This window comes from Effusibacillus sp. SKA8 (assembly GCF_058273125.1).
The window spans coordinates 1-57,671 of the sequence record NZ_JBZCSF010000011.1; the positions used below are offsets into that span (position 1 = coordinate 1).

General features: G+C 54.4%; 52 protein-coding genes (1 of these 52 running past the window's edge). 49 read left to right on the forward strand and 3 right to left on the reverse strand.

Translation table 11 applies throughout. From position 1 onward, the window contains the following. Nucleotides 1-239: 239 nt before the first annotated feature. From AC4ED1_RS09965 to AC4ED1_RS10000, 8 genes are all read left to right on the forward strand, one after another. On the forward strand, nucleotides 240-1,115 hold the full coding sequence (locus AC4ED1_RS09965; RefSeq protein ID WP_490938147.1) for a YitT family protein: 876 nt from the start codon (nucleotides 240-242) through the stop codon (nucleotides 1,113-1,115). Nucleotides 1,116-1,182: 67 nt separating this feature from the next. Beyond that, on the forward strand, nucleotides 1,183-3,189 hold the full coding sequence (gene tkt, locus AC4ED1_RS09970) for a transketolase (protein WP_490938149.1): 2,007 nt from the start codon (nucleotides 1,183-1,185) through the stop codon (nucleotides 3,187-3,189). A gap of 90 nt (nucleotides 3,190-3,279) precedes the next feature. Then, nucleotides 3,280-3,720 carry a cupredoxin domain-containing protein gene (locus AC4ED1_RS09975; RefSeq protein WP_490938151.1) on the forward strand — a complete coding sequence of 147 codons (441 nt, stop codon included), beginning with the start codon at nucleotides 3,280-3,282 and terminating at the stop codon, nucleotides 3,718-3,720. Between the two features lie 253 nt (nucleotides 3,721-3,973). After that, nucleotides 3,974-4,318 carry a c-type cytochrome gene (locus AC4ED1_RS09980; protein ID WP_490938153.1) on the forward strand — a complete coding sequence of 115 codons (345 nt, stop codon included), beginning with the start codon at nucleotides 3,974-3,976 and terminating at the stop codon, nucleotides 4,316-4,318. Between the two features lie 170 nt (nucleotides 4,319-4,488). After that, on the forward strand, nucleotides 4,489-5,526 hold the full coding sequence (argC, locus tag AC4ED1_RS09985) for an N-acetyl-gamma-glutamyl-phosphate reductase (protein WP_490938155.1): 1,038 nt from the start codon (nucleotides 4,489-4,491) through the stop codon (nucleotides 5,524-5,526). A gap of 107 nt (nucleotides 5,527-5,633) precedes the next feature. Beyond that, entirely contained in the window at nucleotides 5,634-6,869 is a 1,236-nt protein-coding gene (gene argJ, locus AC4ED1_RS09990) for a bifunctional glutamate N-acetyltransferase/amino-acid acetyltransferase ArgJ (RefSeq protein WP_490938157.1), read from the forward strand. A gap of 124 nt (nucleotides 6,870-6,993) precedes the next feature. Further along, nucleotides 6,994-7,854 (forward strand): acetylglutamate kinase, encoded by an 861-nt coding sequence (gene argB, locus AC4ED1_RS09995; RefSeq protein WP_490938159.1) that lies wholly within the window; start codon nucleotides 6,994-6,996, stop codon nucleotides 7,852-7,854. Next, nucleotides 7,851-9,044: an aspartate aminotransferase family protein gene (locus AC4ED1_RS10000; RefSeq protein WP_490938161.1), complete on the forward strand. Its 1,194-nt coding sequence runs from the start codon at nucleotides 7,851-7,853 to the stop codon at nucleotides 9,042-9,044. Before argB ends, AC4ED1_RS10000 begins: the two co-directional genes overlap by 4 nt. A gap of 8 nt (nucleotides 9,045-9,052) precedes the next feature. Here the strand turns inward: AC4ED1_RS10000 and AC4ED1_RS10005 are convergent, their stop codons facing one another. After that, nucleotides 9,053-9,508 (reverse strand): N-acetyltransferase, encoded by a 456-nt coding sequence (locus tag AC4ED1_RS10005; protein ID WP_490938163.1) that lies wholly within the window; start codon nucleotides 9,506-9,508, stop codon nucleotides 9,053-9,055. A gap of 181 nt (nucleotides 9,509-9,689) precedes the next feature. Between AC4ED1_RS10005 and AC4ED1_RS10010 the strand changes: the two genes are divergently transcribed. The 6 genes from AC4ED1_RS10010 (at nucleotide 9,690) to argH (ending at nucleotide 18,461) form a co-directional block, all read left to right on the forward strand. Beyond that, a complete protein-coding gene (locus AC4ED1_RS10010; RefSeq protein ID WP_490938165.1) occupies nucleotides 9,690-9,821 on the forward strand; it encodes a hypothetical protein in 132 nt (43 codons plus the stop codon). 388 nt (nucleotides 9,822-10,209) lie between these two features. Further along, complete coding sequence (locus AC4ED1_RS10015; RefSeq protein WP_490938370.1) at nucleotides 10,210-11,307, forward strand: carbamoyl phosphate synthase small subunit; 1,098 nt, start codon at nucleotides 10,210-10,212, stop codon at nucleotides 11,305-11,307. Between the two features lie 58 nt (nucleotides 11,308-11,365). Continuing rightward, nucleotides 11,366-14,575, forward strand: coding sequence for a carbamoyl-phosphate synthase (glutamine-hydrolyzing) large subunit (gene carB, locus AC4ED1_RS10020; RefSeq protein WP_490938372.1), 3,210 nt, complete (start codon nucleotides 11,366-11,368; stop codon nucleotides 14,573-14,575). A 109-nt stretch (nucleotides 14,576-14,684) separates the two neighbouring features. After that, nucleotides 14,685-15,653, forward strand: a complete 969-nt coding sequence (gene argF / locus AC4ED1_RS10025; protein ID WP_490938167.1) for an ornithine carbamoyltransferase — start codon at nucleotides 14,685-14,687, stop codon at nucleotides 15,651-15,653. A 106-nt stretch (nucleotides 15,654-15,759) separates the two neighbouring features. Further along, nucleotides 15,760-16,998 (forward strand): argininosuccinate synthase, encoded by a 1,239-nt coding sequence (locus tag AC4ED1_RS10030; protein WP_490938168.1) that lies wholly within the window; start codon nucleotides 15,760-15,762, stop codon nucleotides 16,996-16,998. 41 nt (nucleotides 16,999-17,039) lie between these two features. After that, nucleotides 17,040-18,461 carry an argininosuccinate lyase gene (argH, locus tag AC4ED1_RS10035; protein WP_490938170.1) on the forward strand — a complete coding sequence of 474 codons (1,422 nt, stop codon included), beginning with the start codon at nucleotides 17,040-17,042 and terminating at the stop codon, nucleotides 18,459-18,461. 114 nt (nucleotides 18,462-18,575) lie between these two features. On the opposite strand, the gene AC4ED1_RS10040 is transcribed toward argH, so the two are convergent. Then, nucleotides 18,576-19,376 (reverse strand): hypothetical protein, encoded by an 801-nt coding sequence (locus AC4ED1_RS10040; protein ID WP_490938172.1) that lies wholly within the window; start codon nucleotides 19,374-19,376, stop codon nucleotides 18,576-18,578. Between the two features lie 254 nt (nucleotides 19,377-19,630). On the opposite strand from AC4ED1_RS10040, the gene ftsE reads away from it, so the two are divergent. From ftsE to AC4ED1_RS10090, 10 genes are all read left to right on the forward strand, one after another. Then, nucleotides 19,631-20,317 carry a cell division ATP-binding protein FtsE gene (gene ftsE, locus AC4ED1_RS10045; protein ID WP_490938174.1) on the forward strand — a complete coding sequence of 229 codons (687 nt, stop codon included), beginning with the start codon at nucleotides 19,631-19,633 and terminating at the stop codon, nucleotides 20,315-20,317. Further along, a complete protein-coding gene (ftsX, locus tag AC4ED1_RS10050) occupies nucleotides 20,307-21,188 on the forward strand; it encodes a permease-like cell division protein FtsX (protein ID WP_490938176.1) in 882 nt (293 codons plus the stop codon). Before ftsE ends, ftsX begins: the two co-directional genes overlap by 11 nt. 101 nt (nucleotides 21,189-21,289) lie before the next feature. Further along, nucleotides 21,290-22,717, forward strand: coding sequence for a S41 family peptidase (locus tag AC4ED1_RS10055; protein ID WP_490938374.1), 1,428 nt, complete (start codon nucleotides 21,290-21,292; stop codon nucleotides 22,715-22,717). An 84-nt stretch (nucleotides 22,718-22,801) separates the two neighbouring features. Further along, nucleotides 22,802-24,088, forward strand: coding sequence for a hypothetical protein (locus AC4ED1_RS10060; RefSeq protein WP_490938178.1), 1,287 nt, complete (start codon nucleotides 22,802-22,804; stop codon nucleotides 24,086-24,088). A gap of 36 nt (nucleotides 24,089-24,124) precedes the next feature. Then, nucleotides 24,125-24,934 (forward strand): flagellar motor protein, encoded by an 810-nt coding sequence (locus tag AC4ED1_RS10065; RefSeq protein ID WP_490938180.1) that lies wholly within the window; start codon nucleotides 24,125-24,127, stop codon nucleotides 24,932-24,934. Further along, the gene (locus AC4ED1_RS10070; RefSeq protein ID WP_490938182.1) at nucleotides 24,918-25,670 is read left to right on the forward strand and encodes a flagellar motor protein MotB; all 753 of its coding nucleotides are present in this window, start codon (nucleotides 24,918-24,920) and stop codon (nucleotides 25,668-25,670) included. Before AC4ED1_RS10065 ends, AC4ED1_RS10070 begins: the two co-directional genes overlap by 17 nt. Nucleotides 25,671-25,927: 257 nt before the next feature. Beyond that, nucleotides 25,928-27,913: an excinuclease ABC subunit UvrB gene (gene uvrB / locus AC4ED1_RS10075; protein WP_490938376.1), complete on the forward strand. Its 1,986-nt coding sequence runs from the start codon at nucleotides 25,928-25,930 to the stop codon at nucleotides 27,911-27,913. A 79-nt stretch (nucleotides 27,914-27,992) separates the two neighbouring features. Continuing rightward, on the forward strand, nucleotides 27,993-30,869 hold the full coding sequence (gene uvrA / locus AC4ED1_RS10080) for an excinuclease ABC subunit UvrA (protein WP_490938184.1): 2,877 nt from the start codon (nucleotides 27,993-27,995) through the stop codon (nucleotides 30,867-30,869). A gap of 53 nt (nucleotides 30,870-30,922) precedes the next feature. Beyond that, nucleotides 30,923-31,114 carry a PspC domain-containing protein gene (locus AC4ED1_RS10085; protein WP_490938186.1) on the forward strand — a complete coding sequence of 64 codons (192 nt, stop codon included), beginning with the start codon at nucleotides 30,923-30,925 and terminating at the stop codon, nucleotides 31,112-31,114. A gap of 12 nt (nucleotides 31,115-31,126) precedes the next feature. Beyond that, entirely contained in the window at nucleotides 31,127-31,474 is a 348-nt protein-coding gene (locus tag AC4ED1_RS10090; protein WP_490938188.1) for a phage holin family protein, read from the forward strand. A gap of 286 nt (nucleotides 31,475-31,760) precedes the next feature. Here AC4ED1_RS10090 and AC4ED1_RS10095 read toward each other — a convergent pair whose 3' ends face one another. Then, on the reverse strand, nucleotides 31,761-32,726 hold the full coding sequence (locus AC4ED1_RS10095) for a tyrosine-type recombinase/integrase (protein ID WP_490938190.1): 966 nt from the start codon (nucleotides 32,724-32,726) through the stop codon (nucleotides 31,761-31,763). A gap of 95 nt (nucleotides 32,727-32,821) precedes the next feature. Here AC4ED1_RS10095 and AC4ED1_RS10100 point away from each other — a divergent pair, with 95 nt between their 5' ends. From AC4ED1_RS10100 to whiA, 25 genes are all read left to right on the forward strand, one after another. Next, nucleotides 32,822-33,025 carry an aspartyl-phosphate phosphatase Spo0E family protein gene (locus AC4ED1_RS10100; protein ID WP_490938192.1) on the forward strand — a complete coding sequence of 68 codons (204 nt, stop codon included), beginning with the start codon at nucleotides 32,822-32,824 and terminating at the stop codon, nucleotides 33,023-33,025. Further along, nucleotides 33,022-33,726: an EAL domain-containing protein gene (locus AC4ED1_RS10105; RefSeq protein WP_490938194.1), complete on the forward strand. Its 705-nt coding sequence runs from the start codon at nucleotides 33,022-33,024 to the stop codon at nucleotides 33,724-33,726. Before AC4ED1_RS10100 ends, AC4ED1_RS10105 begins: the two co-directional genes overlap by 4 nt. A gap of 61 nt (nucleotides 33,727-33,787) precedes the next feature. Then, the gene (locus AC4ED1_RS10110) at nucleotides 33,788-35,527 is read left to right on the forward strand and encodes a methyl-accepting chemotaxis protein (protein ID WP_490938196.1); all 1,740 of its coding nucleotides are present in this window, start codon (nucleotides 33,788-33,790) and stop codon (nucleotides 35,525-35,527) included. Nucleotides 35,528-35,645: 118 nt separating this feature from the next. Beyond that, entirely contained in the window at nucleotides 35,646-36,554 is a 909-nt protein-coding gene (locus AC4ED1_RS10115; RefSeq protein ID WP_490938378.1) for an NAD-dependent epimerase/dehydratase family protein, read from the forward strand. After that, the gene (locus AC4ED1_RS10120) at nucleotides 36,547-37,371 is read left to right on the forward strand and encodes a Cof-type HAD-IIB family hydrolase (protein WP_490938198.1); all 825 of its coding nucleotides are present in this window, start codon (nucleotides 36,547-36,549) and stop codon (nucleotides 37,369-37,371) included. Before AC4ED1_RS10115 ends, AC4ED1_RS10120 begins: the two co-directional genes overlap by 8 nt. A gap of 34 nt (nucleotides 37,372-37,405) precedes the next feature. Then, nucleotides 37,406-38,341, forward strand: a complete 936-nt coding sequence (hprK, locus tag AC4ED1_RS10125; protein ID WP_490938200.1) for an HPr(Ser) kinase/phosphatase — start codon at nucleotides 37,406-37,408, stop codon at nucleotides 38,339-38,341. Nucleotides 38,342-38,501: 160 nt separating this feature from the next. Next, a complete protein-coding gene (locus tag AC4ED1_RS10130) occupies nucleotides 38,502-39,944 on the forward strand; it encodes a peptidoglycan DD-metalloendopeptidase family protein (protein WP_490938202.1) in 1,443 nt (480 codons plus the stop codon). Between the two features lie 108 nt (nucleotides 39,945-40,052). Beyond that, nucleotides 40,053-41,009, forward strand: coding sequence for a nucleoside recognition domain-containing protein (locus AC4ED1_RS10135; protein ID WP_490938204.1), 957 nt, complete (start codon nucleotides 40,053-40,055; stop codon nucleotides 41,007-41,009). Nucleotides 41,010-41,070: 61 nt separating this feature from the next. Continuing rightward, nucleotides 41,071-41,562: an acyltransferase gene (locus AC4ED1_RS10140; protein WP_490938206.1), complete on the forward strand. Its 492-nt coding sequence runs from the start codon at nucleotides 41,071-41,073 to the stop codon at nucleotides 41,560-41,562. Between the two features lie 155 nt (nucleotides 41,563-41,717). Continuing rightward, a complete protein-coding gene (gene hisZ / locus AC4ED1_RS10145; protein ID WP_490938208.1) occupies nucleotides 41,718-42,950 on the forward strand; it encodes an ATP phosphoribosyltransferase regulatory subunit in 1,233 nt (410 codons plus the stop codon). After that, nucleotides 42,950-43,621 carry an ATP phosphoribosyltransferase gene (hisG, locus tag AC4ED1_RS10150; RefSeq protein WP_490938210.1) on the forward strand — a complete coding sequence of 224 codons (672 nt, stop codon included), beginning with the start codon at nucleotides 42,950-42,952 and terminating at the stop codon, nucleotides 43,619-43,621. The genes hisZ and hisG overlap by 1 nt, the downstream gene beginning before the upstream one ends. Further along, the gene (gene hisD, locus AC4ED1_RS10155) at nucleotides 43,618-44,895 is read left to right on the forward strand and encodes a histidinol dehydrogenase (protein WP_490938212.1); all 1,278 of its coding nucleotides are present in this window, start codon (nucleotides 43,618-43,620) and stop codon (nucleotides 44,893-44,895) included. Before hisG ends, hisD begins: the two co-directional genes overlap by 4 nt. 5 nt (nucleotides 44,896-44,900) lie before the next feature. Continuing rightward, entirely contained in the window at nucleotides 44,901-45,497 is a 597-nt protein-coding gene (hisB, locus tag AC4ED1_RS10160) for an imidazoleglycerol-phosphate dehydratase HisB (protein WP_490938214.1), read from the forward strand. A 50-nt stretch (nucleotides 45,498-45,547) separates the two neighbouring features. Continuing rightward, the gene (gene hisH / locus AC4ED1_RS10165; RefSeq protein WP_490938216.1) at nucleotides 45,548-46,168 is read left to right on the forward strand and encodes an imidazole glycerol phosphate synthase subunit HisH; all 621 of its coding nucleotides are present in this window, start codon (nucleotides 45,548-45,550) and stop codon (nucleotides 46,166-46,168) included. After that, entirely contained in the window at nucleotides 46,165-46,944 is a 780-nt protein-coding gene (gene hisA / locus AC4ED1_RS10170) for a 1-(5-phosphoribosyl)-5-[(5-phosphoribosylamino)methylideneamino]imidazole-4-carboxamide isomerase (RefSeq protein WP_490938218.1), read from the forward strand. The genes hisH and hisA overlap by 4 nt, the downstream gene beginning before the upstream one ends. Beyond that, nucleotides 46,938-47,705, forward strand: coding sequence for an imidazole glycerol phosphate synthase subunit HisF (gene hisF, locus AC4ED1_RS10175; RefSeq protein ID WP_490938220.1), 768 nt, complete (start codon nucleotides 46,938-46,940; stop codon nucleotides 47,703-47,705). The genes hisA and hisF overlap by 7 nt, the downstream gene beginning before the upstream one ends. Next, nucleotides 47,696-48,391, forward strand: coding sequence for a bifunctional phosphoribosyl-AMP cyclohydrolase/phosphoribosyl-ATP diphosphatase HisIE (gene hisIE, locus AC4ED1_RS10180; protein ID WP_490938222.1), 696 nt, complete (start codon nucleotides 47,696-47,698; stop codon nucleotides 48,389-48,391). The genes hisF and hisIE overlap by 10 nt, the downstream gene beginning before the upstream one ends. Nucleotides 48,392-48,538: 147 nt before the next feature. Beyond that, the gene (locus AC4ED1_RS10185) at nucleotides 48,539-49,594 is read left to right on the forward strand and encodes an HD-GYP domain-containing protein (protein WP_490938224.1); all 1,056 of its coding nucleotides are present in this window, start codon (nucleotides 48,539-48,541) and stop codon (nucleotides 49,592-49,594) included. Between the two features lie 99 nt (nucleotides 49,595-49,693). After that, on the forward strand, nucleotides 49,694-51,346 hold the full coding sequence (locus AC4ED1_RS10190; RefSeq protein WP_490938226.1) for a tetratricopeptide repeat protein: 1,653 nt from the start codon (nucleotides 49,694-49,696) through the stop codon (nucleotides 51,344-51,346). Between the two features lie 81 nt (nucleotides 51,347-51,427). Next, complete coding sequence (gene trxB, locus AC4ED1_RS10195) at nucleotides 51,428-52,408, forward strand: thioredoxin-disulfide reductase (protein ID WP_490938228.1); 981 nt, start codon at nucleotides 51,428-51,430, stop codon at nucleotides 52,406-52,408. A 29-nt stretch (nucleotides 52,409-52,437) separates the two neighbouring features. Beyond that, entirely contained in the window at nucleotides 52,438-54,351 is a 1,914-nt protein-coding gene (gene selB, locus AC4ED1_RS10200; RefSeq protein ID WP_490938230.1) for a selenocysteine-specific translation elongation factor, read from the forward strand. A gap of 240 nt (nucleotides 54,352-54,591) precedes the next feature. Next, nucleotides 54,592-55,065 (forward strand): NUDIX hydrolase, encoded by a 474-nt coding sequence (locus tag AC4ED1_RS10205; RefSeq protein WP_490938232.1) that lies wholly within the window; start codon nucleotides 54,592-54,594, stop codon nucleotides 55,063-55,065. A gap of 87 nt (nucleotides 55,066-55,152) precedes the next feature. Beyond that, on the forward strand, nucleotides 55,153-56,022 hold the full coding sequence (gene rapZ, locus AC4ED1_RS10210; RefSeq protein ID WP_490938234.1) for an RNase adapter RapZ: 870 nt from the start codon (nucleotides 55,153-55,155) through the stop codon (nucleotides 56,020-56,022). 2 nt (nucleotides 56,023-56,024) lie between these two features. Then, nucleotides 56,025-57,257: a gluconeogenesis factor YvcK family protein gene (locus AC4ED1_RS10215; RefSeq protein ID WP_490938236.1), complete on the forward strand. Its 1,233-nt coding sequence runs from the start codon at nucleotides 56,025-56,027 to the stop codon at nucleotides 57,255-57,257. Further along, on the forward strand, nucleotides 57,208-57,671 hold the start of the coding sequence (whiA, locus tag AC4ED1_RS10220) for a DNA-binding protein WhiA (RefSeq protein ID WP_490938238.1). Its footprint extends 487 nt past the window's final position; the window shows 464 of its 951 coding nt (coding positions 1-464); the start codon lies at nucleotides 57,208-57,210; its stop codon lies beyond the right edge, outside the window. The genes AC4ED1_RS10215 and whiA overlap by 50 nt, the downstream gene beginning before the upstream one ends.

The following is a 57,671-nucleotide window of genomic DNA, read 5'->3' on the forward strand; positions in this document are numbered from 1 at the left end:
GTTGTTTTTAGCAAAGGGGATGGGAAACAAGAAGTTCGGAACAGCCTTGTATCGGCGGGATAAACGGGAGCCAGAATCGCGGAATAATCGCCTGACATCACGGTGCCAACACGGTGCCAACCGATGCTTCCCTTTGGAGACGAGGAATGGTATACTTCCATGAGAAAAAACTGCCAGATTGGATCAACGACTCGTATAGACGACACAGACATGATGTCTTCAAAACTGGGGGATTTTTCGTGAAACGTAACCGTACCCGCGTTCCGCCATCCGCTTCTTGGTTACGCGACGTCATTCTTGTTACAATCGGCGCTTTCCTCACGGCGGTTGCGGTCAACTGGGTGTTTGTTCCCGATCAAATCGTGACCGGCGGTTTGACCGGGATCGGAATTCTGTTGGAGTACGTGTCCGGCATCCCTATCTCGGTGACCACCCTTGTTTTGAACGTTCCTTTGTTTCTTGTTGGATGGAAAATATTAGGAGGACGCGCATTCGGCTTTAAAACCTTATACGGATTTACAGTGTTGGCGGGTTGGATTCAATTGACAACTCCTCTGCGGCAGACTCCGCTAACGAACGAGCCTTTGTTAGCCTGCATCTACGGGGGAGTGTTGCTTGGCGCCGGGCTTGGGATCGTATTTAGGGGTCGGGCCACGACAGGCGGAACCGATTTGCTGGCCCGGTTGGTTCAAAAAATGACCGGCCTCTCTCCCGGTGTTTTGCTGTTGCTGATTGACGGCATTATTATTGCATCGGCGGCTGTTATTTTTAATGTGGAACGCATTTTGTATGCGTTAGTCAGCCTGTTTGTCACGGGCAAAACGATCGATTTTGTGCAGGAAGGGTTGGCGCGTTCCAAAGTTGCGTATATTATCTCGTCCCGAAATGACCAAATTAAAAGGGAAATCTTGCATACGCTGGATCGCGGAGTGACCCAGTTGGAGGCTGTCGGCGGTTATACCGGGGAAGAGCGGAGAATTCTTCTCTGTGTGGTCGATCAGTCGGAAGTTTCCAACTTAAAAGAATTGGTTCGCTCCATTGATCATCACGCGTTTGTGATTGTATCAGACGCGCATGAAGTGTTGGGAGAAGGATTCCGGCTTCCAACCGTTTAGAAAACTTACATACGAAGCAACGATGCTGCCGTGAACTCCAAAGATTATGACGGAAGGAGAAAAACGAATGACTGTCAATCAAACTGTAAATCAACTTGCAATTAATACCATTCGGACCCTTTCTATTGATGCGATAGAAAAAGCGAACTCTGGACACCCCGGTATGCCCATGGGTGCAGCGCCTATGGCGTACGTGCTGTGGACCCGTTTTATGCGACACAACCCTGCAAATCCGTCCTGGTTTAACCGCGACCGCTTTATACTTTCCGCCGGTCACGGTTCCATGTTGCTGTACAGCTTACTCCATCTGTGCGGATACGGCGTATCCATGGAGGATTTGAAGAATTTCCGCCAATGGGGAAGCCGTACGCCGGGACATCCCGAATACGGTCACACGCCGGGAGTGGAAGCGACCACCGGGCCGCTGGGGCAAGGCATTGCAATGGCGGTCGGAATGGCGATGGCGGAACGTCATCTGGCGGCTGTCTACAATCGGGACGGACATCAATTGATCGATCATTTTACATACACCATTTGCGGCGACGGCGACTTGATGGAGGGGGTTTCTGCGGAAGCCGCTTCCTTGGCGGGCCATTTGAAACTTGGCCGTTTGATCGTCTTGTACGATTCAAACGACATATCGCTCGACGGCGAATTGAACCTGTCTTTCACTGAAAATGTCGGCAAACGTTTTGAAGCGTACGGCTGGCAGGTGCTGAGAGTCGAAAACGGCAACGATTTGCAGGAAATTGAACAGGCGATCGCCAAAGCGCAGCAAGACACCGAGCGGCCGACGTTGATCGAAGTTCGCACGACCATCGGGTTCGGCAGTCCGAACAGAGCCGGCACATCCTCCGTACATGGTGCGCCTCTCGGTCAAGAGGAAACGAAACTGACGAAGCAATCCTACGATTGGCCGCACGAACCGTTTTATGTTCCAGATGAAGTGCGGGAACACTTTGCGAAAGTAAAAGAAGCCGGCCAAAAGGCGGAGGCGGAATGGCAGGATCGCTTGGTCCGTTATAACAAAGAGTTTCCCGATTTGGCAAAACAGCTTGAAAGCGCGATCCGGAACGAACTTCCGGCGGGTTGGGACTCGAATTTGCCGAAATTTACGCCTGACAACGGCAAGGTGGCGACCCGTGACGCTTCGGGGAAAGTATTAAACGCAATCGCGAAAGAAGTTCCTTTCTTCCTTGGAGGATCGGCGGATTTGGCGTCCTCGAACAAAACCCTGCTGAAAGCGGAAGGGAATTTTGCCGCGTCGGATTACAGCGGCCGCAATATTTGGTTTGGCGTTCGCGAACACGCCATGGGCGCCATTCTCAACGGCATGATGCTGCACGGGGGAGTTCGGGTATACGGAGGAACGTTCTTCGTATTCTCCGATTACCTGCGTCCGGCAATGAGATTGTCCGCTTTGATGAAGCAACCCGTGATCTATGTGTTGACACACGACAGTATTGCGGTCGGGGAAGACGGGCCGACCCACCAACCGATCGAACACCTGCCCGCTTTGCGCGTGATTCCGGATATGATCGTTTTCCGGCCGGCGGATGCGAACGAAACGGTTGCGGCATATCGTTACGCGCTGGCGGAAAGCGAAGGTCCGGTGTCTATCGTGCTGTCTCGCCAAGGGTTGCCCGTGTTGGAGGGAACGGTCGAGAATGTGATTGAAAATGTCGCTCGCGGCGCTTACGTGATTTCGGATGCCGCGGCCCAACCGCAAGTGATCCTAATCGCCACCGGGTCCGAAGTCAATCTCGCCTTGAAAGCCCAAAAAAAACTGTCCGAAAAAGGAGTCTCCGCACGGGTTGTCAGCATGCCAAGCTGGGAGCTGTTTGAAAAACAGCCGCAGGCATACAAAGATCAGGTGCTGCCGCCGAACGTAAAAGCACGCGTGGCGATTGAGATGGCTCATCCGCTGGGATGGGAGCGGTATGTGGGAGAACAAGGCGCGGTAATCGGCATCGACCGGTTTGGCGCTTCCGCTCCCGGCGACAAAGTGATCGAGGAATACGGATTCACGGTTGCCAACGTACTTGCTGCCGTTGACAGAGTGCTTAAGAAATGACAAATAAAAATGTCTGTGTTCACAAATCTGTCAATCTCTCCTTTTTGGAATGGTGGTAAGATGAAAGTTAGGTAAAGGAGGATGACAGTAATGAAAAAAATGGCAACATTAACGGGGATCGCTGTTGTATCCCTCGGCATTCTGGCCGGCTGCGGCGGGGGAAAGCCTTCTTCCAGCGCTCCTGCGCCGTCCAACAACAGCCAATCTTCTTCTGGACAATCTTCGTCTTCGAACTCCGCCGCCTCCGGCAGCGCAAAAGAAGTGAAGGTTGTAGGCTCCAATTGGAAAATTGACGTAACACAACCCGAAATCAAAGCCGGCGACAAGGTGAAACTGGTCTTCTCCAGTAAAGAAGGCGTCCACGGCTATACGATTAAAGACACCAGCGTCAAGACAGATCCTGTAACCGGTTCCGACAAAGTGGTGGAATGGACACCCGACAAACCGGGCGAATATGAAGTGTTCTGCAACATGGTATGCGGTCCGACCGACAAACATGAAGGCATGAAGAGTAAAATCGTCGTAAAGTAAGATATAAGCAGGGCCCTCGATTTCGATCGGGGGTTTTTGCATTTTTACTGGCAAGTGCAAAAGTTCCCATCATTGAACACAGAACCGAATTGACACCAAATCGACAAAACTTGAATCCCAAAATAGCCCGATCGAGCTATTACCGAATAAGATTGGTTTGGAGTAGAGTAAAATAGACAAGACATCAAAATCAATACGGATGGTGGCAAAAGGATATGCCGAAACTTTACAAACCACATCAGGAGGGTATGAGATGAGCAAAGCAAAATCTCTTTTAATGGCTGTTGCACTGGGGGTTGTGTTAAGTGCCACCGGTTGCGCTTCCGGGCAGAAGGGCGCGGGGGATCAAGGCGCAGCCCAACCGGCCCCGTCTGACAAGCCGCCTGCCGCATACAGCAAAAATTGTGCCGCTTGTCACGGAAACTCGCTGGAAGGCGGTATGGGTCCCAATTTGACCAAAGTCGGGTCCAGGCTGTCGCAAGAGCAGATCCAAACAAAAATTAAACAGGGTGGAACGACAGGAATGCCCGCTTACGAGAAAGTCTTGACGAGCGAAGAAATTAACTCGCTTGCGTCGTGGCTGGCCTCCAAAAAATAAAAACGTTCGGGCGCCGCTTGTTTTATCCGTTGCTGCGGATAAAGCGGGCGGTTTCTTTATGTCCGTAATTGTCCGTAATTGTTGTTGAAATATTATACATAGACACGTATAATAATTCATTATATCGTTTATACACGACACTTTTGCCGGGAGTCGGGGGGGGGAAGAAAATGATTCGTGCCGCAGTTGTGGGAGCATCAGGATATACGGGCATCGAACTGCTCAGGCTGTTGCACCGCCATCCGCACGTTGAAGTGACGTGCATGACAGGCGACTCGTCAGTCGGCAAACAGATTCGGGAGATCTACCCTCATTTGCAGGGGATGTACGACAAGACGGTGGAAGCGGCTGACCCGGACGTGATAGCGGAGCGGGCGGATGTGGTGTTTATCGCACTTCCGAGCGGACACGCAGCCGGGATTGTGCCGGATCTGTTGAAAAATGGCTTGCGTGTGATCGATCTTGGCGGAGACTTGCGGCTGCCCGCAGATCTGTACGAGACGTGGTACAAGAAGACGCCGGTGCCGGAAAAACTGCAAAGACAAGCGGTCTACGGACTTTCCGAATGGTGGCGGGAAGAAATTCAACACGCTCAACTGATCGCCAATCCGGGCTGTTATCCGACCGCTACGCTGCTTGCCCTGCTGCCGTTGGCAAAAGCAGGCGCAATCGAGTTGGATTCGATCGTCGTCGACGCAAAGTCCGGCGTATCGGGGGCAGGCCGGTCGGCGTCGGTGGGTTCCCTTTTTGCCGAAGTGAATGAAAACTTCAAGGCGTATCGGGTCAATGAGCACCAGCACACGCCGGAAATCGAACGGCAGTTGTCCCGGGTGGCGGGAAAAAATGTGGTGATGACGTTCACTCCCCATTTGGTGCCAATGACAAGGGGAATTCTTGCGACCTGTTACGCAAAGGTTACCGAAGGCTGGAGCCAATCCCGGCTTTTGGACTTGTATCGTGAAACCTATGCAGGCAAGCCGTTTGTCCGGATTCGGCCGGAAGGGAATTATCCGCAAACCAAGGAAGTAAGCGGATCGAATTTTTGCGACATTGGATTGTCGCTTGACGGGCGGACCGGGCGGCTGACGGTGCTGGCGGCGATCGATAACTTGGTCAAGGGGGCTTCCGGCCAGGCGATACAGAACCTAAACATCATGAGCGGCCTGGAGGAGACAGCCGGCCTGGCTGTAGCGCCTTTGTATCCGTGAAGCGACAGCGGGAGAGCGGCTGTAGCGGAAGGATACAATGTAAGCGATTAGCGGTTGCGTTGTGCATGTGTGGATGAGTGATGCCCGGGTCGACGAAAGGAGATAGTATGCAGAAGATGAAACACAAAATTCGGGTCCTCGCACAAGGCGGCGTCACGTCGCCAAAGGGATACAGGGCGGCGGGCGTTTCCGCCGGCGTAAAGAACGGCCGGAAAGAGAAAAAAGACGTGGCCGTTCTGGTATCGGAAGTTCCCGCTGCTGCGGCGGGCGTCTATACGACGAGTGCGGTGCAGGCGGCACCGGTCCTGGTGACAAAAGAAACTTTGGCAAAAACGGGCTTGCTGCAAGCCGTCGTCGTAAACTCCGGGAACGCCAACGCGTGCACGGGCGAGCAAGGCCTGCAGGATGCGAAGGAGATGCGGAAGTTAACGGCGGAAGCGCTCGGAATTGAGCAAGACCTCGTCGGCGTCGCTTCGACCGGCGTCATCGGCGTGTTGATGCCGATGGATCGCATCGCGGCAGGCATTGCGGAAGCCAGTGGCAGTGTAAGCGTAGAGGGTGGCGCGGATTTTGCGGAAGCGATCATGACGACCGATTTGGTAAAAAAAGAGATTGCCGTCGAACTGGAAATCGGCGGTCATTTGGTGACCGTCGGCGGAGCCGCGAAAGGGTCGGGCATGATCCATCCGAATATGGCGACGATGCTCGGTTTCATTACAACGGACGCGGCGGTTGACGGACCGGCGCTGCAGTACGCGCTGCGGCGGGTGACAAGCCGGACGTTTAACCGGATCACGGTGGACGGAGATACCAGCACGAACGATATGGTGTTGGCGCTCGCAAACGGGATGACGGGCAACGACAGACTGGCTCCCGCACACGAAGAATGGCCGGTTTTTGTCGAGGCGCTGGAATATGTGGCGCTGTATTTGGCAAAAGCGATTGCTCGGGACGGGGAAGGTGCGACACGGCTGATTGAGGTTGAGGTCACAGGCGCCCGGACGGAAGAAGACGCGGAAAAAGCTGCCAAGACGATCGTCGGTTCCAGTCTGGTCAAAACGGCGGTTTTCGGCGCCGACGCCAACTGGGGACGGTTGATGGCGGCGGTTGGACGCTCCGGCGCCTTTCTGGATCCGAACCGTGTGGATATCTGGATCGGAGAAGTCCAGGTTGCGTCAAACGGGCTCGGCCTGCCGTTTGACGAAACGGCGGCAACACACGAGTTGGAAAAAGACCCGGTAGTTTTCAAAGTGAATTTGAACGTCGGCGACGCGCAGGCGACCGCCTTCGGATGCGATCTTACCTATGAATATGTAAAGATCAACGGCAGTTACCGGACATGACTGCAGGATGCCTATACAAACGGGAAACGCAGGAACTTCGGCAGGAGTCAACATAAATTTTCCAACTGTCAACCTGTAACAGGGAGCGGCAGGCCGGAAGAGGACAAGAGCGGGAGGAAACGGCATGACGACAGAGTGGACAGCGAAGGCGTCGGTTTTGATCGAAGCCTTGCCCTATATCCAGCGGTTCGCTGGCAAAACGATGGTGATCAAATACGGCGGTTCTGCGATGGGCGGCCCGTTTGAACAGGTGATTCTCGACATCATTTGGTTAAAACAAGCGGGAATCCGCCCGGTTGTGGTGCACGGCGGCGGCAAGGAAATATCTGGAATGCTCAGCCGTCTGCAGATCGAATCCCGCTTTGTTGACGGACTCCGCGTGACGGATGAGGAGACGATGAACGTTGTTGAGATGGTGCTGAGCGGCAGCGTCAACAAGCGGATTGCGGCGACTTTTTACAAAAACGGGGTCGCGGCGGTCGGGTTGACCGGTGTTGACGGCGGGCTTTTGAAAGTGAAACAAAAGCGCAAAGAACTGGGGCTTGTCGGGGAGGTCGTCAGCGTCAACGGCGCTCTGATCGAACAGTTGCTGGATGCCGGAGTCGTACCGATTGTCGCGCCGATTGGAGTGGACGAAAACGGAGTACGCTACAACGTGAACGCCGATTCGGTCGCAGGCGCGATCGCGGGTGCCCTGCATGCGGAAAAACTCGTTTTGTTGACCGATGTTCCGGGCATTATGCGCGATACGCCGACGGGCAAACAAATTCTCAACCAGGTCACGCCTGCCGAGATTCATCAATTAATCGGGGAAGGGCAGATTACCGGCGGAATGGTGCCGAAAGTGGAAGCGTGTCTGCAAGCGTTGGCGGCCGGCGCCAAGCATGTTCACATTTTGAACGGGGAAGAGCCCCACGCTTTGCTGCTCGAAGTCTTTACGGATCAAGGGATCGGTACGATGGTGATCGGAGGGGAGTCCGCGTGAACGGGGCGAACAGTGCGAATCATGTGATGCAAACTTACGGGCGTTGGCCTGTAACGATGGTCAGGGGCGAAGGCGTCTGGCTGTATGATTCGGAAGGAAAAAAATATCTCGATTTTACGGCGGGGATTGCGGTCACCGGACTGGGCCACGCGCATCCGGAGATTGCCAAAGTGATTGCGGAGCAGGCGGCCACCTTGCTGCATTGCTCGAACCTCTATCACATTCCCAGTCAGATTGAGCTGGCCAACAAATTGACGGAATTGTCCTGCTGCGACAAGGTGTTTTTCTGCAATTCGGGGGCGGAAGCGATCGAAGGCTCGATCAAGATGGCGCGCCGCTACGCTTATGAAAAATTCGGCGCGGGGAGACACGAAATCATCACATTCCAACACTCTTTTCACGGCCGGACAATGGGCGCGTTGACCGCCACTTGCCAGACGAAATACCAGGAAGGATTCGGGCCGCTGGTTCCCGGTTTTCACTATGCGGAGCCGGGGAACCTGGAATCGGTGAAGTCTTTGCTTTCCGGGAACACCTGTGCGATTTTGCTGGAGCCGGTGCAGGGGGAGGGAGGGGTGCGGCCTTTCGGCAAAGAGTTCCTACAGGCTCTCCGCACGCTTTGCGATGAGAACGGAATTCTTCTGATTTTGGATGAAGTGCAGACCGGTGTGGGACGCACCGGCACATTTTTCGCGTATGAGCAGTTTGGAATCGAACCGGACATTGTCGCACTGGCCAAAGGTTTGGCCAATGGGGTGCCGATCGGTGCCGTATTGGCGAAACAGCATGTGGCCGGCGTGATGGTGCCGGGCACGCACGCGAGTACGTTCGGCGGGAATCCGCTGGCAACGGCCGCGGGCGTGGCGACCATCGAGATCCTGCTGCGGGACGGAATCATGGAAAATGTGAAGCGCATGAGCGCGTATCTCGTTGAACAACTGCAAAAATTGGTTGACAAGTATCCGGTCGCGCAAGAGGTGCGCGGCATGGGACTGCTGGTCGGATTGTCGCTCGACCGGCCGGCGGGCGATGTGATCAAGTCCTGTCTGGAAAAAGGATTGCTGCTTACGGTTGCCGGCGGCAATGCGGTTCGTTTCACGCCGCCTTTAACCGTGACGCGGGAACACATCGACCGGGCCGTCGCCATCGTTGCGGAAGCGCTCGCAGAATTGTACCAACCGATCAAGTAACGATCAAATTACGACAGTTGATGCAGCATCGCGGTTTCGTCACAGGTCGGGAACTTGCTGCAGTTCATGCAATCCTTCCACACTTTGTGGGGAAGGGTTTCTTTTTGCACGACTTCAAAGCCGCATTTGCGGAAGAATTCCACCTGATAAGTGAGGGACAACACGCGGGGGATCCCCAATCGATGGGACTCTTTGACGAGCAGCGACACAAGTTCTTTGCCGAGCCCCATGCCTTTTTTATCCGGCGCAATGGCCAGCGAGCGGATTTCCGACAGGTCTTGCCACAGAATGTGGAGTCCTCCCACGCCGATAATGCGTCCGTTTTCTTCAATTACTGTGAAGGATTGCAGATTTTCGTATATGGAGATGCGCGGGCGCGGCAGCAGCAGCCCGAGGTCCGCGTTCATCTGAATCAATTGGAAAATCTGTTCCGTATCCCCCATAACCGCTTTACGAAATTGCATGGAATCCACTTCCCAAATGAATATACAAAAATTAAGTATAATTATACGCGTTGGAACATTTCCCGTCTATTGTTGTTTTAAGGCCTATTTTTGGTTGGCGAGGGCGGACGTCCATGCGTGGCGAGCGGGGCGTGCGTACAATACAACAGGACTCTATGGATGCAGATGAGGAGGTATGGTCATGGTTCCTTTTGGAGTCGGGGTTACGCCCGGTACCGGATTTTGGGGTGGTTGGTCCTGGTGGGCGGTCGCTTTCCTGGTGGCGTTTGCCATCTTCTTCTTGATTGCAGCCTGGTGCAGGCCGTTTTGGTAAAATCCGGTTCTTGCAACCGGGTTTTTTTTATTGTGATCCGCCCGCATAAAAAAGCAAAGGCCCGCAGGGCCTTTAACCAAGGTGCTCTTTTTTACGGAAGAGCCTCTATATCAACGCCCCTTTCCCTTGTCTATACACCTCCGCGTGGAAAGGAACGGTTGTTCAGATAATGCACTATATGCGGCAGGTTCCGGAAAGGTTCATTCCGTCCATCCGGCACCCTCCGGAAAAAAACGTTGCAAAATTATTCATCGAAACGTATAATAATTCGAAGACGTGCGTGTATATTTATACCTGTAAAAACTTGCAAAACTTGGAGGGGGGAACCGGGATGACGCACCCAATGGAAAACAGTTGCGCAAAAGGCGCTACGCGTCGGGACCGCGCTGTGAAAGGCCGCTTGATCCTTGAGAACGGAAGCATTTTTGAAGGTACGATGATCGGCCGGCTGGCGCGAGGATACGGGGAAGTCGTCTTTCATACCGGGATGACCGGGTACCAGGAGATCCTGACCGATCCTTCCTATTCGGGACAAATCGTGGTAATGACCTATCCGTTGATCGGCAACTACGGGATCAACCCGGAGGACTTCGAATCCCGCAAGCCGTGGCTGTCCGGCTTTGTGGCGGCGGAAGCTTGCGAGGAACCGAATCATTGGCAAAGTACGCAAACCTTGTCCGATTACCTGACCGAACAGGGGATTGTCGGACTGACAGGTGTCGATACAAGAACGATCGTGCGCATGATCCGCGACAAAGGGGCCCTTAAAGGATGGATTGTGCCTTGTGCGGAACATGAACCGGCAACGGCGGACGAACTCGATTTTCCGGAAACGATGAAAGGGCATGTCGACCGGGTGACGGCTGCGGCCGCGTATCAGGCGTCGAAAACCGGAACCTATCACGTTGTCGTGATGGATTTTGGCGCAAAGACCAATATCATAAGATCCCTGATCAATTGGGGATGCAAAGTGACGGTAGTGCCGGCTAGAACGTCTTTTGAGGAAATCCAAAGTCTGCGCCCCGACGGGATTTTGCTGTCAAACGGCCCGGGGGATCCGACCGATTGCGCCGATATATTGCCTGTCATCCGTAAATTGGCCGAAACGTACCCGTTGATGGGGATCTGCCTCGGGCACCAGTTGTTGTCTCTCGCTTTCGGAGCCAAGACCGGCAAAATGCTGTTTGGCCACCGCGGTTCCAACCATCCGGTGCGGGAATTGGCCACCGGCCGCGTCCGGATCACGTCCCAGAACCACGGGTATTCGGTGCTTGAAGAGGAACTGCCGGATGTGTTGGAAGTGACGCATATCAATGTCAACGACGGAACGATTGAGGGAGTCCGCGTGAAAGGACTGCCGGCGTTCTCCGTGCAGTTCCATCCGGAAGCGTGCCCGGGTCCCCGCGATTCGGAAGAATTGTTCGAGACATTTATGCAGCACATGGCTGAACGGGAGGAGCATCACCTTGCACTTGTCGGAGAATAAAAACATAGCAGTCGCCCCGGTGGAATCGTGGCCTTCTGCGGCGGCCGAGAGGGATAAAATGCCCGGTTTGAAAACGGTTCTGGTCATCGGCTCCGGACCGATCGTAATCGGGCAGGCCGCCGAATTCGACTATGCGGGCACCCAGGCTTGCAAAGCGCTGCGGGAGGAAGGGTACCGCGTCATATTGGTGAATTCCAATCCCGCCACGATCATGACCGATCTCGATGTGGCGGATGTCGTATATATCGAGCCGCTAAACGTTGAAGTGCTGGAGCGAATCATTGAAAAAGAGCGCCCGAATGGCCTTCTGGCGACGCTTGGCGGGCAGACCGGCTTGAATCTCGCCGTCGATCTGGACGAGGCAGGCATTTTAAAAAAATACGGCGTGAAACTGTTGGGGACGTCGCTGGAATCGATCAAGCAGGCGGAAGACCGCCAGTTGTTCAAGGATTTGATGGCTTCCATCAAGCAGCCGGTTCCGGAGTCCCGCGTCGTGGAGTCGCTGGAAGAAGGCGTCGAATTCGTGGCAACAATCGGTCTTCCGGTGATTATCCGCCCCGCGTACACGCTTGGCGGCACGGGCGGCGGGATTGCCGAAACGATGGACGAGTTTAAGGCGATTGCGACACGCGGGTTGAAGCAGAGCCCGATCGGCCAGATCCTGGTCGAGCGAAGCATCAAAGGATGGAAAGAGATCGAGTACGAAGTGATGCGGGACGCCGCCGACACCTGCATCACGATCTGCAATATGGAAAATCTCGATCCGGTCGGCGTGCATACCGGAGACAGCATTGTGGTGGCCCCCTCCCAGACGCTGACCGATCAGGAATATCAAATGCTGCGGACTGCGGCGATCGACATCATCCGGGCGTTGAAAATCGAAGGCGGCTGCAACGTGCAGTTTGCGCTTCATCCCACAAGCCGCGAATACTGCGTGATCGAAGTGAATCCCCGCGTTTCCCGCTCGTCGGCTCTCGCATCCAAAGCGACAGGCTATCCGATTGCGAAAATGGCCGCAAAAATCGCGGTCGGCAAACGGCTGGACGAGATTCTGAACCCGGTGACGGGCAAAACCTACGCATCGTTCGAACCGGCGTTGGATTATGTGGTCGTCAAGATTCCGCGCTGGCCGTTCGACAAGTTTCCGACGGCGGATCGGACGCTGGGCACCCAGATGAAAGCGACGGGGGAAGTGATGTCGCTGGAACGGTCATTCGAAGCCGCTTTGCAAAAGGCGCTCCGTTCGTTGGACATCGGTCTTGACGGCCTTGAGTTAAAAGGCATGGACGCCTTGTCGGAAGCGGAGATGGAAAGGATTCTGGCGAAGGAGCCTGACGACCGTCGTCTGTTTGTCGTAGCGGAAGCGCTAAGGCGCGGGTGGCCGCAGGAACGGATTTGCCGCCTGTCGGGCATTGACCGGTTTTTTGTCGGCAAAATGGCGAATTTGATCCGGTTTGAACAGGAACTGGCGGCCGGCGGAACCAAAGGATTGACGCAGGATCTCCTGCTTGCAGCCAAGAAACTGGGATTCTCGGACGACCGGATCGGGCGCCTCGTCGGATCGAGCGGCGAAGAAATCCGCGCGAAGCGTCTGGCGGCGGGCATTGTGCCTTCTTATCTGCTGGTGGATACGTGCGCCGCCGAGTTCGAATCGGCAACCCCTTACTATTATTCGACTTACCGGTGCCAGGATGAAGTGACGCCGTCCGATCGCAAAAAAGCGCTTGTGCTTGGCGCGGGTCCGATTCGAATCGGGCAGGGGATTGAGTTTGATTACTGCTCGGTGCACGCGGTTTGGGCGTTAAAGCGGCAGGGATACGAGACCATTATCATCAACAACAACCCGGAAACGGTTTCAACCGATTTTGATACGGCGGACCGGTTGTATTTCGAACCTTTGACTCTGGAAGATGTGCTCGCGGTGATTGAAAAAGAAGGCGTCGATCAGGTGTTTGTGCAATACGGCGGGCAGACGGCGATCAACCTTGCCGCCAAGCTGGAGCGGGCGCTGGTCGGAACCGGCGTAAAGATTGCGGGAACTCCGCTTGCCGCCATTCATCGTGCGGAAGACCGGGACGAGTTTCGCCGTTTCCTTCTGGAGCAGGGAATTCCGCAAAGCGAGGGCGGCACCGCTTTTGACGTGGAAAGCGCGGTAAAAGTCGCGGCGGACATCGGCTACCCGGTGATTGTGCGTCCGTCGTATGTAATCGGCGGCCGGGCGATGGCGGTCGTGCACAACGAGGAGGAACTGCGCGACTACATGCGTCTGGCGGTTGACGTGAATCCGGAGCATCCGGTTCTAATCGATGCGTATCTCGCCGGCAAAGAAGTGGAAGTGGACGCCGTTAGCGATGGGGAGAACATCCTGATTCCCGGGATTTTTGAACATATCGAACGGGCGGGCGTTCACTCGGGCGATTCGATGGCGGTCTATCCGCCGCAAACCCTTACGGAAGCGGAGATTGCGACGATCGTCGACTACACGAAAAAAATCGCCCGTCAGCTTCCGGTGGTGGGGCTCGTCAACATTCAGTTCGTGATTTATGAAGGACGCGTGTATGTGCTGGAAGTCAATCCGCGGGCCTCGCGGACGGTACCGATCATTTCGAAGGTAACGGGTATCCCGCTGATTGACCTGTCGGTTCGGGTGCAACTGGGAGCCCGGTTGACGGAATGCGGCCACGGGACGGGCCTTGCGGCAAACCAGCCCTATGTGGTGGTGAAAGCGCCGGTATTCTCCTTCGCAAAGATTACAGGGTTTGACATTCATCTCGGGCCGGAGATGAAATCGACCGGCGAGGTGCTTGGCATCGGCCGGGACTATGCGGCCGCCGCCGCCGGAGCGTTTGCCGGAATGGGGATCGGTTTAAAACCGGGCGGTTTGTTCTGCGCCATAACGGAACGGGAAAAAGCGGCGGCGGTTCCGGTGCTGAAGCGGTTTGCAGAACTGGGGTTTACGCTGTATGCAACACTGCAGACGGCAAAATATCTTTTGAAAAACGGGGTGCAGGGGATTCTTCCCGTACAGAAAGAGCAGGGTGAAATCGAACGGCTGTTGAAGTCGGGGGCGATTCAGCTGGTCCTGAACATCCCGACGCGGGGTCAGGATCCGGAGCGGTTGGGATTCCGGCTGAGGCGGTACAGCGTGGAAACACGCGTGCCTTGTCTGACATCCCTTGATACCGCGGGCGCTTTGTTGATGGTATTGGAACAGCGCGCCGAATTGTCGCCGAAACCGCTGGCGCCGGAAATCGTCCCGGCGAAGTGAGGTCCGAAGGCGGCGGAGTCGGGAAGCGAAAGCGGACTCCAGGGCGGAATCATAGAGCGGAACTTGGCGTAGCTTTCGTGGGAGCAATTTTTTCGGGGAGGAAACGGGTATGAGCAATTCGATGCCGATGATCAAAGACTGGCAAATCAATCGGTTAAAAGGCCGCGACTTTATCGATTTTGCAGATTTTACGCCGGGAGAACTGGAATACTTGCTTTCTTTGGCGGAGTCGATCAAAGCGAAACAGAAAAAGGGAGAAGCGTATCAACCGCTGTTTGGGAAAACGCTGGGCATGTTCTTTACAAAAGCGTCGACGAGAACCCGTGTGTCTTTTGAAGTCGGAATGTTCCAATTGGGCGGGCACGCGCTTTTTCTGTCCGGAAGCGATACGCAGATCGGGCGGGGGGAACCGATTTCCGATACGGCAAAAGTGATGTCGCGTTATGTCGACGGCATCATGATCCGGACATTTGGGCACAGCGATGTGGTTGAAATGGCGAAACACGCGGATGTGCCCGTGATCAACGCGCTGACCGATCTGCATCATCCGTGCCAAGTGCTGGCTGACATCCTGACTTTGAAAGAGTACAAAGGCGAATTAAAAGGGCTTACGGTGGCATATGTCGGTGACGGAAACAATATGGCGAATTCGTGGATCCAGGCGGCTCCCAAGTTCGGTCTGAACATGCGGGTGGCAACGCCCCAAGGATACGAATGCGATCCTGCGGTGGTCGAACAAGCGAAGCAGTTTGCCCGAGAATACGGAACGGAACTGCTGTTCACCCACGATCCTGTCGAAGCGGTAAAACATGCGGATGTTGTATATACGGACGTGTGGGCGAGCATGGGACAGGAGGCGGAGCAGGCGGAGCGCATCGCCAAGTTTGCCGGTTACCAAGTCAATGAAGCGCTTTGTAGTCACGCCAAATCCGATTATTTGTTTATGCATTGCCTGCCGGCTCACCGCGGGGAGGAAGTCACCGCAGACATCATTGACGGTCCGCACTCTGTCGTTTTTGACGAGGCGGAAAACCGGCTGCATGTGCAAAAAGCGATTTTGGTCTCTGTCATGGCGTAGATTGACTTGCGTTTAAATGAAAACCATAATAATAGAAAATGTAACGAATCCTCGGCGACGGGCGGAACGAATCCCGCGAAATGTTCAATGAATGGAGAGGGAACCGATGGCGAAACAGAAAATTGTGCTGGCGTATTCCGGCGGATTGGATACGTCCGTTATTTTAAAATGGCTGAAAGAGACTTACGATGCGGAGATTATCGCATTTACGGCGGATATCGGACAAAAGGAGGAACTGGAAGGGCTTGAGGAAAAGGCGTTGCGCACGGGCGCGAGCAAAGTGTACATTGACGATTTGCGCGAGGAATTCGCGCGGGATTTTATTTATCCGATGTTCCAGGCGGGGGCGCTTTATGAAGGGCAATACCTGCTGGGAACAAGCATTGCCCGCCCGCTGATTGCCAAACGGATGGTCGAGATTGCCCGGACCGAAGGGGCAACTGCGATTGCGCACGGCGCGACCGGCAAAGGCAACGATCAGGTGCGGTTTGAGCTGGCGGCGGCGGCCCTGGCTCCCGAACTGGAAGTGATTGCGCCGTGGCGGATCGAAGAGTTCCGCGAAAAGTTTCCGGGCAGGGCGGAAATGATCGCGTATGCCGAAAAACACGGGATTCCGGTACAGGCAACCGCGGCAAAACCGTATTCCATGGATCGCAATCTGCTGCACATCAGCTTTGAGAGCGGTATGCTCGAAGACCCCTGGTTTGACGCAAGCGCCGAGGAAAACAGGGACATGTATGTGCTCAGCGTATCGCCGGAAGAGGCGCCGGACCAGCCGGAATACCTGGAGTTGGACTTTGAACGGGGAAATTGCGTCGGGTTGAACGGGACGCGCATGACGCCTCTCCAGGTCATGGAGAAGCTGAACGAACTGGGCGGCAAGCACGGGATCGGGCGCGTCGACATGGTTGAAAACCGGTTTGTCGGCATGAAGAGCCGCGGGGTTTATGAAACGCCGGGGGGCACCATTTTGTTTATCGCCCACCGCCGGATGGAATCGCTGACGATGGATAGGGAAGTCATGCAATTGCGCGATTCGCTCATCCCCCGTTACAGTTCGCTTGTCTACAACGGTTTCTGGTTTTCTCCCGAACGGCTGGCATTGCAGGCGCTGGTCACGGAGAGCCAGAAAAATGTCACCGGTACGGTCCGCGTGAAGCTTTACAAGGGGAATGTGATTGCCGCCGGCGTGAAAAGCCCGGTCAGCCTGTACAATCCGAACATCGCGACGATGGAAGCCGACCCGACGCAGGCGTACAACCAGTCTGACGCGACCGGATTTATCCGCTTGCACGCGCTGCGTCTGAAAGTGGCGTCCGGCGTGCAGCGGAACGCGGACAAGTAGGTCAACCATTGCACAATACGGGGAGAAAGGAAGTCGCGAAAGTGTCGAAACTATGGGGCGGACGTTTTACAAAACCAACGGATAAACTGGTCGAAGAGTTTACCGCTTCGATCGGTTTTGATCAGAAGCTGGCCGTGGATGACATCCGCGGCTCGCTTGCTCATGTCAAGATGTTGGGAGCGTGCGGCATTATTCCGCAGGCGGATGCGGACAAGATCCGCGAAGGATTGCTTTCGATATTGGAAGATGTAAAAGCGGGCAAGCTCCCATACACGGTGGAAAATGAAGACATTCACATGAACATCGAGAAACATCTGATCGAGCGGATCGGACCGGTCGGCGGCAAACTGCATACGGGGCGTTCCCGCAACGATCAGGTTGCCACCGACATGCATCTCTACCTGCGCCGGGAAACGAAACAAATCCTTGCCCTGCTGGCGGATGTACTGCAGGCGCTGGTCGATACGGCGGAGCAACATATCGACGTGGTGATCCCGGGCTATACCCATTTGCAACGGGCGCAGCCGGTGTTGTTTGCGCACCATCTGCTCGCCTATGTCGGGATGTTCGCACGGGATGCGGAACGCTTGCAGGATGCGCTGAAACGGATCGACATCTTGCCGCTTGGCGCAGGTGCGCTGGCAGGCACGACATTTCCGATTGACCGCGAACTGGTCGCAAAAGAACTCGGTTTTTCACGGATCTATGAAAACTCGATGGATGCGGTCAGCGACCGCGATTTCATTTTGGAGTTTCTAAGCGACGCCTCGATCCTGATGATGCACCTGTCCCGTTTTTGTGAAGAGCTTGTGCTGTGGTCTTCCACCGAATTCGGGTTCGTCGAGCTCGACGACGCGTACTGTACGGGATCTTCCATCATGCCGCAGAAGAAAAATCCGGACGTGGCGGAACTGATCCGCGGAAAATCGGGGCGCGTCTACGGCAACCTGTTCGGCTTGTTGACGGTGTTGAAGAGCCTGCCGCTTGCCTATAACAAAGATTTGCAGGAAGACAAGGAAGGCATGTTTGACACGGTCGAAACATTGAAAGGCTCGTTGACCCTGTTTGCCGGTATGATACGCACGATGGAAGTCCGGAGGGAACGTCTGGCGCAAGTCGTCAAGGAGGATTTCTCAAATGCCACCGACCTGGCCGACTATCTCGTGCGCAAGGGACTTCCGTTCCGGCAAGCGCACGAAGTGATCGGCAAACTCGTGCTGTACTGCGTCGCAAACGGCAAATTCCTGGCTGATCTGACGATGGAGGAATACAAAGCGCACAGTCCGCTGTTTGAATCCGACGTGTATTACACGCTGGATATACGGACGGTGGTGGATGCACGCAACATTCGCGGCGGCACCGCCAGCGAACAGGTCAAGCAGGCCCTTGAGAAGGCGAAACGCCTGGCCTCCGATTTGGGAAAATGGATCGAAAGCGCGTTGGAAGCGGAGAAATTCGCTTAAAGTCTGACTTTCGCAAATCACGTAGGGAGTCCTCCCTGCAAAGCAATATTTGCTTTGCAGGGAGGACTCTGCTTTGAAACGGTAACGGCACGCGGGTGTGATTGGGCAAGGAGGTCAGCGCCTCTGTCCGAATCCGATCTGCGCGACATAGATTTCGTTTTGGAAGCGTTCGAGAATGGTTTCGTAGTCGTTTGCGATGATCAACGGAATGACGGATTCCAGCGCTTCCTCATAGGGCTGTCCGCTCACTTCCCGCAGCAGCACATACTTCTGAAACAGCATCGATTTTTCGAAATCGATCCCGAACTCATAGGCTCCCATACCGAGTTTTTCCCGCGGGAGTTGTTTCAGTTTGCTGACGAGATGCCGGTATTTTTCGGCGAAGTTTTGGTGCAGGAAATAAAGTGAGTAATCGCGGTAGATGATTTTTCCGACATCTTCGATGTCCTGCTTCGGTTTTGTGAAACCGATCATATGGTTGCCGTTTTGCAGGACATACGTCCGGTTTTCGTGTATTTCGTTGATGAGATCGCGGCTTTTTCCGTCAAATGCCCGACAAAAACCGATCACTTCCTGGAGCGTTAAAGCAAACCGGGAATCGTCCTCGCCCAAAATAAACAGGCGATCGGCAATCGGCAGCAAATTCAGGATTTCCGTCGACAGGCCGCTGGATGCATCGTAAATCACAATGTCGAAGGAGTTTTTCAGCTCTTTCATTTTTTGTTTTTGATCTTCGTATGGCAAATCGGCAAACCGGTGAACCGTTTGTTCGTTGATCGGCTCTTTTTCCAGTTTTCCGTTGGAAACGAAGGCGACCGAAAGAGAGGTGTTTTGCTTCAGCCAACCGGCGACAAGCAAAGCGGTTTCCGTTACGCCCGCTTTTTCTTTCGGCGAATAAAATCCCACCAAATACATTGAAAATCAACTCCTCTACTAACCAATGTAACAGATTGCAAGTTTTTTTCACAGATCGGGCGATTTTTTTCCAGACAATACCTTCCCGAGAACAGCCCAAAGTCCTGTATAATTCTTGAAAGAAACAGGATTTTCGGCACAACTGTCGAAAAAAGAAGAAGATTGACAGGGGACGGCATAGGGATTCGCGGGTTTTGAAAGGCGCCGGCCACAGGCGTCAGCAGCGAATATTGTCGGAGGATGGGGATAAATCGATGATTGAAATGCATGACGTATGGAAAACGTATCCGAACGGGGTTACGGCCCTCTGCGGCGTTGACGTGAAAATTGACCGCGGCGAGTTTGTCTACGTGGTGGGCCCCAGCGGAGCCGGCAAATCGACGTTTATCAAATTGATGTATCGTGAAGTGAAGCCTACAAAAGGAACGATTTTTGTCAACGGGTTTAACGTCGAACGGCTGAGAGAACGGAAAATCCCTTACATGCGGCGGCAAACCGGCGTTGTGTTCCAGGATTTCAAGCTGCTGCCGCAGTTGACCGCCGCCGAAAATGTGGCGTTTGCCATGGAAGTCATTGAAGCGCCGCGCAAAAAAATCAAAACGCGGGTGCAGGAAGTGATGGAGCTGGTGGGACTGGGCGACAAACTTAACCATTTCCCGAACCAACTGTCCGGGGGAGAGCAGCAGCGGGTGGCGATTGCCCGCGCGTTGGTGAACAATCCGGCGGTGATCATCGCGGACGAACCGACGGGCAATCTCGATCCGGAGACATCGTGGGAGATCATGCACCTGTTCAACAAAATCAACGATCAGGGAACGACCGTTGTCATGGCGACTCACAACAAAGAAATCGTCAATACCATGAAGCGCCGCGTTTTGGCGATTGAAGGCGGAAAAATCGTGCGAGACGAACGGCAGGGGGTATACGGATATGAGGATTAGCACGATGGTTCGCCATGTCCGTGAAGGGCTCAAAAATATCGGGCGCAACGGCTGGATGACGTTTGCCGCTGTCGGTTCCGTGGTGGTTTCGCTGCTGATTCTGGGTGTGTTCCTTACGGTGGCGATGAATTTGCAGGCGATTACCAAAGATGTCGAAGCTCAGGTGCAAATGGACGTGTTCATCATTCGGGATACTTCCCGCAGCGATATCGCGATGATCGAAAACCGGTTGAAAGCCTTGAACGGTGTCAAGTCGGTGGAATTCGTCTCGAAAGAGGACGCCGTCAAATTGATGGTGCAAAAGTACAAAGAGCACAAAGATTTGTTCGCCGGACTGGAGCTGGAAAACCCCTTTCCCGACAAATTTATCGTAAAAGCGCAAGACCCGCGCCAGACGTTGCAACTGGCTGATCAGATCCGGACGTTCCCCTATGTCGAAAAGGTTTCGGACGGACGGGATGTGGTTGAAAAGCTGTTTGGCGTGATGGACGTGATCCGCTGGGTAGGCGGCGCCTTGATTCTCGGACTGGCGCTCACCGCCGTATTTCTGATCTCGAATACGATCAAGATCACAATCTATTCGCGCCGCCGCGAGATTGAGATCATGAAACTGGTCGGCGCCACCAACTGGTTCATTCGTTGGCCGTTTTTTGTGGAAGGCCTGTTGATGGGGGCGATAGGGGCGTTGATTCCAATCGTTTTAATTTCCCTCGGCTATGCGTATGCGGTGAAAAATTTGTCCAACACGTTTATTCCGCTGATTCCGTTGAATGCCCTGATTCTGGAAGTCGGCGGGTCGTTGCTCCTGATCGGCGCTTTGATCGGCGTGTTCGGTTCCACGTTCTCGGTTCGCAAATTCCTGAAAATCTGAACGGTGAATCGAACACCGTCAAACCTATTGCCCAGTACTAGACTTGTGCCTTGTCTCATACACTCGCTATGAGACGGGACGAAGGTGGTGAATTCATGCAGATGCGCAAACGCACCCTCGCGTTGCTGTTGGCCCTTTCGCTTGCGGTAGGGGGTGCTTCCACTTACGGGTTTCTTTATTGGAAACTCGGCGGCTTATCCATTGCCGGCCAGGAGATGCCCCGCTTAGGTTCGGGTCAGCAGTTGCCCGATTTTCAAAAATTTAACGAAGCCTATCAAACGATACGCGGAAAGTACTACCGGGAAGTCGACCCGCAAAAGTTGATCGACGGGGCGATTTCAGGAATGATTCAAGCTCTGGATGATCCTTATTCCACATATATGGACAAGGAGGCGGCCGATCAGTTCCATATGTCGCTGTCTTCCTCGTTTGAAGGGATTGGCGCCGAGATCAAGTCGGAAAACGGCCGTGTGACGATCGTGTCCCCTTATAAAGGATCGCCGGCGGAGAAGGCCGGTTTGCGGCCGGGCGATCAGATCCGGAAAGTAAACGGACAAATCTTGGACGGAATGGATATCAATCAGGCGGTTCTGCTGATCCGCGGCAAGAAAGGAACAAAAGCGGAGTTGGAAATCACCCGCCCCGGTTCGCCCGACGCGATCCATGTGGCGGTGATTCGGGACGAAATTCCGCTGGAATCGGTATACTCGGAGTATTTGGGCGACGGGATCGGCAAGATCCAGATTACGTCGTTTTCCGAAAACACCGCGAAGCGGTTTGAAGAAGAACTGAAGAAGCTCGAAGCGCAAGGAATGAAAGGGTTGATCATCGACGTCCGCAACAATCCGGGCGGGTATCTGGAAGCGGTAAACGATATCTGCAATCTCCTGATCCCAAACAAGGGCGTCATTTTACAGGTCGAATACCGCAACGGACAGAAAGAGATCTTTCGTTCCAAGCTGGAAACGGGCAAATACCCGGTGGTCGCCCTGATTGACGGCGGCTCCGCCAGCGCGTCGGAGATTCTTGCCGCAGCCTTGAAAGAATCGGGCAATTATCCGCTTGTCGGCGAAAAGACATTCGGCAAGGGAACGGTTCAGCAAAGCAAATCCTTTGACGACGGTTCCAACTTCAAATACACAATCGCCAAATGGCTGACGCCCAAGGGCAACTGGATTCACAAAAAAGGGGTGGAGCCGGATTATCCGGTTTCGCTGCCGGCTTATTTCAAGCTGACGGCGCTGAATCCTGAGACTCCGTTGAAACGCGATATGAACGGCACGGCAGTCAAGACGCTGCAGCAACTGCTGACCGGAATCGGCTTGGTTCCCGGCCGGGAAGACGGATATTTCAGCGTCCAAACGGAGGAAGCCGTCAAGACGTTCCAACGCATGAACGGCTTGCCGGCGACGGGCGTCGTGGAAGGGGAGACGACCGTCAAGCTGATGCAAGCGATCGATGGGAAGAAAAAATCGAATGATACGCAACTGGAAAAAGCAATTTCTGTGCTTCGCTCGATGATCAAATAGCAGGTAACCGGCAAAGGTCTGTCGAATACTCCCTTGAGGACGCTTCGATCCTCAGGGGGTTTTCGTTTAAAGGGGGATTGGCATTTGCAGGCGTTACCTTTTTTCGTGGAGTTGGGTCGCGGTTTTCTGGAGATCCTGCTTACGCCGTTCTTTTATGTAGCCATTCTCTTGGTATACCTGCAATATCGCAGACAAGTGGCGCTGGAACGCCGGTTGTTCGGGGTGCGCGTTACGTCCGCCGAAAGCCAGACCTTGCGATCCCTTGGTTACGGGATTCTTGGCGGGATGGCTGCCACATTGCTGATAGCCGCTATCGGAATCGTCCTCAATCCGACGGATTTCGCGTATGTGTGGGTGGTTGCGGTTGTTTTGGCACTGTTTCACGTGCGTTTTATCTGTTTCGCTTACGCCGGCGGCATCCTGTCGCTGTTGGCGCTTTTGCTGAATGAGTTGCCCGAATATCCGGTAAGCTGGCCTTGGTTGGCCGTGATATATACGGATTTGCGGGCGCTGTCGATTGCCCATTTATTGGCGTTGGTTGCGGTGCTTCACCTGATTGAGGCGCTTCTGGTGGCGCTGCAGGGTGGCGAAGGAGTGACTCCTATTTTTGTGCAGAGCAAGCGAGGGCGTTTAATCGGCGGTTTCATTCTGCAGAAACTTTGGGTGTTGCCCCTTGCGGCGGTGGTTCTGACCGGCGCCGCAGGTTTGGAATTGCCCGAATGGTGGACGGTATTGCCGCTTGCGGGACTCAAAGGGTTGCAAATCATCCCGATCCCGGCGGTGTTGGGTTACTCGGGCATCGCGTTGGCCCGCCATCCCGCCGAAAAAGCGGTGCGGACAGCCAAATACCTGGCGTTGTACGCAGCCGTTTTGCTTGCCTTGGCGATCCTCGGTGGAAGATTTTTCCCTTCCGTTTTATGGGTAGCCGCTTTGTTTGCCCCGATCGCACACGAAATCCTCATTAGGTGGGAGATGGCTGAGGAGAAAATTCGCCAGCCCCGTTTCGTGAAACCTTTGCAAGGGTTGCGGATTCTGGCGGTGCTTCCCGGCAGTCCCGCGGAAGGCATGGAACTCAGATCCGGAGAGACGATCACAAAGGCAAACGGAGTCCCCGTCAACACCCCGTTTGACCTGCACTTTGCCCTCAACCAAAATCCGGCGTTTATCAAGCTGGAAGTGGTTGACGAGCAGGGGGAGATCCGGTTTGTGGGAAAACCGAGATTCACGGGGGAACATCACGGTTTGGGGTTGATATTGGTTCCGGATGAAGCGGCGAAAGAGTACGTAAGGATCGATACGATCCCGCTGTGGAAAAGATTGTGGAGTTCCATCAACGGAACATCGAAACGCAGATGGAATCTACCTGCATAAACCATTTGAAACTTGCAGCAACGGGAGGAAGCAGAAATGGATCTAACAACAATCCTGGGCTTGATCGCCGGCGTAGGCTTTTTGGTCGGCGCGTTTGTCATGGAAGGCGGACACATCGGTTCGTTGTTCCAGCTGACAGCCGCGATGATCGTTTTCGGCGGCACGGCAGCCGCGCTTACGGTGAGCACTCCGCTGGAACAATTGAAGCAAGTGCCGAAAATTTTAAAAATCGCATTTACTCACAAACCGCGCGATCCGTTGGAAGTCATCGACGAGTTGGTCTCGCTGGCGACGATTGCGCGGCGGGAAGGGATTCTGGCGCTGGAAGAAAAGATCGAGACTTACGAAGACGAATTTTTCAAAAACGGCGTCCGATTGGTCGTCGACGGCGTGGACCCCGAATTGGTGCGCAGCATCATGGAAACGGAACTTTCGTTTATTGAGGAGCGCCATTCCAAAGGGGCGGCGCTCTTTGAGCAAGCCGGCGGTTTCGCGCCGACAATGGGGATTATCGGAACCGTCATGGGCTTGGTTCACGTATTATCCAACCTGGAAGACGCGAGCAAGCTCGGTCCCGCGATTGCAGTCGCCTTTATTGCCACGTTGTACGGTGTCGCTTCCGCCAATATCATGTGGTTGCCGATTGCCAACAAATTGAAAATTCGCAGCAAACAGGAAGTTATGATCCGTGAACTGATGATTGAAGGAATCTTGTCGATCCAAGCGGGTGAGAACCCGAATATTCTCTCCCAAAAACTGAAGGTGTTCCTGGCGCCCGCAAACCGCACGAAAAGCGGAGAGGCAGCCGGGCGAGAGGTAGGCGGGGCGGATGTCGAGACGGCGTAAGAACCACGCGGGCACGCATGAAAATCTTGAGCGTTGGCTGTTGACATACGCGGATCTTATCACATTGCTCATGATTTTTTTCGTCGTGTTGTATGCGATGTCAAAAATCGATATGACCAAATATGAGCGCTTAGCCGTTTCGCTGAATCAGTCGTTCTACGAAGGTTCAACCGGAGTGATGCAGACGAAATTTGAAAAATCGTCGGGAGAGCCGAACGAAGCGGGGAAGTCCATCGACAAGGAAACGCTGGAAGCAAACAGGAGAATGGCGGAAGAGAACCAGCGCCTGAAGGACGCGGAGCAAAAACTGAGGCAACATGTCCAACAAAACGGGCTCAGCGACAAAATCATGGTCGAAATGACCGCGAAAGGCGTACAGATCACTTTGCGCGACGTGGCCTTGTACGACACGGGTTCGGCGACGCTGAAACCGGAAGCGGAAAAAATACTGTCCGGCATCGCGCCATTTCTGAAGGCGCTGCCGAATAAAATTTCGATTGAAGGCCATACGGACAATGTGCCAATTCACAATGCGCAGTTCCGTTCCAACTTTGATTTGTCAACCGCAAGAGCGTTAAATGTGCTTTATTATTTCCAAAGCCAAGAAGTCAAACCGGAACTGATGACGGTGACCGGGTACGGGGAGTACAGTCCGGTGGCAAACAACAATACACCGGAAGGCCGTGCGGCCAACCGGCGGGTCAATGTCATCATCCTGAGAAACCCGGTCAACTGATATAACTGATGCAAACGATGAAAAGCGTTTTGGAACCTTTCCGCACGATTTGACCGTCTGCACGTGTCGATTCAACAGCGGGAAGGTTTTTGCCGTGTATCCCGTTTCTACACGTTCCGCTGGATTTTCGGCGATTCTTTCGATACAATGGAACATAAGTTCGTGAATGGTTGTGGGGGTATTCTTACATAAAAATGTTATGTTATCCTGCTTGGGGGGAATTTAGTATCATGCAGGTTACGGAAAGGGTGAGAATGATGGCGGAACGGAAGGGAATCTTTGAGCTAAAGTCCGAATACGCTCCGCGCGGCGATCAGCCAAAAGCGATTGAAGCGCTGGTGGAAGGGCTGCAAAACGGGTACAAACATCAGGTGTTGCTGGGTGTGACCGGTTCCGGCAAAACGTTTACGATGGCGAATGTCATCGCCAAAGTAAACAAACCGACCCTTGTCCTCGCGCCGAACAAGACATTGGCCGCACAGCTTGCCGCCGAGTTCAAAGAATTTTTTCCGAACAACGCGGTGGAATATTTTGTTTCGTACTACGACTACTACCAACCGGAGGCTTACATCCCGTCCTCCGACACATATATCGAAAAGGACGCGAAAATCAACGATGAAATCGATAAGTTGCGGCACTCCGCCACAAGTTCGTTACTGGAACGAAGCGATGTGATTGTGGTGGGTTCCGTTTCCTCGATTTACGGTTTGGGGAGTCCGGTCGAATACGCCGCGCATGTGTTGTCGCTCCGGGTTGGGATGGAAAAACCGAGAAACGACATCCTGCGCAAACTTGTCGAAATGCAATACGAACGAAACGACATCAATTTTGTCCGGGGTACGTTCCGGGTCCGCGGGGATGTTTTGGAAATTTTTCCGGCTTCGCGAAGTGAAAGAGCGTTTCGCGTGGAACTGTTCGGAGATGAGATTGACAGGATCACGGAGATTGACGTGGTGACCGGCGAAATCGTGGGAACGCGCCAGCACGTTGCGATTTTCCCGGCGTCTCACTTCGTGACCTCCGGCGATAAGATGGAGCGAGCCATCGCAAGCATCCGGGCGGAACTGGCGGAGCGGCTGGCGGAGCTGCGTTCCTCTGGAAAACTCTTGGAAGCGCAGCGGCTGGAACAACGGACCAACTATGATTTGGAGATGCTGGCAGAGATCGGTTTCTGTTCGGGAATCGAGAACTACTCGCGTCACCTCGAAGGACGGCCTGCGGGTTCCCCGCCGAATACGCTGCTCGACTATTTTCCGAAAGATTTCCTGCTGATCATCGACGAGTCCCATGTCGCGGTGCCGCAAATCGGCGGCATGTATAACGGGGACCGCAGCCGTAAACTGACGTTGATCGAACACGGTTTTCGTCTGCCGTCTGCCGCCGACAACCGGCCACTCAAATTTGAAGAGTTTGAAGCGCGGGTCCATCAGGTGATCTACGTGTCCGCAACGCCGGGGGATTATGAACTGGAGCGTGCGGATCAGGTTGTCGAACAGATTATCCGCCCGACGGGGCTTGTCGATCCGAAAATCGACGTGCGGCCGATAAAAGGCCAAATAGACGATCTTGTAGGCGAAATCAACAAGCGGGTGAAGCGGGATGAACGCGTGCTGGTGACCACCCTTACGAAAAAGATGGCCGAAGATCTCACCGATTACCTGAAAGATATCGGAATTAAAGTGAGATATTTGCATTCGGACATCAAGACGCTGGAGCGAATGATGATCCTGCGCGATTTGCGCATGGGCGTGTTCGATGTGCTGATCGGGATCAACTTGCTCCGCGAGGGTTTGGATTTGCCCGAAGTTTCCCTGGTCGCCATTTTGGATGCGGATAAGGAAGGATTTTTGCGGGCGGAGCGTTCGCTGATTCAGACGATCGGACGGGCGGCACGCAATGCGGACGGGCATGTGATCATGTACGCCGATATGATCACCAGATCGATGCGGGTTGCGATTGACGAGACAAACCGGCGCCGTACGATCCAGGAAGAGTATAACAGGCGGAACGGGATCACGCCGCAAACGGTTCGTAAAGCGGTCCGCGAGGTGATCGAAGCAACGAGGGCGGCCGAATCGAAGGCCGAATACAACCTGAGGAAGAGCGTTGACAAGATGTCCAAGAAAGATCGCGAACAACTGATCAAGACGCTCGAAAAAGAGATGAAAGAAGCAGCAAAAGCGCTGCAGTTCGAGCGGGCCGCCGAACTGCGCGATATCATACTTGAATTGTCGGCCTCGTGAGACTGCGTTTCGACACTCGTTCATTCGCTTTCGACGTTTTTCCCGGGAAATGTAGAAACGTGCGGAAAAGGAGATCTTTATGGCACAACAATATATTGTGGTAAAGGGAGCACGCGCACATAATCTCAAAAATATCGATGTGCAGATTCCAAGGGACAAACTGGTAGTTTTGACCGGGCTCAGCGGATCGGGAAAATCTTCTTTGGCGTTCGACACGATCTATGCGGAAGGCCAGCGCCGGTATGTGGAATCATTATCCGCTTACGCCCGGCAGTTTCTCGGGCAGATGGATAAGCCGGATGTCGATTCCATCGACGGGCTGTCGCCGGCGATCTCAATCGACCAGAAGACGACGAGCCGCAACCCCCGGTCCACGGTCGGAACGGTAACGGAAATTTACGATTATTTGCGCCTTCTGTTCGCGCGGATTGGGCAACCTTTTTGTCCGAACTGCAACATCCCGATTTCGTCGCAAACGGTGGAGCAAATGGTCGACCGCATTCTGGAACTGCCGGAGCGGACGAAGATTCAGATCTTCGCGCCGCTGATCAGAGGGCGCAGGGGAGAACACGCCAAACTATTGGAAGATATTGGGAAGCAAGGGTTTGTCCGTGTTCGAGTCGATGGTGAGATCCGCGATTTGTCGGACGAAATCGTGCTCGAAAAAAACAAAAAACACACGATTGAAGCGGTTGTCGACCGGATTGTCGTCAAAGCCGGCGTCGAAACCCGCCTGGCCGATTCGCTGGAGATTGCGTTAAACCTGTCGGGCGGCACTGTGACAGTCGGAGTGGTCGGCGGGGAAGAGATGGTTTTTTCGCAAAATCTGGGGTGCCCGGAATGCGGATTCTCGGTCGAGGAGTTGAGTCCGCGCATGTTCTCGTTCAATTCGCCGTACGGGGCGTGCGAAACCTGTTCCGGACTCGGTACGAACATGGAAGTGGATCCCGATTTGGTGATCCCCGACCGAACCAAGACGCTGGCGGAAGGAGCGTTTGTGCCGTGGTCGGGTACGGCTTCCAACTACTACCCGCAGCTCTTGGCGTCAGCTTGCAAACATTTCGGCATTCCAATGGACATTCCCGTCGGGAAGATTCCGCAGGAGAAACTGGACAAACTGCTGTACGGGGCTCCCGGCGAAAAAATCCGCTTTCAGTACGACAATGATTTCGGCCAGACAAAAGTGGCGGAAGTGTTCTTTGAAGGATTGATCCCGAACCTGGAAAGGCGCTACCGGGAAACGGTTTCCGATTATGTGCGAGAATTTGTCGAAGAGTTTATGAGCGCAAAGCCCTGCCCGGCATGCAACGGCGACCGCTTGAAACCCGAGGTGTTGGCCGTGCGGATCAACGGCCGCAATATCGCTCAAGTTACGCGTTTGTCCGTCAACGAAGCTCTGGAATATTTCGAGAATCTGAAACTGACGGAAAAAGAGGAAACGATTGCCCGCCTGATTCTGAAAGAGATCAAATCCCGTCTCGGGTTTCTGCGGAATGTGGGGTTGGATTACCTGAATCTGAGCCGGGCGGCCGGAACGTTGTCCGGCGGGGAAGCGCAGCGGATTCGTCTGGCCACCCAGATCGGTTCCGCTTTGACGGGAGTGCTTTATGTGCTGGACGAACCGTCAATCGGGCTGCATCAGCGGGATAACGCACGCTTGATCCGAACGCTGGAACACATGCGCGATCTCGGAAACACGTTGATCGTGGTGGAACATGACGAAGACACGATGCTGGCGTCCGACTATATCATCGATATCGGACCGGGTGCGGGGATTCACGGCGGGCAGATCGTCGCCCAGGGTACGCCGCGAGAAGTGATGGAAAACGAAAATTCCTTGACCGGCCAGTACCTGTCCGGCAAGAAGATGATTCCGGTGCCGGAGCAGCGGCGCAAACCGAACGGCAAATGGATTGAAGTCCAGGGTGCGACGGAAAACAACTTGCAAGACATCACGGTGAAATTCCCGCTCGGCGTCTTCACCTGTGTAACCGGTGTGTCGGGATCCGGAAAGTCGACGCTGGTGAACGAGATTTTGCACAAAGCGCTGGCCCAGCAATTGAACGGAGCGAGAACCAAGCCGGGCGCCCATAAGAAAATCACCGGCCTTGAACATCTGGACAAGGTGATCGATATCGACCAGTCTCCCATCGGTCGCACGCCGCGTTCCAATCCGGCCACCTATACCGGGGTTTTTGACGATATTCGCGACGTGTTTGCAACGACCAATGAGGCGAAAATCCGCGGCTACAAAAAGGGCCGGTTTTCGTTCAACGTCAAGGGGGGGCGCTGCGAGGCGTGCCGCGGTGACGGGATCATCAAGATCGAGATGCACTTCCTGCCGGACGTGTATGTTCCGTGCGAGGTATGCAAGGGACGCCGTTATAACAGGGAAACGCTGGAAGTGAAATACAAGAACAAGAGCATCGCGGACGTGTTGGATATGACAGTTGAAGATGCGCTGGAGTTTTTCAAAAACGTGCCGCGAATCCAACGCAAATTACAAACGCTGTACGACGTCGGTCTCGGCTATATCCGCCTGGGCCAACCTGCGACCACGTTGTCCGGGGGAGAAGCGCAGCGGGTGAAGTTGGCATCCGAATTGCATCGCCGCAGCAACGGCCGCACGATGTACATTCTGGATGAACCGACCACCGGCTTGCATACCGCCGATATCGAACGTTTGCTGCAGGTGCTGCAGCGCCTTGTGGATGCAGGGGACACCGTAGTGGTGATCGAGCATAATTTGGATGTGATCAAGACGGCGGATTATCTGATCGATTTGGGGCCGGAAGGCGGCGACCGGGGAGGTACGGTGGTCGCGGTGGGCACCCCGGAAGAAGTCGCGAAAGTCAAAGCCTCTCATACGGGTGCGTTTCTCGGGCCGATTCTGGAGCGCGACAAGCGGCGTGCAAAAGAAAAATCCGAAGCAAAAGCCGGAGCGGCTGTATCGTAAATCGACAGAAGCCACTATGCGCATCCATAATGGAAGTGGATGCGGAAAGGGAGATGTTTGTGAAAAAACTGGTTCGATCCCGCAGGGAACGCATGATAGCCGGAGTCTGCGGAGGGTTGGCGGAATATTTTAACCTGGATCCGACGGTCGTCCGGGTGGCGTATGTGGCGTTGGCAGTTTTGACCGCTTTTTCCGGTATTTTGGTTTATATCCTGTTGATGATCATCATCCCTTCCGAGGCGTAGGAGGTGGCCGGCATGAACATTTTCGCCAGAATTTTGCTGAATGCCCTGGCACTTCTGCTGGTGGCAGGGTTGTTTGAGGGCATTTCGTTTGCGCCCGGTACGGACGGGGTGATGGCCGCCCTCTGGGCAGGACTGGTGCTCGGGATCGTAAATGCGACGATCAAACCGGTTATTAAACTTTTGACGCTGCCGGTCAATATCTTATCGTTGGGGATCTTCGGGCTGCTGACGAACGCTCTGCTGCTGAAGGTTGTGGACTGGCTGACGCCGGGATTTGAGGTGCACGGTTTTTTTGCGGCATTTTTCGGAGCGATTGTGTTGACGGTTGTCTCGTCGGTTTTGAGCCAATTTGGCCGATAAAAGCCAAGCTGCGGATGGTTATAACAGAAGGGACGGCATAAAAGGCGTTCCACTGGTGGAACATGTTGTCTTACGGTGAGAAGAGACGCACAACTTCGGTTGGCGTCCTTTATTATGGGCTTTTTTCTTTTCAAGTTACGATAAAAATTGCCAAAGGAGCATACAAACGAGGTTTCTCTTAGGAGATAATAGGTCGTACAATGCGAGTTGTCCGACAAAATTTGATAATAACCAACAACTAAATATTATAGTCGAAAGCTAAAAAAATAACTACCGATTTTGAAAGTTAATTTAAATAAATATCTTTTAAACAGTCTTCCACATAGTCGGGGGCTGCTTTTTTTATTTGTTCCACAGTGTGAAGATAGCGTTGGGTGGTATTGATATGGGCATGTCCGAGATTTTCCTGCACTTGTTGCAAGGAAGCCCCATGCAATAAAGCGAGTGTGGCATTCGTATGACGTAGCCAATGCGGCGTCACCTTTTTCAACAGATTGCTTTGTTCCCGCGCTTTTTGAATAATTCGCTCCACATGTCTGGCGGTTAAAGGAAACAGCCGTTGGTCCATGATTTTGCTTTCCCCCGATTGCCGCGATGCCAGCAAAAACTTTTGATACATGTTCCACAATGATTGCGGTACTTTGACTTCACGCTGTTTTCCGCCTTTTCCCATCGGGATGGACAACCAAATGGAACTTTCCGCCGGGTCTGCATGAAAATGTTCCCAGCGAATAGAAATTAACTCCGAAACTCGCAGCCCCAACAATACAAGAGTAAGTCCGATCAGAAAGTCACGTTGGCCTTGTTTCTTAAGTTGGTTCAACAGTTGTGCAACCTCTCGCTTGGTCAAGAAATGATTTTTGCTGGTGACCGGTATTTTAGGGATTTGCACTGGAGTTGTCGGATTATGGGGAAAAATGCCGATATTCGGATCGCTCCCCCATTGATACAGAGAACGCAAGGCGGCGATCAGATTTGCGACTGTAGCAGGGGAAGGCGGGTTGCCGTTTTTATTCAGAAACCCTTGCTCCAATGCGATTTTGTACACTTCAATCTCCCGCCATGTGACTTCATGCAGCGGTTTAAAGGAAATAAACCGCCGGAATTGCTCTATGGCCCTACCATAGTTTCGGCGGGTATAGGGTGAACGAAGTGTACCCAAAAACATACGAACGACCTGTTCGTCTTTGTGCCTGGCAGCATGTCCCGCATGCTGAATCATTTGGACCGGTAGAAGATTTTGCCGTTTCATTCTTCGTTTGCCTCCCTGTGTCATGTCGGACAACTCGCATTGTACGACCTATTATAAAGGCTGTGCAATGCCGGTTTGTGACGGTGAGGGAAATTGTGTTGGACAGCCAGAAGAATCTGAAACAACTGAAAAAAAAGATTGAGATATTGCGGCGGCAGCTCCATCAGGATTTTCAGACCAAAAAATCGTTTTCCGATCCGGACATTTACCGTTTAAGCGTCCAACTGGATTTCCTCCTTGTAGAGTACCAAAAGCATGTGGGGTTGCGTGAGTGCTTGTCAGTTGAGGTGAAAAAATGAATGGAACATTCAGCATGGAGCATGTGCAATTGGTTCCTTTTTACCAACGGATTGTGAAATTGACGGAGCCGGCAACGGATTTTGGATATGAAGCGACGATTCGTGGCAAGACGGCTTCGGGGGAAGAAGTGATGCCTTCGGTATTGTTCAAAACGACAGAAGAAGAGCAGGTGCTGCTGGATTATCAAGCGAGAATGATCGCGATTCGCGAAGCGGTTTTATTGCCAAAAAATTCCCTTTTGTTTCTCAACTGCCATCCTTTGTCGTTGCAAGCGGAATTCATTTTTGAAGACATGGCGGATCTGGGTGTTCCGGCGCAGCAATTGGTGTTGGAAATCACCGAGCAATCCCCCGTTGTCTGTTCCGCGTCTTTGCAGCGGTTGCTCGCGACATTCAGGCAGCAGGGGATGAAGATCGCGATTGATGATTTTGGCGGAGGCTTTTCAAACCTGTGGTTGGTTGAAGCGTTGCAGCCGGATTTTATCAAGCTCGACCGCAGTATCGTTCTTCGTGTTGATCAGACGGATCAAGCCAGGAGACTGGTTGAGGGCATGGTTGCATTCGCGGAGAAAGTTCAAACCGAACTGATTGCGGAAGGCGTTGAAAGGGAAACCCAGAAGGACGTTTTAAGGGAATTGGGTGTGACTTATGGACAGGGGTTCTTTTTTGGACATCCGGTTATGCCGCAAAGCCTCAAATAAGATTAGTTAAATATAATTAATATTGAATTAAAATTAAATTCTGTTTTGGGGGTTATTATAGTTGAAGTTATGGAACAAACTGCGTACCAAGCTGATCGCCATGTGTCTGCTGTTGCTGATCGTCCCTAGCGTCATCATTGGAACTGTCAGCTATCGACTCGCCAAACAAGAGTTGGACCAATCCGGCAAGATTCAATTGAAAAACGATGTCCGCCTCGTCCTCTCCATGATTGATTCTCTCGACAGACAGGTGAAAAACGGCTCGCTGAAGCTGGAAGACGCGCAAGAAATGGTCAAGGAAAAACTGTTGGGACCGAAACAAGACGGAAAACGCCCTATCAACAAAAAATTCGATCTCGGTGCAAACGGTTATTTTTTTGCGTGTGATGCGGCAGGTACGCTGGTGGCACACCCCAGTATGGAAGGAAGCAATTTGTGGGACAAAAAAGACGCGGACGGATTTTATTACGCCCGCGACTTCGTCGAGAAAGCGAAAAGCGGCGGCGGTTACACCTATTACAAATTTGCGTTGCCGAACGATCCGAACGCGATTGCGCCCAAAATCGTCTATTCGGAAATGGACCCGAACTGGGGTTGGATCGTCTGTGCCGGATCTTACATGCAGGATTACAACAGCGGCGCCGACAAGATCCTGCAGCTTCTATTCGCCACGCTTGCAGTCTCCACATCCATCGGGGCGGTTGTGGCGTTGTGGTCTGCGGGGCGCATCACCAAACCGGTCAACATGTTGGCGGACCAAGTCCGGCGCGTGGCTGGCAACGACTTGACCGTTGAACCGGTGGCGATCAAAAACAAAGACGAAATCGGCCAACTCGCCCGGGGCTTCAATGTTATGATCGGCAATCTGAAGGAGATTGTGGGGCAAGTGGCGCTCAGTTCCCAGCAAGTCGCCGCCGCCGCCGAACAATTGGCGGCAAGTTCGGAACAGAGCGGCAGGGCGACCGAACAAATCTCCCACGCAATTCAGGAAGTGGCGGAAGGAGCCGACAAACAGGTGCAAAGCGTCGACAACACGTCCCGCGCGATCCGTGAAATGTCGGACGGGGTACAGCAAATCGCCGTCAACTCGCAGAACGTTTCCTCCATGGCCCTGAAAGCGTCCGAAATGTCGGCGGAAGGCAGGCGGGCGATAGACACGGTGATCGAACAGATGAATCTGATCACCAGTTCGGTCGGCGAGTTGTCGCAGGTGGTCAAAGACCTGGGCGAACGTTCGCAGGAAATCGGGCAGATTCTGGAAGTGATCACCGGCATCGCCGGGCAGACGAACCTGCTCGCTTTAAACGCGGCGATTGAAGCGGCACGGGCGGGCGAACACGGGCGCGGATTTGCAGTCGTCGCCGACGAAGTGAGAAAACTGGCGGAGCAATCGGCGGAATCCGCCATGAAGATTACGGACATCATCACTGCGATCCAGGCCGACACCGGCAAAGCTGTAGTGACGATGGAGGCGACGGCCAAAGAGGTATCTGCAGGGATGGGGGCCGTCGGTTCGGCGGGCGATGCGTTTGCGAAGATCCGGCAATTGGTAGAGGAAGTGACGGAACAGATTCAAACCGTCACCGCCGCTGTCCAACAATTGTCCGGAGGAACCGAGCAGATCGTCCGTTCGGTGGGGGTTATTGCGGAAGTGAGCGAAACCACCGCAGCGGGCACGCAAAACGTGTCGGCTGCCGCCGAGGAACAACTGGCGGCGATGCAGGAAATCGCCTCTTCGTCGGCATCGCTGTCAAAAATGGCGGAAGAGCTGCAGGCGTTGGTCGGCAAGTTTAAAATGTGAGGGTGGCGGTGTTCCGCTCCCGAAGAAGACGGTTCAAAGGCCGTCTTTTCTTTTGGTTGCAAGTTCGATATATTTAAATAAACCATGCGGGAAACGAACGGGGGATTCAATTTTGAAAGTGCTTGTTACCGGGGGAGCCGGATTTGTCGGCTCCCACATTGTGGACCAATTGCTGGAACACCGGCATGAAGTCGTCGTGCTCGACAACCTGGTTACCGGGGATCGCCGCAATCTTCCCGCCGGTGTGCCGCTTGTCGTGCAGGATGTGAGTTCCGATCTCGAGCCGCTTTTTGCCAGAGAGCGGTTTGATGCAGTGATTCATCAGGCGGCGCAGGTAAGCGTGCCGCTCTCGATTCAGGACCCGCTCCATGATCTGCGGGTCAATCTGGAAGGGCTGGTCCGGTTGCTGGAAGCGTGCCGGAAGCACCGGGTAGGAAAAATGGTTTTTGCGTCGTCCGCCGCCGTGTACGGCACCCCGGTCCGGTTGCCGATTCCGGAAGAACATCCGCTGGTTCCGCTGTCGCCTTACGGATTGACGAAAAAGACGGCGGAGGAGTATTTGCGAATCTATTCCGAACTGTACGGAATCGAATATTCCATCCTGCGCTACAGCAACGTTTACGGCCCCCGCCAACCGGTGAAAGGGGAAAGCGGAGTGATTGCGATTTTCACCGACGCTTTGAGCAAGGGCCGGGTGCCGACCATCAACGGAGACGGAAGTGACACCAGGGATTACGTATATGTGGAGGATGTGGCGAAAGCCAATCTTATGGCGCTTGCCAAAGGGGGCGGTCAGGTTTTCAACGTCTCTACGGCGACCGCCGTGAACCTGAATCAACTGTTTTCAACTTTAATCGGTATCCTGGGCATACAGATCGAGCCGCAATACGGACCGGAAAGACCCGGCGATATCAAACACTCGACGCTGGCGAATGAAAAAATCCGCAGTGTGCTGGGATGGAGTCCGCAAACGGAACTCCATGACGGATTGCGGAAAACGGTGGAGTGGGTGAAGCAGCATGGGTAAGACAACGGCGAAGAACAACAGCCCGTACAAATTGGTGGCCATTGATTTGGACGATACGCTGCTGCGTGAAGATTTGACGATCTCCGAACGCAATAGGGAGACGATATGCCGGGTTGTCGAACAAGGCGTTATCGTCACGATCGCGACGGGGCGGATGTATGCGTCCGCCCGACGGTTTGCCCGTCAGTTGCAATTGGACGTGCCGTTGATCACGTATCAGGGAGCGTTGATCAAAACGGCGTTAAACGGTGAAGTGATGTACGAAAAACTGCTTGCTCCCGATATTGCCCATGCGGCCATTTGTCTGGCCGAGCAGCGAGGCGTCCACATCCAGGCGTATGCCAACGATACTCTTTACACACAGCATGAAAATAAGGAAGTGCGCGCCTATACGGAATTAACGGGCGTATCTTATGAAGTCGCCGATTTGAGAGAGATCGCGGACCGCGGCGTGCCGAAGGTTCTCTATGCGGGAGACCCGGAATTTTTGGACGAATTTGCGCATGAGGTTAAGGCCCTTGTGGGAAAACAGGCAAATGTGTTCAAATCTAAACCCTATTTTCTTGAAGTGACGCACCCGGAAGCGACGAAGGGACAGGCGCTTGACTTTCTCACGCGCCGTTTTGGAATCTCCCGCGAACAGATTATCGCGATAGGCGACAGTTACAACGACCTCGACATGATCGAGTACGCGGGACTGGGAATCGTCATGGAAAATGCGCCTGTCGCCATTCGGCAAATTGCCGATTATGTGACGGGGCATCACGAAAAAGACGGCGTGGCGGAAGCGTTGGAACGGTTTATCCTGGCAGTGTGACGGGCGAATCAAAGTTATTTTTGAGGTGGATCGCGTGTACAAATCGATACAGACCAAAACTTTAATCGAAGAGTTCGATCTCACCCTGCTGAATCCGGGGGCTGACATTAGCCGGGAGATCACCGTCAGCGACATCAACCGGCCGGGCCTGGCTCTGGCCGGATTTTTCATCTACCATCCGGCTGAGCGGGTGCAATTGTTGGGGAGAACGGAGCTGGCCTTTTTCAATTCGATGCACAAGCACGAGCAACAGGCACGGGCCGACGCACTTTGCCAGTTCGCGCAAACTCCCTGTATTGTCGTTTCAAGAGAGCAAACGGTACCCGATATTCTGTTGGAAACCGCCAGCCGGTACGGCTTGCCGGTTTTGCGGGGAAAATTCGGCACAACCAAGCTGTCCGGACGGTTGCAGCGCTTTCTCGATTTAAAGCTGGCGCCGGAGACCCAGGTGCACGGGGTATTGGTTGATGTGTACGGAATTGGAATCCTGATTATGGGACCGTCCGGCATCGGGAAAAGCGAGACCGCCCTGGAACTGATCAAGCGCGGCCATCGGCTGGTCGCGGACGATGCGGTTGAAATCCGTCAGGTTGAAGACGAAATTCTGGTCGGGGAATCTCCCGAACTGTTGAAAAATCTGCTGGAAATCCGGGGGCTCGGTATTCTGAACGTCATGACGCTGTTCGGGGCGGGAGCGATTCGGACGCGAAAACAGATCGAATTTGTGATTCGCCTGGAGATGTGGAAGGAAGACATGCAGGTTGACCGTCTGGGTCTGGACGATAACACCACCCGCATTCTTGACACTGAGTTACCTTGTGTCACACTCCCTGTCATGCCGGGGCGCAACTTGGCGGTCCTGATCGAGGTGGCCGCAATGAACCAGCGCCTCAAAAGAATGGGCTACAATGCTGCCAAAGACCTGTCGGAAAAACTGTTGCACGCCATCGCGGAACAAGAACACCATTAAACGCGGTCAGAAAGGGGATGCCTGCAAACGGGTGGCGTCCAATTTTTTTCGACACTTCTGTAACGAAATTGAAATATTTTTTGTGCAGGAAAGAGTCGGTTTCTATCGAATAAAAAATTCTTGGTGTACATATAGTTTAGTAGCTAAAGGAGGAGGAGGCATGGCCGATTTTTATTCGGAGTGGCACACACATCTTCGGACGATTGTTGCCGCCAATAAACATTATACCCTCGACCAACTGAACCGGTTGGACGCCCAAACCCTCGTCCGGGAAATAAAAAAGCAGATCAATCGGACGTTTACGGCCCGGAAGACGGCGACTGCAGCGGTATTGGTTGCCATGGCGGCGCTCGGTGCCGCAGGCATCCAGCATATGGTCGGCAAGACGAAACTTTGCTACAAGGTGTATGTGGATGGACAATATGTCGGCATTGTGAAAGATCCCAAGTGGGTATACGATAAAATTTCCTCTTTTGGCGACAAATTCGAAGCAGCCGTTGCACTGGTGCCGGTGCATCAACGGTCGGAAGGAGAAACTTCGGAAACGGGCATTTCGCAAGCGATTGCCGATGCAATCCATCCACGGGTCAAAGCGGTGATGATCCGGGTTGACGGTCAAAATGCCGTTGCGGTTCCGGATATGGCCTCGGCACAAGCAGTAATTGAAGCAATTAAAGCGAAATTCGCCTCTGGTGACAATGCCGTCAAAGAAGTGAAAATCATGCAAACTGTTGATTTTCTGACGATGCGTGTCAATAGAGACGAGGTTCGCTCGGTGGAGTCGGCGGTCACGGTTTTGCTGGAAGGCAAGGAGAAGCCGAAAAAGTACCTGGTGTCACGCGGCGATTCCCTCTGGGCGATCGCGATGCGCAATCAGATGACCGTTGAAAAGCTGAAAGCGGCAAATCCGCAAATCACCAACGAGAATGAGCTGCAAGAAGGCGAACAGATCTCGATCAGTGCGGTGGAGCCGCTGGTAGCGGTGGAAACGGTCGAAGAGGTTGCACGAACCGTTCCGTATGAGTATGAAACGGTATATCGGGAGGACGCCTCCCTGAACAAAGGGGAAGAGCGGGTGATCACCGAAGGACAAGCGGGAGAAAAGTTCCAGCGGGTCCAGATTCGCAAGAAAAACGGGAAGGTTTACGCGGAAGTGGTCCTTTCCGAACAGGTAATCAAAGAAAAAGTCGACAAAGTGGTTGCGCGGGGAACAAAGGTTCCGACAGAGGCGTCCGGCGCCTGGGTATGGCCGGTCGCATCCCGCAGCGTCTCATCGACTTACGGCGAATGGCGGGGACGCAGCCAGCATTTGGCGGTTGATATCAGCGCTCCGATCGGCACGCCCGTCTATGCTTCCAATAACGGAAGAGTGATCTATGCCGGTTGGGATGGCGGGTACGGCAAAGTGATCCGGATCAGCCACGGAAACGGTGTGATGAGCATCTACGGACATTTGTCCTCCATTGGAGTGTCAGCCGGCCAACAGGTCAGCAAGGGAGACATGATCGGCCGGGTCGGCTCGACGGGCGATTCGACCGGCCCGCATCTGCACTATGAAGTGCGCGTCAACGGCGTTCCAGTAAACCCCGCTCCGTATATGTGAGAAACAAAAAGCAGCCCCGTATGGAGAAGGCGGCGTGTTGCGCCGTTTGCCATAGGAGGCTCTTTTTTTGTTATAATTGTTCCAATTGAAACAACGGGAGAGAGCGAAATGGATCAAGGCGTTTGGATGCGTGGAATCAAGTCGGGATTCAAGACCGCGTGGGTACTCGGGAAAGTGATTGTTCCCGTTACGGTGACGGTAACCGTGCTGAAGCATACACCGGTGATCGGGTGGTTTGTGGCCTTGTTCGAGCCGTTGATGAACTGGTTCGGATTGCCGGGAGAGGCGGCGGTCGTGCTGGCGCTTGGTTTTATTTTAAACCTGTACGCCGCGATCGGCGCGATGTTTGTGCTGCCGCTGAGTTCCCATGCAATCTTTGTGCTGGCGGTGATGCTAAGCTTTGCCCACAATTTGCTGGTGGAGACGGCAGTATCAAAACGCACCGGGCTGTCAGCCGCCGCCATTTGCCTGATTCGCATCGGGACCGCGTTGCTTGCTGCGGCGGCGATCCGGCTGCTGATGCCGGCAGGTTCCGGCGGTGTGTCCGGGACAGCGGGTCAGGTGGCGTTCGACCCGTATTTTTGGAACATGGATACCGCGTCCTTTCTGGCTGAAATCGCAGGTAAAGCGTGGGCGAGCGTTTGGCAGTTGACGGTGATTGTCGTTCCGTTAATGCTTGTCATTCAAGTTTTTAAGGAAATCCGGTTTTTGGACCGTTTGGCCGGTTGGATGCGTCCCGTCACAGGGGTATTGGGGCTGCCGGAGAAAGCGTCGGTTCCGCTCCTGGCGGGGTTCTTTTTCGGCTTGGCGTATGGTGCGGGGGTGATCCTGCAGGCTACCCGGGAGGAGAATTTTACCCGCCGGGAGCTTTATCTGATGTTTGTTTTCCTGATTTTGTGCCATGCTGTGGTCGAGGATACCTTGCTGTTTGTCCCGCTTGGGGTGAACGCCTGGCTGTTATTCGGAACCCGGTTGGCCGCCGGTGTGGCGATAACGGCGGTGTTGTCCCGCGTGTGGCGTGAACGGGCGGAGGAGCAGCAGCTTGCAATCACTAAAGGGAAGTAAAACCAAAACCGCACCGTTTGACATTCCGGGCGGAACTACTGGAAATTGTACGGGGGAAGTCATGAGAAAGACGGAACGGTATCCGGTGCAGGGACCCAATGCGCTTTGGCAATTGTACAAGACGGTTTCTTTCTGGAAGGTGACGCGCAATTTTATCGTGATTCAAATCGCCCGCTATACCCCTTTTCTCAGCGTGAAAAATTGGCTGTACCGGACGTTTCTCGGCATGCGGGTGGGGGAACAGACCGCTTTCGGCTTGATGGTGATGCTGGACATTCTGTTTCCCGAGCGGATTCAGATCGGCAGCAATTCGATCGTCGGCTATAACAGCACGATTCTGGCCCATGAATATTTGATCGAAGAATACCGTCTTGGCGATGTGATCATCGGCAACCGGGTGATGATCGGCGCCAATACAACGATCCTGCCGGGCGTCACCATCGGGGACGGAGCCGTCATCGGGGCGGGATCGCTTGTCAACCGCGATATTCCGCCCGGGGCGTTTGCGGCGGGCAATCCGGTCCGCATCATTCGCGAACCGCAAGAGCCATAATTTTTTTCGTCGGCATGCCGCAACCGGTAGTGCGCGTAGTGTACTACAATTCAGATTCTTTCAGAATCCATTGACAGATCTTTCGACACGTGCTAACATTTGTAGGTACACTTTAGTATATTAGCAGACTAAAGCGCAGGTGGGTGGGACGGGACATGCAAAAGCCTTTATTATTCGAAAAACCGCAGGGGGTTCGGGACTTCCTGCCGGATACGGCAGCGAACAAGCGGCAGGTCGAGCGCGAGATTTCCGAGAATTTCGCCCGTTGGGGCTATCGTGAGATCATCACGCCGACGTTCGAATATATCGACACGTTTCAGACCGGGATTCGCGGGGCGGAAGACCGGGTTTTTAAATTTGTCGACCGGTCGGGCCGGACGGTCGCTTTACGCGCGGACATGACGGCACCGATTGCGCGGGTGGCCGCCTCTTTGCTGAAAAATTCGCCGTTGCCTCTCCGCCTGTCTTATACGGCGAATATTTTTCGCCAGCAGGAACTGGTGGCGGGCCGGGATACGGAATTTACGCAGGCGGGTGTCGAGTTGATCGGCGACGCGTCGCCTGATGCGGACGCCGAGATGCTGGCTCTGGCGGTTTCCACCCTGCAGGAGATCGGACTGGAAGGGTTCCGGCTGGCGCTTGGACAAGTCGGATTTTTGCACGGTTTATTTGCGGAACATGTGGCGGATGAAACGGTCCGGGAAAAGCTTAGAAACGCTCTGGCGGAAAAAGATTATGTGGCGTACGAGCGGGCGGTGGAAACGGAACTGGCGGAACCCGTTTCCGCGATTTTACTGCAGGTTCCCCGTTTGCACGGCGGCGTCGAAATCCTCGAAAAGGCGAGGGAACTGACGCGCAGTCCGCAAGCGCTGGATGCTTTGCGGAATTTGGAGGACATCTGGCGGGTCTTGGACATTCACGGCGTTACGGATTTCGTTCAAATCGATCTTAGCTTGCTTTTGGGACTGAATTATTACACCGGAGCCGTGTTTGAAGGATATGCCCCCATGATGGGATTCCCGGTTTGCGGAGGCGGCCGTTACGATGACCTGCTTGAAAAATTCGGACGCAAGGCCCCCGCGACAGGGTTTATTGTCGGAATCGAACGGGTGCTTGAGATTCTGGAGAAAAAAGGGACTTTTGCTGCCCGGCAGCGTTACCTGCTGTGTTACGAACCGGCGGACCGGGAGACTGCCCTGCAGTTTGCCGCATTTTTGAGGAGACGGGAGATTTTGGTTTCGACTTTTTGTGTCAGGGATCAAAAACCGCTTCCGAATCTTGCAGGTTCGCAAACGATTCGCCTGCGGTCAGCCGTCCTGGAAACGGAAGACGAACGGCTGGGCGAATTCTATCAAGCGTTTCGGACGGAGAGGGGAGGATCCCGGTGATGGCGAAAGAGGATCAATGGTTGACGGTTGCCCTGTCAAAAGGACGCATCATGACAGATACTCTGCGGGTGTTGCGGCAAGCGGGCATTCCCGTTCCGGAAGACATTGAGGATTCGCGCAAACTGATCCTGGAAACGCCAGATCGCTCAATCCGGTACATACTTGCGAAACCGGTGGATGTTCCCACCTATGTGGAATACGGGGTGGCGGATGTCGGGATCGTGGGCAAGGACGTATTGCTGGAAGCGGGGCGCGATCTGTATGAACTCCTGGATCTTGGGATCGGCTGCTGCCGGATGTGCGTATGCGGGCTGCCGGAAGCGAAAGGCGGGATGGTCAGCCGGGTGGCGAGCAAATACCCGCGGATTGCAACCGACTATTTTCGCAATCAGGGCAGGCAGGTGGAAGTGATCTTCCTCAACGGGTCGGTGGAATTGGCGCCGCTGATCGGACTGGCGGACCGCATCGTCGATCTCGTTGAGACCGGGCGGACACTCGCCGAGAACGGGCTGGCGATTCACGAAGAGATCGGACAAATCTCGACCCGCGTCGTGGCGAACCGCATGAGTTTCCGGCTGAAAAGCGAACAGATCGACAGTCTGGTGGCACGGTTAAGGCAAGTCGCCAAACAGACGGTGCAACAGGGGATCGGAAAGGGGGCACGGGCATGATACGCATTGTGGAAGCGAAAGATTTCTCGTTGAAACGGGAAGCGGTGGAACCTTACGGGAAAGAACGGGAAATTGTGCAAGATATTCTGCAACAGATCCGCCGGCATGGCGATCAGGCGCTGCGGGCGTTAACCCGGCGTTTTGACGGCGTCGATCTGGAAGACTTCCGGGTTCCGGAAAGCGCTTATGCCGATGCTTACGGAAAAGTGACAACCGGCTTCGTGGAGGCCCTCCGCGGCGCGATTGCAAACATTCGCCGCTATCATGAAGCGCAGCGGCGGCAGTCCTACATGCTGCTCGATGAAGAAGGAACCACGCTGGGGCAGTTGATCCGGCCTTTGCAGCGGGTGGGGGTGTATGTGCCGGGGGGGACGGCCGCCTATCCGTCAACCGTTCTGATGAACGTGATACCGGCGCTTGTGGCAGGCGTCCCGGAAATTGTCGTCGTGACGCCGCCAGATAAGGAAGGAAACGTGCATCCGGGAGTTCTTGTCGCTTTACGGGAACTGGGGATTGCGGAAGCGTACCGGGTGGGCGGTGCGCAGGCGATCGGCGCTCTTGCGTACGGCACCGAGTCGATCCGGTCTGTCGACAAAATCGTAGGGCCCGGTAATATTTTTGTGGCCCTTGCGAAACAGGCGGTGTTCGGCAAAGTCAGCATCGAGAGCATCGCCGGTCCGTCCGATATATTGGTGGTCGCGGACAATACCGCGGATCCGGAGTATGTGGCGGCGGATTTGCTGTCACAGGCGGAGCACGGGGAAACTTCGCAGGCGATTCTGGTAACGCCCTGCCGCGATTTGGCTGAAAAAACGGCCCATGCTCTCGAACGGCAGCTGGCTGTCCTGCCGCGCCGGGCGATGACCGAAGTCGCGATCCGCAACATGGGGGCGATCGTCGTCACGGTGGATTTGGCGGAAGCGATCGATGTGGCCAACCGGGTCGCGCCGGAACACCTGGAACTGATCGTCGCCAATCCGGACGATTGGATCGGTCGCATCCGCAACGCAGGCGCCATTTTTGTCGGCGCCTATTCGACAGAACCGGTCGGCGACTACTACTGTGGTACCAACCACGTGCTGCCGACGGAGGGGACGGCCCGTTTTTCGTCGCCGCTCAATGTCGACGACTTCTTGAAGAAGACGTCGTTGATCCGGTACAGCAAGACCGCCTTGTTGAAACACGGGCACAAAATCATCGCCATGGCGGAAGCGGAAGGGCTTGCGGCGCATGCCAACGCCGTGCGCATCCGGCTGGAAAAGGAAGGAAAGTGACGGTTATGAGTACGACGCGGATCGGTGAAATCAAAAGGGATACGTTGGAAACCCAAATCTCCCTGAAGCTGAATCTTGACGGGCAGGGGAAAAGCGACTTGTCGCTGCCGGTGCCGTTTTTGCAACATATGCTCGACCTGTTCGCCAAACATTCCGGCTTCGATTTGGTTGTTGTGGCCAGAGGCGACACGGAGATCGACGATCACCATACGGTGGAGGATATCGGGATTTGTCTGGGACAGGCGTTCAAACAGGCAATCGGTGACAAGGCGGGCATCCGTCGCTACGGCAACCGTTTCACGCCGATGGATGAGACGCTTGCGCAGGTTACCGTCGATCTCTCAGGCCGCTCCCATTTGGTATTCAACGCGGAATTTCCGGCGGAGAAAGTGGGGAATTTCCAGACGGAACTGGTGCGGGAGTTCTTTCAGGCGTTTGCGGCGAATGCGGGTGTCACGCTGCATGTCAACCTGCATTACGGCACAAACACTCACCATATGATCGAAGGGATTTTTAAGGCTTTTGCCGGGGCGTTGTCAGAAGCTGCGCGAAGAGACGGGAACATCCGGGGCGTGCTTTCCACCAAAGGGGTGCTAGAATGAACCGCGTGCCGATGGGATGATTTTTACTTCATTTTGATGGGAGGATTCTGATGATCGCGATTGTCGACTATGGCATGGGCAACCTCCGGTCGGTGCAAAAAGCGTTTGAAAAAGTGGGACATCGAGCGACGATCACCAGCCGGCGGCAGGATGTGGAAGCGGCTAACGGAGTCGTGCTGCCCGGGGTCGGCGCGTTTGGCGACGCGATGTTTCACCTGCGGGAATCGGGTTTGGCGGATGCGGTCAAACAAGCGGCCCAACAGGGGAAACCGCTGCTGGGAATCTGTTTGGGGATGCAGTTGCTGTTCAGCACATCGGAGGAACACGGCCATCATCGCGGGCTGGATCTGATTTCCGGCCATGTGAAACGGTTTCAAGGCAATTTCAAAATTCCCCAGGTCGGCTGGAACAGCCTGCGGATCAAGCGGAAGCATCCGCTGCTTGAAGGTGTCAAACAAGAAGATTATGTCTACTATGTGCACAGTTATGTGGTCGATCCAGCCGACCGCGGCGTGATTCTGGCGACCAGCGATTACTACGGAGAAGTTCCGGGGGTTGTCGCTCGCGACAACATTTTCGGCATCCAGTTCCATCCGGAGAAAAGTTCGGCGGCCGGCCTGCGCATGCTGGACAATTTCGGCAGGATGTGCGTGGAAGGAGTCTTGACATGAGCCAACACCAAAGGGAATTTATCCTCTATCCGGCGATCGACATATTGGGTAGCAAGGCGGTCCGGCTGCTGCGCGGCGATTATGAAGAGAAAACCGTATACAGCGACAATCCGGTCGAGGTAGCCCGCAAGTGGGTGGAGCAGGGGGCCGAATTTATCCACGTGGTGGACTTGGACGGCGCGAAAGAAGGCTCCCAGCAAAACCGGCCCGTTATCGAAGCGATCGTCAAAAACATCCCGGTGCCGGTGCAGGTCGGCGGCGGCATCCGGACCGGCGAAACGCTGGAAACCCTCTTTTCGCGGGGCGTGGCACGCTGCATTTTGGGGACGGCTGCGGTGCGGGAACCCGATTTTGTCAAACAGGCGTTGGCCGAATACGGCGAGAAGATCGTCATCGGCATCGACGCGAAAAACGGCTGGGTGGCGGTCAACGGCTGGCTGGAAACATCGGACATCTCGGCGATCGAACTCGGCCGGCAGCTGAAAGACTGGGGAGCGAGCCGGGTGATTTTTACCGACATCACGCGGGACGGTACGCTGGCGGGCCCCAATTTGGCTGCAAATATCGAACTGGCGGAAGCGACCGGTCTGCAAGTGATCGCGTCGGGCGGCGTCAGGGGAACGAAAGACCTGCTGGAACTTGTCAAGTATCGCTCGGCGGGGGTCGCCGGAGCGATCATTGGAAAAGCGCTGTATGCCGGAAGCATCGAGCTGAAAAGCGCCATCGGCCAAGTCAGGCAGGCCCTGACTGATAGCGGAGGGGGAGCGGAATGTTAACAAAGCGCATCATCCCGTGTTTTGACGTGAAAAATGGCCGGGTGGTGAAAAATGTTTCGTTCTTGACCAACGAACGGGATGCGGGCGACCCCGTGGCATTAGCCGCCTACTATGAGGAAGCGGGGGCGGATGAGTTGGTTCTGCTGGATATCACGGCTTCCGTCGAAGGGCGCTCGACCATGATGGAGATTGTCCGCAGAACGACCGAACAGGTGTTTATCCCGTTTACGGTCGGCGGCGGCATTTCCTCGGTCGAGGACATCCGGGAGATCCTGAAAGCCGGTGCCGACAAAGTCTCCATCAATACGGCGGCCGTCAAGAATCCGCAACTGATCGCGGAAGGGGCGAAGCGGTTCGGACAGCAATGCATCGTGGTCGCCATCGACGGCAAATACGACCCTGCCAAAGGCGATTGGGAAGTCCTGATTCACGGCGGGCGAACGCCGACGGGAATCCGTGTGGTCGAATGGGCCAAACGAGCGGAAGCGCTGGGGGCGGGCGAGATTTTGCTCACTTCCTTCGATCAGGACGGGCAAAAAGACGGCTATGACCTGCCGTTGACCCGGGCCGTGTCGGAGGCGGTGTCCATCCCGGTGATTGCGTCGGGGGGAGCCGGCAAGAAAGAGCATTTTTACGATGTGTTCACCGAGGGAAAAGCGGATGCGGCGCTGGCTGCCTCGATTTTTCATTTCAAGGAAACGTCTGTCGGAGAAGTCAAAAACTACTTGCAGCAAAGGGGGGTGCCGGTCCGGTGGAGCTGAAATCGAAGAATGCGGAGTGGATCGAACAACTCCGGTTTGACGAACGGGGCTTGATTCCGTCTGTGATTCAGGATACGGACAGCAAAGCGGTTTTGATGGTTGCGTATATGAATCGCGAATCGTTGATGAAAACGCTGGAAACCGGACAAACCTGGTTTTGGAGCCGGTCCCGCAACGAATTGTGGAACAAGGGAGCAACCTCCGGCCATTTCCAACGGGTGAAGCGGATTGCCTGCGATTGCGACCGGGACACGCTGCTGTTGGAAGTCGAACAGACCGGAGCCGCGTGCCACACCGGAGCGTACACCTGTTTTTTTGAACGGGTGTATGGGGATGAGGAAATTGCCGAGGGAAGCGGTCCGGTGGAAGGGAAGCCCGATTTTTCCATATTGGCGAAACTGATCGAAACGATCGCCGACCGTTACGAGAAACGGCCGGAAGGGGCCTACACGACCTATCTGTTTGACAAAGGGCTTGATAAAATTCTCAAGAAAATCGGTGAAGAAGCGACCGAAGTGGTGGTGGCGGGCAAGAACCCTGACGCCGGGGAACTGGTGGCCGAGGCGGGCGATCTGATATACCACTTGCTGGTGCTTTTGAGACAACAGGGAATTTCGTTTGGCGCGGTGCTCGCGGAACTGGAACGGCGGCACGGTGTGAAGGACATGCGGAACAAAAGCGAATAAACCTTCGGCCAGCATCCGAATATGCGGGAACGCAGCGCCCCTGCCTGCGTGCCCGTATATTTTTTTGGCCTGCATCCTCCAGAATTGAAGGAAATTACGGAAGATTGCTGAATTATTACCGGTAAAAACGACAGTGGAGGTACCGTCATGGAAGCGATGCAGCGGCTGTTTAGCATGACTATTTTCAAACTTACCCAACGCTATTGGTGGTCGCCCTGGGCGATCGGGCTTTACTTTGTGCTGCTGCTTGCCGTTGGTTTCCATACGGAACTGCAGTCCCTGCGGGAAACGCTGTTCGTTCTCTACGGGATGGGGATTACTTATGTCGTCACTCTATTTGGCGAGCGGGCAGGCCTGTTAAGTTCACTGGTCTGCTATGCGATGTTCGCATTTCCCCTTTACAAGAATCGCTTGCAGGAAATTCGGTCGGGAGCGCCGGAAGGGTTTGTGCTGGAAGGGTTTGTCATGCCGGTCGCCTTCTTTTTGTTGAGCATTTACGTCGGACGGGTGATTGTGAATTCGCGCAAGGTGAACGAAGAGACGGAACGGTTGTATCGGAAAATCCTGGATTTGCACCACCGCTCGGAGCGGACTTTTGCCGGTTTTGTCTTGGCGATGTCACATGCCATCGAATTGAAGGATCCTTATACGAAAGGGCATTCCGAAAGAGTGGCCTGTTACGCGATCTGGCTTGCCGAAAAATTGGGACTTCCTTTCAACGAGCGAAAGCAGCTCTTCTACGGGGCCGTTTTGCACGATATCGGAAAAATCGGGATTCCCGATTCGGTTCTTTTAAAGAAGGGGCGCCTGGAGCCGGACGAATGGGTGGAAATGCAGTTGCATCCGTCCATCGGCAAAACCGTGTTGGAAGCGGTTCCGGGTTTTGAGTACGTGCTCGATCCGGTAGCCCTTCATCACGAGAACCTTGACGGGACCGGTTATCCTTACGGTCTCAAAGGTGACAGCATCCCCCTTTCGGCGCGGATTGTCGCGATCGCCGATGCTTTTGACGCGATGACGTCCGACCGCCCGTATCGGCAAGGGATGAGCCCGGAGGTTGCGGTTGAAGAGCTGTACCGCTGCATAAAAACCCGTTATGATGCAAAATTGGTCGATCTGTTCGTGCGGATGTTGCGGGAAAGGGAGTTCCGGCTGGCGACGAAGGAAGAATTCACCGAGTGCTTTAAGCGGATGACGCAATAATTCTTTTTGCTTTTTCTTCACACCCCGATCTGTGATATACTTTGGGAAAAGGTAAACATAATCTTATCTTTTTTCCGGCTATCGCGGGAGGTGACTCAATTGGATCACAAACAGCAAGCAATACGTCGACGCCCGGACAGCAATGTGATTCCCTTTCGGTTGGATGCCGCATTTTTCTTTGAACGAGCCGTACGGCATTTGGACCGTCACAACCTGCAGAGCGCTCTGAAATATTTCCGCAAAGCGCTGGAATACGAACCGGACAATCCCGTCAACCACTGCAATCTGGCGGGTGTTTTGTCGGAGATGGGTTCCTTTGAGGAATCGAATGAGATTTTGGAAAATGTACTGCAGACGATCGACCCGCACATGTACGAGTGTTACTTTTACATGGCGAACAACTGGGCCAATATGGGCCGTTACGATAAAGCGGAAGAGTGTGCCGCACGCTATCTGGAATTGGAACCGCATGGCGAATTTGCAAAAGACGCGGAAGAGATGCTTGATATTCTCATCGAGGAATTCGGCGGCGGGGAAGTGTTGCGGCAGCGTATCGTGGAAAAAGAAGCCGAGCGCAAAGAACAGGATTTGGTCGGAAAGCTGTTGGAACAAGGCAAATTCATGGAAGCGGCCGCTTACTTGCAAAAAACGATCGAGCAGCATCCCGAATTGATCGCGCCGCGGAACAACTTGTCGCTCGCCTACTATTACCTCGGACAACTCGATACGGCTGTCGCAATCGCACAGGAAGTGTTGGCGAAAGACCCCGGTAATATTCACGCGCGATGCAACTTGGCCGTTTATTATCAGCACCTTGGGCGGAAAGAAGAACTGGCGTACCTGCTGGAAGGGCTCAGCAAGGTGTATCCGCTCAATTTTGACCAAAGTTACAAGTTGGCGACGACGATGGGAATTCTCGGCGAGCATAAAGCGGCGCACCGGTTGTTTTTGCAGTTGTCCCGCTGGAGCGAGGAAGCCGATCCGGCTTTGTTGCACTGTGTAGCCGCATCCGCTTGCAATATCGGGAACTACGGATATGCAAAGCGAATCTGGCAAGATATACAGATTTTGGATCCGAAGGGCGAAGTGGCGCCTTTTTATCTGAAAGCTTTGGAAGAAGCCGAAGCGAAAGGAACGGTCGTCAGACCCGTCTCCTATCATTACCAGATTCCGTTTCACGAACAGTTCAAGCAGATGCGGGAACAATTGAAGGCGGGGAAAGTCGGGAACTGGCGCAACGACCCGCTGATTCGCTCGTCTTTGTTCTGGGCCCTTCGACACGGCGACATTGAAACCAAAATCCAGGTCATCCAAACCTTTGCCCTGATCGCCGATCGCGAAGTGGAGCAGGCGCTGCGTGAATTTGTCAACCGGCCGGATGAGATCGAACAGCTCAAATTGCTTGCTCTCTATGTGCTGCGCCATATCGGCGCAGAGGGGCCTTTTGCCGAGATGTCCGATTTCAAACCTGAATGGAAGGCGGTTCTCGACAAGGCGCGGACGGTTTTGCAGGCATACGGCGGCGAATTGTTCGAAGTGTCGCGTAAAATTTGGGCCGATTTTCTTCTGAAGAGTTTGCGCCATCCGCCCCGCATGACCAATCCGGGTACCTGGGCGGGTGCGTTGGCGTATTGCGTGTTGCGCCAGCAGGGTATTTCCGTCACGCAGCGGGAGATCGCGGAGCGGCTCGGCGTGTCGGTCGGTGCGATTTCAAAGATCTCACGGCGAATCGTACAAAAAATTGAATCGTAATGTGACTCACAGTTTATTTTTGGCATTTTGCTGTATACTGAGAGCAGGGTGGCGAAGCCTGCTCTTTTTTAAACACACGGAATGTTTCAGTCATTGGACGGGGTGATTCGGATGTTTGACTTGATTATTGTTGGAGCCGGTCCGGCGGGGCTGTCCGCGGCGGTTTACGCGGCGCGGGCCAACTTGAAAGTCGTTGTGCTCGAAAAAGGATTGCCCGGCGGGCAGATGCAAAACACGACGGAAGTGGAGAACTATACGGGTTTCAAGATGATCATGGGGCCGGAGCTATCCCAGGTCATGCACGAACACGCCCTGCATCTCGGAGTTGATTACAGAAACGGAAACGTCGAGAAGGTGGAACTGGAAGGCAAAATCAAAAAAGTTTATACGGACCAGGAAGTTCTGACAGGAAAAGCGGTCCTGATCGCGACCGGGGCGGAACCGAAACAGCTCGGCGTCAAAGGTGAGACGGAGTTCCGCGGGCGGGGCGTCAGTTACTGCGCGACGTGCGACGGCGCGTTCTTCAATGAAAAACGGCCCGGCATGGACAAGGGAATTGTCGTGGTCGGAGGCGGCGATTCCGCCGTGGAAGAAGGGACTTTCCTCACCCGCTTTAACAAAGTGACGCTGATTCACCGCCGCGATAAACTGCGTGCCCAGCCGATTTTGCAAAAGCGTGCGTTTGACAACCCCCGCATGAGTTTTGTTTGGGACAGTACGGTGGAAGAAATCGCGGGAGATACGGCGGTCACGAAAGTCAGGGTGAAGAATTTGAAAACGGGCGAAATGACGGAACTCCCGACCAACGGTGTATTTATCTATGTAGGGATGAAGCCGAACACCGATTTCCTGGCAGGTTCCCGGATTTTGAACGAAAGCGGCTATATTCCGACCGATGAGAACATGAAGACCTCGATTCCGGGGGTATTTGCCGCCGGCGACGTAAGGGAAAAAGGGCTCCGTCAGATTATTACGGCGGCTGCCGACGGGGCGATCGCGGCGATGTCCGCGTACCATTACGTCGAATCCTGGGAAGACGCTGAAGCAGGGGCAGCCGTTTAAATGTGGTAGAATGGATCAGGGTGAAGCAAGTGGCAGAAGGACAGTTTATCATTGTGGGCACGGCCGGTCACATCGACCATGGGAAGACAACCCTGGTCAAGGCATTGACGGGCCTTGACACGGATACGCATAAGGAAGAAAAGGAGCGGGGCATTTCGATCGATATCGGCTTTGCCCCTCTTACACTCCCCGATGGCAAGCGCATCGGGGTTATTGATGTTCCCGGACACGAGCGTTTCATCAAGAACATGCTGGCTGGCGCTGCGGGAATCGATTTGATTCTGCTGGTGATTGACGCCAACGAGGGCATCATGCCGCAAACCCGGGAACATCTGCACATCGTTGAGATGCTGCATGTGCAAAAAGGGATCGTTGTTTTGACGAAAATCGACACGGTGGACGAAGAATGGCTGTCGCTTGTGACGGAAGAAGTGCGTGAAGGCCTGAAAGATTCGATCTTGGCGGACGCTCCGATCGTCCCGGTGTCGGCCTGCACCGGACAGGGCATCGGGGAACTGCGCAACATGATCGCGCGGATGTCCGGGGAGATCCAACCCCGCGAGGTGAACGCGCCGTTTCGGATGCCTGTCGACAGGGTGTTTTCGGTTCCCGGTTTCGGTACGGTAGCGACGGGAACGATTTTTGCAGGCATCGTCAGAACGGGAGACGCGGTTGAAATCCAACCGTCCGGTCGGCAAGCCCGCATCCGTTCGATTCAAGTGCACGGCGAAGCAACCGACAAAGCGCAAGCGGGACAGCGTACCGCGCTGAATCTTGTCGGAGTCGAGCGCGACGAACTGGAACGGGGGTTTGTGATTGCCGCGCCGCATACTTTCAAGCCGTCGACGTTGATCGACGCCCGTTTTCGCCTGTTGTCGGACAGTCCGCGGCCCCTCACCAACCGCATGCGCGTTCGCCTGTACATCGGGGCGAGCGAAGTGCTGGGGCGGGTGATTTTGCTTGACCGGAACGAATTGCAACCGGATGAGGACGCGCTGATCCAGATCGATTTGGAGGCACCCGTGACATGCGAGGCGAAAGACCGCTTTATCCTCCGTACCTATTCCCCGATGTACACCATCGGCGGGGGTGTCGTGATCGATCCGCACCCCAACCGCTTGCACCGACGAAACCGGCAAAACATTATAGAAAACCTGGAATCCCGGGAAAAAGGCGGCCCACACACCCGCCTTATCCAAATCCTGGACGAGGAACCAGGCTTGACGCTCGCGGAATTGGCCGCCAGAATGAAAGCGACGCAAGAGCAGACGCGGGCCTGGGCGGGCGAGTTGACGGCATCCGGCCAGATTCTCGAACTGCCGGGGGGAAAAGGGTTCGTGACTGCCAAGTCGCTGCAGGGGCTGCTGGATGAAATCGAGGACAAAATCCGGGCTCACTACGCACGCGATCGCTTTCATGCTTATGTGGCGAAGGCGCAAGTTCTCTCCCAACTGTCAAAAAAGCTGAAACCGAAAGTCTATGACGGTATCCTCGAGATGGGAGCGGCAAAAGGCCGCATCGAGGTCAAGCAGGACAAGATCCGGCTGGCGGGATACACGGTTCCACTATCATTGAAAGAAAAACAAATTTTGCAGGAGATTGCGGACAAGTTCCGGAAGCAGTTGTTCCAGCCTCCGACGCCGCAGGAACTGACGGCGGCTTACAAGGGGCAGGAAAAGGTTGTGCAAGGCCTGGTCAGCCTGTTGAAAGAACAAGAAGTTCTGGTGGAAGTGGAGGAAGGGCTGCTGTTTGCCAAAGAGGCGATCGACAAGACCCCGCGAATTCTCGCCGAAATAGCGGGTGCAGACGGTTTTACGGTCGCGCAATTCAGGGACCGGGTCGGCACTTCGCGGAAATTTGCATTGGGCCTTCTCGAATATATGGACCGCCTGAAATGGACGAAACGGATCGAGGACCGGCGCGTTTTGCTCAAAACCGAGTAGCCGCCAAGCGAACACCGGATTGCATCGTCACATTTTTTTTACTTGATCGTAATATAAACGCAACAATTTTTGGGTACACTGAAGATGTAACAATTTGACCCCCTTTTTCATATACTTTCACTTGGCGTGAGTGGAGAGACACGCCTCTTTTTTTTTGTTGCCATCCCGGGCGATCTGCACAATCGGAATTGTCTTGGCGGATCCTGCGTGATATTCTAATGACGGCGGGAGTTGATGTTCATGCAAATCGTCACAAATTGCGTCTTGCGCCGCGGCAGCCGGGTTCTGATGCTGCAAAAACCCCGGCGGGGCTGGTGGGTGGCGCCCGGAGGAAAAGTGGAATCCGGCGAGTCGCTTGTGGAAGCGGTTACAAGGGAATTTTGGGAAGAGACCGGTTTGTCGCTGGAACGTCCGGAACTGCGCGGGGTCTTCACCGTGATCCTGCAGGACGGAAAAGAGCTTGTCGATCATTGGCTGCTGTTCACTTTTTATGCGGAGTCTTGCGCGGGGCAGTTGCATGCCGCATGCGAGGAAGGACGCCTGGAATGGGTAAGCGTCGAGGCGTTGGAAAAGCTCCCGATGGCGGAAGGAGACCGGATTTTCCTGCGGCATATTTTGCAACAGCCCACTCTGTTGACGGGAAAATTCACATATACGCCCGACTATGAACTTCTCGGCTGGAACCCGGAAAATCCGCTGCCGGTTCTGAGGTGAGAAGGATTCGTACGCCATATGGCCATCTCATGTGGCGTTTTTTATTTGGTATAATGAAGGATGAAACCCTTTGCGGGAGGTGGTACCATGCATCCGGCTGTCAAAATTCTGATTTTGACGGGCTTGTCCGGGGCGGGAAAATCGGTTGCGCTGCAAAGCCTTGAGGACCTCGGATATTTTTGCGTCGACAATTTGCCACCTGCCTTGATTCCAAAATTGGGAGAGCTCGTTTACCAATCGGACGGCAAAGTGTCAAAGGTGGCGTTGGTGTGCGATCTTCGCGCCCGCGCTTTTGACAAGGAACTGTTTGAAGCCGTCAACGAGTTGGAAGAAAGGATCGGGATTACCTGTCAGGTGCTTTATATGGAGGCGGATGACGAAACGCTGGTCAACCGCTATAAGGAAACGAGGAGACGCCATCCGTTGGCGCCGGAAGGACGGATTACGGAAGGCATCGCCAAAGAACGCAAAAAGCTGGAAGAAATACGGGGCCGCGCGGACTGGATCATCAACACCAGCAAGATGAAACCGTCGGAGTTGAAAGCGTTGATCAGCGAGCGGTTTACCCATTCCGACGAACGAAAGCTGAGGATTCATATCGTGTCTTTCGGTTTCAAACACGGCATTCCGATCGATGCCGATTTGGTGTTTGACGTCCGGTTTTTGCCGAATCCCCATTATGTGGAATCACTGCGACCGTTGACCGGGAAAAATCCGGAAGTGTACGACTACGTGATGAAGTGGCCGGTCACCCAACAATTTGTCGAGAAGCTGATCGATCTGGTGGATTTTCTGATTCCCCATTTTGAGAAGGAAGGAAAACAGCAGGTTGTGATCGCGATCGGCTGTACGGGGGGGCAGCACCGCTCCGTCTCCATCGCCGAACTCTTGTACCGCCATCTGCAACATAACGATTCGGTCGTGGTCACCCATCGCGACTGTGCAAAGGAACGATAATCATGGTCAAAAAATGGTGGCTGCTCGCCTGGACATTGTGCGTGTTTGGCCTCGGCCTGATTACGGCAGGAGCCGGATTGCATGCGGTAATGGGGCAGGCGTCGGTAATCGGCTTGGCATGTCTTTTGGTGGGTTCCGGGTTGCTCGCGCTCGGGTGGTGGCGGGATGAGCAGATCGGCCGTAAGGAAATGCTGGCCAAGTACAGACGGCCCAGGTTGGTCGTGATCGGGGGAGGCACGGGGCTGTCGGTCCTGCTGCGGGGACTGAAGCAATATGACGCGGACATTACCGCTGTTGTAACCGTCGCGGATGACGGCGGATCGTCCGGACGCCTGCGGTCTGATTTTGACATGCCGCCGCCGGGAGACATCCGGAACTGCCTCGTGGCCTTGGCGGATACGGAACCGCTTTTGGAAAAATTGTGGCAGCACCGGTTTAAGGCGGGAGAAGGGCTTGCCGGACACAGCTTCGGCAACCTGTTTATCGCCGCGATGACGGATGTTACCGGGGACTTTGAGACGGCCATCCGTGAAACGTCGAGGGTGCTTGCCGTACGGGGCCGCGTGCTTCCGGCGGTCGGGAGAGCGGTGATCCTGAAAGCCCATATGACGGACGGTACGGTTGTCACCGGAGAGTCACAGATTCCCAACGTCGGCAAAAAAATTCGGCGGGTGGAGATCGAGCCTGCCGATGTGTCGCCTTTGCCCGAAGTGATGCAAGCGCTGCAGGAAGCGGACGCGATCATTATCGGCCCCGGCAGTTTGTATACGAGCATCTTGCCAAACCTGCTGGTTCCGGGGATTGCCGACGCCATCCGGGCGTCGAAAGCAAAGAAAATTTACATTTGCAACGTGATGACCCAGCCCGGAGAAACCGACAACTATTCGGCTTCGCAGCATGTAAAAGCGATTTACGATCATGTGGGACCCGATTTGTTTCAGTATGTGCTTGTCAATTCCGCGCCGATTCCGCCAGCGGTGATCGAGCAGTACCGTGAAAAACAAGCGGCTCCCGTCGTGGCGGACACGTGGAACCTGCAGCAGATGGGGCTCAATGTGATCGCCCGAAACTTCCTTCATTACGCGATTTACGCCCGGCATGACGCAAGTCGCATCAGCGAACAGATTTTATCGATTCTCGCAAGGGATCTGAAGAAAAGACAAACGGGTTTCCAGGAGGCTGACGATGTCGTTTGCGTCCAGAACGAAAAAAGAATTGACTCAACTGGAAGCTAAACTCTGCTGTCAAAACGCGGAATTGTCGGCGATGGTCAGGCTCAGCGGCAATATGGAAGAAACGAACAGCCGCCCGGCGCTTGTGATTTCCACCGAGAACGCCGCGATCGCGAGAAGGATGTACACGCTGATCCGCAGGATTTTCGGTGCCCATGCGGAGGTCCTTGTCCGCAAGAAAATGCGGCTGAAAAAAAACAACGTGTACATGGTCCGGGTTCCCTTCCGCGTGCAGGAAATTCTTCAACAATTGAAAATCGTTGAAATCGGTGTACAATATAAGCAGGAAATCGACTCCGAGCTGGTTGCGAGACCCTGTTGCAAACGGGCGTATCTGCGCGGAGCGTTTCTTGCGGCTGGCTCGGTGAACGACCCGGAGAGCAACTCCTATCATCTGGAGATCGCCTTGAGCGAGAA

Excerpts from the sequence above, each read along its gene's own strand:
- tkt (WP_490938149.1), top strand. The coding sequence starts at position 1,183 with ATGACTGTCAATCAAACTGTAAATCAACTTGCAATTAATACCATTCGG.
- AC4ED1_RS09975 (WP_490938151.1), top strand. The coding sequence starts at position 3,280 with ATGAAAAAAATGGCAACATTAACGGGGATCGCTGTTGTATCCCTCGGC.
- AC4ED1_RS09980 (WP_490938153.1), top strand. The coding sequence starts at position 3,974 with ATGAGCAAAGCAAAATCTCTTTTAATGGCTGTTGCACTGGGGGTTGTG.
- argC (WP_490938155.1), top strand. The coding sequence starts at position 4,489 with ATGATTCGTGCCGCAGTTGTGGGAGCATCAGGATATACGGGCATCGAA.
- argJ (WP_490938157.1), top strand. The coding sequence starts at position 5,634 with ATGCAGAAGATGAAACACAAAATTCGGGTCCTCGCACAAGGCGGCGTC.
- argB (WP_490938159.1), top strand. The coding sequence starts at position 6,994 with ATGACGACAGAGTGGACAGCGAAGGCGTCGGTTTTGATCGAAGCCTTG.
- AC4ED1_RS10005 (WP_490938163.1), bottom strand. The coding sequence starts at position 9,508 with ATGCAATTTCGTAAAGCGGTTATGGGGGATACGGAACAGATTTTCCAA.
- AC4ED1_RS10010 (WP_490938165.1), top strand. The coding sequence starts at position 9,690 with ATGGTTCCTTTTGGAGTCGGGGTTACGCCCGGTACCGGATTTTGGGGT.
- carB (WP_490938372.1), top strand. The coding sequence starts at position 11,366 with ATGCCCGGTTTGAAAACGGTTCTGGTCATCGGCTCCGGACCGATCGTA.
- argF (WP_490938167.1), top strand. The coding sequence starts at position 14,685 with ATGAGCAATTCGATGCCGATGATCAAAGACTGGCAAATCAATCGGTTA.
- AC4ED1_RS10030 (WP_490938168.1), top strand. The coding sequence starts at position 15,760 with ATGGCGAAACAGAAAATTGTGCTGGCGTATTCCGGCGGATTGGATACG.
- AC4ED1_RS10040 (WP_490938172.1), bottom strand. The coding sequence starts at position 19,376 with ATGTATTTGGTGGGATTTTATTCGCCGAAAGAAAAAGCGGGCGTAACG.
- ftsE (WP_490938174.1), top strand. The coding sequence starts at position 19,631 with ATGATTGAAATGCATGACGTATGGAAAACGTATCCGAACGGGGTTACG.
- ftsX (WP_490938176.1), top strand. The coding sequence starts at position 20,307 with ATGAGGATTAGCACGATGGTTCGCCATGTCCGTGAAGGGCTCAAAAAT.
- AC4ED1_RS10055 (WP_490938374.1), top strand. The coding sequence starts at position 21,290 with ATGCGCAAACGCACCCTCGCGTTGCTGTTGGCCCTTTCGCTTGCGGTA.
- AC4ED1_RS10065 (WP_490938180.1), top strand. The coding sequence starts at position 24,125 with ATGGATCTAACAACAATCCTGGGCTTGATCGCCGGCGTAGGCTTTTTG.
- AC4ED1_RS10070 (WP_490938182.1), top strand. The coding sequence starts at position 24,918 with ATGTCGAGACGGCGTAAGAACCACGCGGGCACGCATGAAAATCTTGAG.
- uvrB (WP_490938376.1), top strand. The coding sequence starts at position 25,928 with ATGGCGGAACGGAAGGGAATCTTTGAGCTAAAGTCCGAATACGCTCCG.
- uvrA (WP_490938184.1), top strand. The coding sequence starts at position 27,993 with ATGGCACAACAATATATTGTGGTAAAGGGAGCACGCGCACATAATCTC.
- AC4ED1_RS10085 (WP_490938186.1), top strand. The coding sequence starts at position 30,923 with ATGTTTGTGAAAAAACTGGTTCGATCCCGCAGGGAACGCATGATAGCC.
- AC4ED1_RS10090 (WP_490938188.1), top strand. The coding sequence starts at position 31,127 with ATGAACATTTTCGCCAGAATTTTGCTGAATGCCCTGGCACTTCTGCTG.
- AC4ED1_RS10095 (WP_490938190.1), bottom strand. The coding sequence starts at position 32,726 with ATGAAACGGCAAAATCTTCTACCGGTCCAAATGATTCAGCATGCGGGA.
- AC4ED1_RS10105 (WP_490938194.1), top strand. The coding sequence starts at position 33,022 with ATGAATGGAACATTCAGCATGGAGCATGTGCAATTGGTTCCTTTTTAC.
- AC4ED1_RS10120 (WP_490938198.1), top strand. The coding sequence starts at position 36,547 with ATGGGTAAGACAACGGCGAAGAACAACAGCCCGTACAAATTGGTGGCC.
- AC4ED1_RS10130 (WP_490938202.1), top strand. The coding sequence starts at position 38,502 with ATGGCCGATTTTTATTCGGAGTGGCACACACATCTTCGGACGATTGTT.
- AC4ED1_RS10135 (WP_490938204.1), top strand. The coding sequence starts at position 40,053 with ATGGATCAAGGCGTTTGGATGCGTGGAATCAAGTCGGGATTCAAGACC.
- AC4ED1_RS10140 (WP_490938206.1), top strand. The coding sequence starts at position 41,071 with ATGAGAAAGACGGAACGGTATCCGGTGCAGGGACCCAATGCGCTTTGG.
- hisZ (WP_490938208.1), top strand. The coding sequence starts at position 41,718 with ATGCAAAAGCCTTTATTATTCGAAAAACCGCAGGGGGTTCGGGACTTC.
- hisG (WP_490938210.1), top strand. The coding sequence starts at position 42,950 with ATGGCGAAAGAGGATCAATGGTTGACGGTTGCCCTGTCAAAAGGACGC.
- hisD (WP_490938212.1), top strand. The coding sequence starts at position 43,618 with ATGATACGCATTGTGGAAGCGAAAGATTTCTCGTTGAAACGGGAAGCG.
- hisB (WP_490938214.1), top strand. The coding sequence starts at position 44,901 with ATGAGTACGACGCGGATCGGTGAAATCAAAAGGGATACGTTGGAAACC.
- hisH (WP_490938216.1), top strand. The coding sequence starts at position 45,548 with ATGATCGCGATTGTCGACTATGGCATGGGCAACCTCCGGTCGGTGCAA.
- hisA (WP_490938218.1), top strand. The coding sequence starts at position 46,165 with ATGAGCCAACACCAAAGGGAATTTATCCTCTATCCGGCGATCGACATA.
- hisF (WP_490938220.1), top strand. The coding sequence starts at position 46,938 with ATGTTAACAAAGCGCATCATCCCGTGTTTTGACGTGAAAAATGGCCGG.
- AC4ED1_RS10185 (WP_490938224.1), top strand. The coding sequence starts at position 48,539 with ATGGAAGCGATGCAGCGGCTGTTTAGCATGACTATTTTCAAACTTACC.
- trxB (WP_490938228.1), top strand. The coding sequence starts at position 51,428 with ATGTTTCAGTCATTGGACGGGGTGATTCGGATGTTTGACTTGATTATT.
- AC4ED1_RS10205 (WP_490938232.1), top strand. The coding sequence starts at position 54,592 with ATGCAAATCGTCACAAATTGCGTCTTGCGCCGCGGCAGCCGGGTTCTG.
- rapZ (WP_490938234.1), top strand. The coding sequence starts at position 55,153 with ATGCATCCGGCTGTCAAAATTCTGATTTTGACGGGCTTGTCCGGGGCG.
- AC4ED1_RS10215 (WP_490938236.1), top strand. The coding sequence starts at position 56,025 with ATGGTCAAAAAATGGTGGCTGCTCGCCTGGACATTGTGCGTGTTTGGC.